Source organism: Yokenella regensburgei ATCC 49455 (genome assembly GCF_000735455.1).
Classification (GTDB): domain Bacteria; phylum Pseudomonadota; class Gammaproteobacteria; order Enterobacterales; family Enterobacteriaceae; genus Yokenella; species Yokenella regensburgei.
On sequence record NZ_JMPS01000010.1, the window covers coordinates 1 to 56,261 of the forward strand.

The 56,261-nt window shown below is 55.3% G+C and carries 55 protein-coding genes, 3 tRNA genes and 1 pseudogene (1 of these 59 running past the window's edge); 18 read left to right on the forward strand and 41 right to left on the reverse strand.

The genetic code is table 11. The annotated features are described in order from the left end of the window. Positions 1–5: 5 nt before the first annotated feature. On the reverse strand, positions 6–962 hold the full coding sequence (gene ytfQ, locus GYRE_RS02050; protein WP_006816841.1) for a galactofuranose ABC transporter substrate-binding protein YtfQ: 957 nt from the start codon (positions 960–962) through the stop codon (positions 6–8). A 306-nt stretch (positions 963–1,268) separates the two neighbouring features. Between ytfQ and ppa the strand changes: the two genes are divergently transcribed. Next, positions 1,269–1,796, forward strand: coding sequence for an inorganic diphosphatase (gene ppa, locus GYRE_RS02055; protein ID WP_038252619.1), 528 nt, complete (start codon positions 1,269–1,271; stop codon positions 1,794–1,796). Between the two features lie 195 nt (positions 1,797–1,991). Further along, positions 1,992–2,330 (forward strand): hypothetical protein, encoded by a 339-nt coding sequence (locus GYRE_RS02060; RefSeq protein ID WP_038252624.1) that lies wholly within the window; start codon positions 1,992–1,994, stop codon positions 2,328–2,330. A gap of 44 nt (positions 2,331–2,374) precedes the next feature. On the opposite strand, the gene GYRE_RS02065 is transcribed toward GYRE_RS02060, so the two are convergent. From GYRE_RS02065 to tamA, 3 genes are read right to left on the reverse strand one after another with little or no spacing between them, the layout of a single operon-like run. Further along, positions 2,375–2,719 carry a gamma-glutamylcyclotransferase family protein gene (locus GYRE_RS02065; RefSeq protein ID WP_038252626.1) on the reverse strand — a complete coding sequence of 115 codons (345 nt, stop codon included), beginning with the start codon at positions 2,717–2,719 and terminating at the stop codon, positions 2,375–2,377. 2 nt (positions 2,720–2,721) lie between these two features. Beyond that, complete coding sequence (tamB, locus tag GYRE_RS02070; protein ID WP_038252628.1) at positions 2,722–6,498, reverse strand: autotransporter assembly complex protein TamB; 3,777 nt, start codon at positions 6,496–6,498, stop codon at positions 2,722–2,724. Continuing rightward, positions 6,495–8,228 (reverse strand): autotransporter assembly complex protein TamA, encoded by a 1,734-nt coding sequence (gene tamA, locus GYRE_RS02075; protein WP_038252631.1) that lies wholly within the window; start codon positions 8,226–8,228, stop codon positions 6,495–6,497. Before tamA ends, tamB begins: the two co-directional genes overlap by 4 nt. Positions 8,229–8,437: 209 nt before the next feature. On the opposite strand from tamA, the gene msrA reads away from it, so the two are divergent. Then, positions 8,438–9,076, forward strand: coding sequence for a peptide-methionine (S)-S-oxide reductase MsrA (msrA, locus tag GYRE_RS02080; RefSeq protein ID WP_038252634.1), 639 nt, complete (start codon positions 8,438–8,440; stop codon positions 9,074–9,076). A 179-nt stretch (positions 9,077–9,255) separates the two neighbouring features. Further along, entirely contained in the window at positions 9,256–10,599 is a 1,344-nt protein-coding gene (gene paeA, locus GYRE_RS02085; RefSeq protein ID WP_006816834.1) for a polyamine export protein PaeA, read from the forward strand. Between the two features lie 73 nt (positions 10,600–10,672). Here the strand turns inward: paeA and GYRE_RS02090 are convergent, their stop codons facing one another. After that, positions 10,673–10,879, reverse strand: a complete 207-nt coding sequence (locus GYRE_RS02090; RefSeq protein ID WP_006816833.1) for a DUF1107 domain-containing protein — start codon at positions 10,877–10,879, stop codon at positions 10,673–10,675. A gap of 322 nt (positions 10,880–11,201) precedes the next feature. Here GYRE_RS02090 and GYRE_RS02095 point away from each other — a divergent pair, with 322 nt between their 5' ends. Then, a complete protein-coding gene (locus tag GYRE_RS02095; RefSeq protein WP_038252636.1) occupies positions 11,202–11,759 on the forward strand; it encodes a YtfJ family protein in 558 nt (185 codons plus the stop codon). Here the strand turns inward: GYRE_RS02095 and cysQ are convergent. Continuing rightward, a complete protein-coding gene (cysQ, locus tag GYRE_RS02100) occupies positions 11,756–12,496 on the reverse strand; it encodes a 3'(2'),5'-bisphosphate nucleotidase CysQ (protein ID WP_006816831.1) in 741 nt (246 codons plus the stop codon). The genes GYRE_RS02095 and cysQ overlap by 4 nt on opposite strands. Before the next feature lie 188 nt (positions 12,497–12,684). On the opposite strand from cysQ, the gene GYRE_RS02105 reads away from it, so the two are divergent. After that, entirely contained in the window at positions 12,685–14,628 is a 1,944-nt protein-coding gene (locus GYRE_RS02105) for a bifunctional 2',3'-cyclic-nucleotide 2'-phosphodiesterase/3'-nucleotidase (protein WP_112471476.1), read from the forward strand. Positions 14,629–14,631: 3 nt separating this feature from the next. On the opposite strand, the gene GYRE_RS02110 is transcribed toward GYRE_RS02105, so the two are convergent. Then, entirely contained in the window at positions 14,632–15,012 is a 381-nt protein-coding gene (locus tag GYRE_RS02110) for a winged helix-turn-helix transcriptional regulator (protein ID WP_006816829.1), read from the reverse strand. 84 nt (positions 15,013–15,096) lie between these two features. Between GYRE_RS02110 and GYRE_RS02115 the strand changes: the two genes are divergently transcribed. The 3 genes from GYRE_RS02115 (at position 15,097) to GYRE_RS02125 (ending at position 17,890) form a co-directional block, all read left to right on the forward strand. Continuing rightward, complete coding sequence (locus GYRE_RS02115) at positions 15,097–15,951, forward strand: SDR family oxidoreductase (RefSeq protein WP_038252640.1); 855 nt, start codon at positions 15,097–15,099, stop codon at positions 15,949–15,951. Between the two features lie 72 nt (positions 15,952–16,023). Beyond that, positions 16,024–16,848, forward strand: a complete 825-nt coding sequence (locus tag GYRE_RS02120) for an AraC family transcriptional regulator (protein WP_038252642.1) — start codon at positions 16,024–16,026, stop codon at positions 16,846–16,848. A 73-nt stretch (positions 16,849–16,921) separates the two neighbouring features. Beyond that, entirely contained in the window at positions 16,922–17,890 is a 969-nt protein-coding gene (locus GYRE_RS02125; protein ID WP_038252644.1) for a DMT family transporter, read from the forward strand. A 3-nt stretch (positions 17,891–17,893) separates the two neighbouring features. On the opposite strand, the gene GYRE_RS02130 is transcribed toward GYRE_RS02125, so the two are convergent. After that, on the reverse strand, positions 17,894–19,546 hold the full coding sequence (locus tag GYRE_RS02130) for a methyl-accepting chemotaxis protein (RefSeq protein WP_038252646.1): 1,653 nt from the start codon (positions 19,544–19,546) through the stop codon (positions 17,894–17,896). Positions 19,547–19,791: 245 nt separating this feature from the next. Between GYRE_RS02130 and ytfE the strand changes: the two genes are divergently transcribed. After that, positions 19,792–20,454 (forward strand): iron-sulfur cluster repair protein YtfE, encoded by a 663-nt coding sequence (gene ytfE / locus GYRE_RS02135; RefSeq protein WP_038252647.1) that lies wholly within the window; start codon positions 19,792–19,794, stop codon positions 20,452–20,454. A 63-nt stretch (positions 20,455–20,517) separates the two neighbouring features. Here ytfE and cycA read toward each other — a convergent pair whose 3' ends face one another. Next, the gene (cycA, locus tag GYRE_RS02140) at positions 20,518–21,927 is read right to left on the reverse strand and encodes a D-serine/D-alanine/glycine transporter (protein ID WP_006816822.1); all 1,410 of its coding nucleotides are present in this window, start codon (positions 21,925–21,927) and stop codon (positions 20,518–20,520) included. Positions 21,928–22,225: 298 nt separating this feature from the next. Further along, positions 22,226–22,846: a BamJ family beta-barrel-assembly machinery protein gene (bamJ, locus tag GYRE_RS02145; protein WP_038252649.1), complete on the reverse strand. Its 621-nt coding sequence runs from the start codon at positions 22,844–22,846 to the stop codon at positions 22,226–22,228. A gap of 129 nt (positions 22,847–22,975) precedes the next feature. Here bamJ and GYRE_RS02150 point away from each other — a divergent pair, with 129 nt between their 5' ends. Next, complete coding sequence (locus GYRE_RS02150) at positions 22,976–23,617, forward strand: LysM-like peptidoglycan-binding domain-containing protein (protein ID WP_038252651.1); 642 nt, start codon at positions 22,976–22,978, stop codon at positions 23,615–23,617. 24 nt (positions 23,618–23,641) lie between these two features. Here the strand turns inward: GYRE_RS02150 and GYRE_RS02155 are convergent, their stop codons facing one another. The 5 genes from GYRE_RS02155 to rpsF all read right to left on the reverse strand — a co-directional run bounded on the left by GYRE_RS02155 (position 23,642) and on the right by rpsF (position 26,173). Then, entirely contained in the window at positions 23,642–24,571 is a 930-nt protein-coding gene (locus GYRE_RS02155) for a DMT family transporter (protein WP_006816819.1), read from the reverse strand. A gap of 162 nt (positions 24,572–24,733) precedes the next feature. Beyond that, the gene (gene rplI, locus GYRE_RS02160; RefSeq protein ID WP_006816818.1) at positions 24,734–25,183 is read right to left on the reverse strand and encodes a 50S ribosomal protein L9; all 450 of its coding nucleotides are present in this window, start codon (positions 25,181–25,183) and stop codon (positions 24,734–24,736) included. 41 nt (positions 25,184–25,224) lie between these two features. Then, positions 25,225–25,452: a 30S ribosomal protein S18 gene (rpsR, locus tag GYRE_RS02165; protein WP_000135199.1), complete on the reverse strand. Its 228-nt coding sequence runs from the start codon at positions 25,450–25,452 to the stop codon at positions 25,225–25,227. A 4-nt stretch (positions 25,453–25,456) separates the two neighbouring features. Continuing rightward, positions 25,457–25,771: a primosomal replication protein N gene (gene priB, locus GYRE_RS02170; protein ID WP_038252653.1), complete on the reverse strand. Its 315-nt coding sequence runs from the start codon at positions 25,769–25,771 to the stop codon at positions 25,457–25,459. Between the two features lie 6 nt (positions 25,772–25,777). Further along, positions 25,778–26,173 carry a 30S ribosomal protein S6 gene (rpsF, locus tag GYRE_RS02175; RefSeq protein ID WP_006816816.1) on the reverse strand — a complete coding sequence of 132 codons (396 nt, stop codon included), beginning with the start codon at positions 26,171–26,173 and terminating at the stop codon, positions 25,778–25,780. A gap of 341 nt (positions 26,174–26,514) precedes the next feature. Between rpsF and GYRE_RS02180 the strand changes: the two genes are divergently transcribed. Then, on the forward strand, positions 26,515–26,790 hold the full coding sequence (locus GYRE_RS02180; RefSeq protein ID WP_006816815.1) for a YdgH/BhsA/McbA family protein: 276 nt from the start codon (positions 26,515–26,517) through the stop codon (positions 26,788–26,790). Positions 26,791–26,864: 74 nt separating this feature from the next. Here the strand turns inward: GYRE_RS02180 and GYRE_RS02185 are convergent, their stop codons facing one another. The 6 genes from GYRE_RS02185 to GYRE_RS02210 are packed head-to-tail and all read right to left on the reverse strand — an operon-like array spanning position 26,865 to position 31,280. Beyond that, a complete protein-coding gene (locus GYRE_RS02185; protein WP_038252655.1) occupies positions 26,865–27,551 on the reverse strand; it encodes an L-ribulose-5-phosphate 4-epimerase in 687 nt (228 codons plus the stop codon). After that, entirely contained in the window at positions 27,538–28,404 is an 867-nt protein-coding gene (locus GYRE_RS02190; RefSeq protein WP_038252656.1) for an L-ribulose-5-phosphate 3-epimerase, read from the reverse strand. Before GYRE_RS02190 ends, GYRE_RS02185 begins: the two co-directional genes overlap by 14 nt. 9 nt (positions 28,405–28,413) lie before the next feature. Further along, a complete protein-coding gene (gene ulaD, locus GYRE_RS02195; protein ID WP_112471442.1) occupies positions 28,414–29,070 on the reverse strand; it encodes a 3-keto-L-gulonate-6-phosphate decarboxylase UlaD in 657 nt (218 codons plus the stop codon). A gap of 11 nt (positions 29,071–29,081) precedes the next feature. Next, the gene (gene ulaC, locus GYRE_RS02200) at positions 29,082–29,552 is read right to left on the reverse strand and encodes a PTS ascorbate transporter subunit IIA (protein ID WP_006816811.1); all 471 of its coding nucleotides are present in this window, start codon (positions 29,550–29,552) and stop codon (positions 29,082–29,084) included. Between the two features lie 9 nt (positions 29,553–29,561). After that, positions 29,562–29,867, reverse strand: a complete 306-nt coding sequence (gene ulaB, locus GYRE_RS02205) for a PTS ascorbate transporter subunit IIB (RefSeq protein ID WP_038252658.1) — start codon at positions 29,865–29,867, stop codon at positions 29,562–29,564. 12 nt (positions 29,868–29,879) lie between these two features. After that, on the reverse strand, positions 29,880–31,280 hold the full coding sequence (locus tag GYRE_RS02210) for a PTS ascorbate-specific subunit IIBC (RefSeq protein ID WP_038252660.1): 1,401 nt from the start codon (positions 31,278–31,280) through the stop codon (positions 29,880–29,882). Between the two features lie 366 nt (positions 31,281–31,646). Here GYRE_RS02210 and ulaG point away from each other — a divergent pair, with 366 nt between their 5' ends. Then, positions 31,647–32,711, forward strand: a complete 1,065-nt coding sequence (ulaG, locus tag GYRE_RS02215; protein WP_038252662.1) for an L-ascorbate 6-phosphate lactonase — start codon at positions 31,647–31,649, stop codon at positions 32,709–32,711. Between the two features lie 117 nt (positions 32,712–32,828). Then, on the forward strand, positions 32,829–33,584 hold the full coding sequence (ulaR, locus tag GYRE_RS02220; protein WP_038252664.1) for an HTH-type transcriptional regulator UlaR: 756 nt from the start codon (positions 32,829–32,831) through the stop codon (positions 33,582–33,584). Here ulaR and yjfP read toward each other — a convergent pair. Next, positions 33,581–34,309, reverse strand: coding sequence for an esterase (gene yjfP / locus GYRE_RS02225; protein WP_038252666.1), 729 nt, complete (start codon positions 34,307–34,309; stop codon positions 33,581–33,583). The genes ulaR and yjfP overlap by 4 nt on opposite strands. Before the next feature lie 207 nt (positions 34,310–34,516). Here yjfP and bsmA point away from each other — a divergent pair, with 207 nt between their 5' ends. Both bsmA and yjfN read left to right on the forward strand, forming a co-directional pair. After that, positions 34,517–34,825, forward strand: a complete 309-nt coding sequence (gene bsmA / locus GYRE_RS02230) for a biofilm peroxide resistance protein BsmA (protein ID WP_006816803.1) — start codon at positions 34,517–34,519, stop codon at positions 34,823–34,825. Positions 34,826–34,968: 143 nt separating this feature from the next. Next, on the forward strand, positions 34,969–35,244 hold the full coding sequence (yjfN, locus tag GYRE_RS02235) for a DUF1471 family protease activator YjfN (protein WP_161616063.1): 276 nt from the start codon (positions 34,969–34,971) through the stop codon (positions 35,242–35,244). A gap of 36 nt (positions 35,245–35,280) precedes the next feature. On the opposite strand, the gene GYRE_RS02240 is transcribed toward yjfN, so the two are convergent. After that, positions 35,281–36,903, reverse strand: coding sequence for an isovaleryl-CoA dehydrogenase (locus GYRE_RS02240; RefSeq protein ID WP_038252668.1), 1,623 nt, complete (start codon positions 36,901–36,903; stop codon positions 35,281–35,283). A 181-nt stretch (positions 36,904–37,084) separates the two neighbouring features. Between GYRE_RS02240 and GYRE_RS02245 the strand changes: the two genes are divergently transcribed. Beyond that, on the forward strand, positions 37,085–38,380 hold the full coding sequence (locus GYRE_RS02245) for an MFS transporter (protein WP_038252671.1): 1,296 nt from the start codon (positions 37,085–37,087) through the stop codon (positions 38,378–38,380). 86 nt (positions 38,381–38,466) lie between these two features. On the opposite strand, the gene rlmB is transcribed toward GYRE_RS02245, so the two are convergent. The 14 genes and pseudogenes from rlmB to nnr all read right to left on the reverse strand — a co-directional run bounded on the left by rlmB (position 38,467) and on the right by nnr (position 54,221). Next, positions 38,467–39,201 (reverse strand): 23S rRNA (guanosine(2251)-2'-O)-methyltransferase RlmB, encoded by a 735-nt coding sequence (gene rlmB / locus GYRE_RS02250; protein WP_038252673.1) that lies wholly within the window; start codon positions 39,199–39,201, stop codon positions 38,467–38,469. A 59-nt stretch (positions 39,202–39,260) separates the two neighbouring features. After that, positions 39,261–41,701 (reverse strand): annotated as a pseudogene (gene rnr / locus GYRE_RS02255) (ribonuclease R). Between the two features lie 38 nt (positions 41,702–41,739). Then, positions 41,740–42,165: a nitric oxide-sensing transcriptional repressor NsrR gene (gene nsrR, locus GYRE_RS02260; RefSeq protein ID WP_038252675.1), complete on the reverse strand. Its 426-nt coding sequence runs from the start codon at positions 42,163–42,165 to the stop codon at positions 41,740–41,742. A gap of 137 nt (positions 42,166–42,302) precedes the next feature. Continuing rightward, a complete protein-coding gene (gene purA / locus GYRE_RS02265) occupies positions 42,303–43,601 on the reverse strand; it encodes an adenylosuccinate synthase (RefSeq protein ID WP_006816796.1) in 1,299 nt (432 codons plus the stop codon). A 102-nt stretch (positions 43,602–43,703) separates the two neighbouring features. Beyond that, positions 43,704–43,901, reverse strand: coding sequence for a DUF2065 domain-containing protein (locus tag GYRE_RS02270; RefSeq protein ID WP_006816795.1), 198 nt, complete (start codon positions 43,899–43,901; stop codon positions 43,704–43,706). 72 nt (positions 43,902–43,973) lie between these two features. Continuing rightward, positions 43,974–44,978, reverse strand: coding sequence for a protease modulator HflC (hflC, locus tag GYRE_RS02275; RefSeq protein WP_006816794.1), 1,005 nt, complete (start codon positions 44,976–44,978; stop codon positions 43,974–43,976). Between the two features lie 2 nt (positions 44,979–44,980). Continuing rightward, a complete protein-coding gene (hflK, locus tag GYRE_RS02280; protein ID WP_038252677.1) occupies positions 44,981–46,243 on the reverse strand; it encodes an FtsH protease activity modulator HflK in 1,263 nt (420 codons plus the stop codon). An 84-nt stretch (positions 46,244–46,327) separates the two neighbouring features. Then, positions 46,328–47,608 carry a ribosome rescue GTPase HflX gene (gene hflX / locus GYRE_RS02285; protein WP_038252679.1) on the reverse strand — a complete coding sequence of 427 codons (1,281 nt, stop codon included), beginning with the start codon at positions 47,606–47,608 and terminating at the stop codon, positions 46,328–46,330. Between the two features lie 74 nt (positions 47,609–47,682). Continuing rightward, the gene (gene hfq, locus GYRE_RS02290) at positions 47,683–47,991 is read right to left on the reverse strand and encodes an RNA chaperone Hfq (protein WP_006816791.1); all 309 of its coding nucleotides are present in this window, start codon (positions 47,989–47,991) and stop codon (positions 47,683–47,685) included. Between the two features lie 85 nt (positions 47,992–48,076). Beyond that, positions 48,077–49,027, reverse strand: coding sequence for a tRNA (adenosine(37)-N6)-dimethylallyltransferase MiaA (miaA, locus tag GYRE_RS02295; protein ID WP_006816790.1), 951 nt, complete (start codon positions 49,025–49,027; stop codon positions 48,077–48,079). Next, positions 49,020–50,876, reverse strand: coding sequence for a DNA mismatch repair endonuclease MutL (mutL, locus tag GYRE_RS02300; RefSeq protein ID WP_006816789.1), 1,857 nt, complete (start codon positions 50,874–50,876; stop codon positions 49,020–49,022). Before mutL ends, miaA begins: the two co-directional genes overlap by 8 nt. 9 nt (positions 50,877–50,885) lie before the next feature. Next, positions 50,886–52,223 carry an N-acetylmuramoyl-L-alanine amidase AmiB gene (gene amiB, locus GYRE_RS02305; protein ID WP_006816788.1) on the reverse strand — a complete coding sequence of 446 codons (1,338 nt, stop codon included), beginning with the start codon at positions 52,221–52,223 and terminating at the stop codon, positions 50,886–50,888. 17 nt (positions 52,224–52,240) lie between these two features. Beyond that, positions 52,241–52,702, reverse strand: coding sequence for a tRNA (adenosine(37)-N6)-threonylcarbamoyltransferase complex ATPase subunit type 1 TsaE (tsaE, locus tag GYRE_RS02310; protein WP_006816787.1), 462 nt, complete (start codon positions 52,700–52,702; stop codon positions 52,241–52,243). Then, the gene (gene nnr, locus GYRE_RS02315; protein ID WP_038252682.1) at positions 52,695–54,221 is read right to left on the reverse strand and encodes a bifunctional ADP-dependent NAD(P)H-hydrate dehydratase/NAD(P)H-hydrate epimerase; all 1,527 of its coding nucleotides are present in this window, start codon (positions 54,219–54,221) and stop codon (positions 52,695–52,697) included. Before nnr ends, tsaE begins: the two co-directional genes overlap by 8 nt. Here nnr and queG point away from each other — a divergent pair. Next, positions 54,220–55,359 (forward strand): tRNA epoxyqueuosine(34) reductase QueG, encoded by a 1,140-nt coding sequence (queG, locus tag GYRE_RS02320; protein WP_038252684.1) that lies wholly within the window; start codon positions 54,220–54,222, stop codon positions 55,357–55,359. The two genes, nnr and queG, sit on opposite strands and share 2 nt — an antisense overlap. Positions 55,360–55,629: 270 nt before the next feature. Here queG and GYRE_RS02325 read toward each other — a convergent pair. The 4 genes from GYRE_RS02325 to orn all read right to left on the reverse strand — a co-directional run. Continuing rightward, a tRNA-Gly gene (locus tag GYRE_RS02325) sits at positions 55,630–55,705 on the reverse strand. Positions 55,706–55,740: 35 nt separating this feature from the next. Further along, positions 55,741–55,816, reverse strand: a tRNA-Gly gene (locus tag GYRE_RS02330). Positions 55,817–55,972: 156 nt separating this feature from the next. After that, positions 55,973–56,048 (reverse strand) — tRNA-Gly (locus tag GYRE_RS02335). Positions 56,049–56,253: 205 nt separating this feature from the next. After that, a protein-coding gene (orn, locus tag GYRE_RS02340) for an oligoribonuclease (RefSeq protein WP_006816784.1) crosses the window boundary here: on the reverse strand, positions 56,254–56,261 show its end. It continues 538 nt past the right edge of the window; 8 of the gene's 546 nt are visible here — the last part of the coding sequence; the start codon falls outside the window, past its right edge; its stop codon occupies positions 56,254–56,256.

Genomic DNA, 56,261 nt, shown 5'->3' on the forward strand with positions numbered 1-56,261 from the left:
CGCTATCAGTAGCCCATGTTTTTCTTCTTCTCGAGCTCCTCTTTTGCCGTATCCGGCAGATAAAGGGTCGATTTTGTCAGGGTCAGTTTCGGCGGCATGGTGCCGTCTTTTTTGTATTTCTCCAGCGCATCAAACGCCGGCCCCGCCATATTCGGCGTTAGCTCAACGCTGGCGTTGGCTTCACCGGCCATCATCGCTTTATAGATATCCGGTACGCCGTCAATCGACCCGGTAAGGATCTCGCTACCCGGTTTCAGCCCCGCTTCTTTGATGGCCTGAATGGCGCCGATCACCATGTCGTCGTTATGGGCGTAAACCATGCAGATGTTCTTGCCGTTGTTTTCCGCCTTAATAAAGCTCTCCATGACCTCTTTCCCTTTACTGCGGGTGAAGTCACCGGACTGCGAACGAATTATTTTGATGTTTGGCGCTTTTGCGATGGCTTCAGCGAAGCCTTTCTTACGATCGATGGCTACGCTCGCGCCCACGGTGCCCTGCAGTTCAACGACGTTACACGGTTTGCCCGCCACGGTTTTCACCAGCCAGTCGCCAATCAGCTGCCCTTCCAGCACGTTGTTGGCGGTCACGGTAGTCATGTACAGCGATTTGTCTTTCACATCGATAGAGCGGTCGAGCAGGAATACCGGGATCTTCGCTTCCTTGGCTTCTTTCAGCACCGGTTCCCACCCCGTCGCAACCACTGGCGCGATGAAAATGGCATCCACACCCTGGGCAATGAAAGAACGTACGGCTTTGATTTGGTTTTCCTGTTTTTGCTGACCATCGGCGATTTTCAGCGTAATGCCGCGCTTCTCGGCCTCGCTTTTTGCGACGTTAGTTTCAGCCGCTCGCCAGCCGGATTCAGAACCGACCTGCGAAAATCCTACGGTCATTGAGGCAGCCATCGCCATAGACGACATGGCTGCGGAAACTGCTGTGACAAGAAGTAAGCGCTTCCACATAAGAGTATCCTCGTAGGGTTATTGTTGGTTAAATCGTCACCTGCGGGATAACTATAGACAAGAGAAGAGGCAACAGGATGCGTTGCATCACACTTCGGAAAAGTGAATAACACGCGATTCACAACTCTGTAATCGCTTCCACCGGGCTATGAAAAAAGCAGCTGACTTTATGGATTTTTCACCTGATGAAAGGACGTTTAACGGGAGTCTGAGAGAAGGATGAAAAGGAAAACAGGCGGAGACTTTCTTTGTGAGTTGGCTATAATACCGGGCACTTGTTTGCCATACATTTTAAAGGAAACAGACATGAGCTTACTCAACGTCCCTGCGGGTAAAGATCTGCCGGAAGATATCTACGTTGTCATCGAGATCCCGGCTAACGCAGATCCTATCAAATACGAAATCGACAAAGAAACTGGCGCACTGTTCGTTGACCGTTTCATGTCTACCGCGATGTTCTATCCGTGCAACTACGGTTACATCAACCACACCCTGTCCCTGGACGGTGACCCGGTTGACGTTCTGGTCCCAACTCCGTATCCGCTGCAGCCGGGCTCAGTCATTCGCTGCCGTCCGGTTGGCGTACTGAAAATGACCGACGAAGCCGGTGAAGATGCCAAACTGGTTGCCGTACCGCACACCAAACTGAGCAAAGAATACGATCACATCAAAGATGTGAACGACCTGCCGGAACTGCTGAAAGCACAGATCGCTCACTTCTTCGAGCACTACAAAGATCTGGAAAAAGGCAAGTGGGTGAAAGTAGAAGGCTGGGACAACGCTGAAGCTGCAAAAGCAGAAATCATCGCCTCCTTCGAGCGCGCTAAGAAGTAATTCTTTCGCCGCCTGATAATGCCCAGGCCCCGAAAATCGGTTACCGGTTTTCGGGGCTTTTTATTGCCTCCCTTCCCGCTGCGTATTAACCGCCGTAACAAACGCTCTACAAACCGTTACACCCCTCTGCATCCGGCTTGTGCATACTGACTACAGGTTCTGAACAACGTGGCATTCATCTTGTGGAGAAGCATCATGCAGTTAATGAAAGGTGTGTTAGCGGTCGGGATGGTTGGGCTCTTAGTCGCAAGCGTCACCGGCTATGCGCAGGATACCCAGTGGCAGAAAAATCATCCGCGCCGCGAAGAAGTTAACCAGCGTTTAGATAATCAGGATCATCGTATTAAGCACGATGTGAAAGACGGTTCAATGAGTCGTGATGAAGCGAAGAAGCTGCATGAGCAGGATAAATCCATCCGTCATCAGGAGCAGGCTGATGCCCGTCACGACAATGGGCACATCACCAAACATGAACAAAAGCGACTGAATAACGAAGAGAATCACGTGAACCACGAAATCTCATCGGCACAGTAATTATCCCATAAAAAACAACGCCACCCGAAGGTGGCGTTGTTTTCTCAGTACTGGTCTCTGTCTAACCAGTTCCCGTTTTCAATCAGCTTTAATCCCTCTACCGAACGTTGGTACACGTACATCCATGCACTTCCGTAAGGCGTCTGGATCAAGTGGCGAGCGTATTCCCCGCCTTTGGTGCGCAGCGCATCAAGCTCGGCAAGCGTGGAAGCGTCGATACGATAAACCTCACCATGTACTATGCCTTTTCCCGGCACCGCGCCTGGATAGTGGCCCAGGCTGTACAGCTGATAATCGTCGACACTGTGCGCGCCAAGCCACTGGGCGTTGGTCATCCAGTGGCTGTTGCCTTGTCTGCGTCGTAAACTGCCGTAAACAAATATTCGCATTGCTAAAACTCAAACTGATAGAGCACATCGAGTGCCTGATCTACGCCAGACACTGCTTCCAGATATAGCTTAGGCATCAGACGATAGCGTAACGTGAGTGTTGCCAAAGAGTCAAAGATTCCCACGCCATACTTCACCTGCAGACCCGGCAGTACATAACCGCTGACCACCACCTGAGAGGAGTCGCCGACCCCCTGGGTGTCCAGCGCCAGATTGCTTACGCCAAACGTCTCACCGATTTTACCCACAACCTGACCACTTTGTGCAACCCCCAAACCAACAAGCATTGAGGTCATGGCGGCGCTATCGCTCTGTCCGCTGTCGAGGCCCTGCCCGCGAAGCAGGTAAGAAAGCGCCTCCTGCTGCGACATCGCCGGGTCCGAGAACACCTCTGCCTTCGGCTGATCCGCCGAGCCCGTCACGCGAACCCCCGCGATAACGTCGTTCTCCGTCGCTTCAGGATTACGAATCGCTTCGATGTTGAGCAGGGGCTGATCCGGTGGGCCGGAGAACAGCAGTTCCCCTTTACGCACGATCAGATCCTGACCATAGGCGTGGAAACGCCCTTCCGGAATGTTGATCTGCCCGTTGAGGCCCAGCCCCTGTTTATCCTGCGCCACCTTCAGATCCCCCGTCAGGCGTGCTTTCAGGCCGAACGCTTCCAGACGCACGTTGTTGCCGACATGGATAGTCAGGTTGCTGTTAATCGGGATCCCGGCGCTCTGTGGTTTCTCCGGCTGCAGCTTGTCGTTCAGCATGACTTCGTCGCTGGAGACACCAACCGCGCTTTCCGGTACGTCATGCACCACAATGCGCGCCCACGGGATATCCACGTTACCATCTAGCGTGAACAGGCTTGGTGTGGCATTAAAGACGACGTCAGGGGAGACATCCAGTCGCACCATCGGCGGTACGGTGATACGTACCCGGGAGCCTTTAGCCGCCACCTGCGCTCGCCAGTTATCGATCTGCGTCCAGTCGGCGTTACCGCTGAGAGCAATCTGCCCTTTTTTCGTGTTCACCGTCCCCTGCAGCGTTGAACGTGTGCCGAGGAAGTTCATCACAATCTGGCTTGGCTGCATGTCGAACGGCATAAAGTTACCGTCTACGTCCACGCCGCTCAGCTGCATCTGCCCGAACAACTGCGGTGACTGTACATCACCGCCAAGGCGCAGGTTGGCGTTGAGCCTGCCTTCCGCCTTCTCGCCGCGCGAGAAGATAGGGTTAATCATCGCCAGTGAGAAGTTGCGAATATTGACGTTACCGCCAAGATTACGCCGTCCTTCCGGGTCGGTGACCTGCAGCTGACCATCCAGTTGGCCGTTATTGGTGAGTCGAATCAGCCAGCCCAGCTCAGCGCGGTTGTTCTTCAGATCAGCGCTCAGGTTCAGCGTGTCAAACGCCACCGGCAGCGGCGCGTCATTCACCGTCTGCGTCACCTTCACATTACGCCCGGAGAGCGTCACGCTACCCTGCGGCAGCCCTTTCTTAGTGGTATCCCAGCTGACGTCTGCCTTACCGCTGAATACGCCGCTTGCCTGAGTCGCCGCTGGCATAAACGGTTTCAACATCGCCAGGTCAAAACGATTGAGATTCACCAGCGCCCGGCCTTCCGCCCCGGCATCGATGGTCTGCGGTACGCAAAGCTCAGCGTTCGGGTTGTTCCAGCAGTGTGGCCCGATACTGATTTTCTGCTCTTTATTACGGTAATCCAGCGCAATGGCGCGGTTCACCGACCACGGCCCAACCGGCGTCTGGAAGCGAGTGTTGCTGAGCTCCCCTTTCCAGCGCTCTTCTTTGCGATCGAAGCTCCCCGTCAGCGCCAGCTGGCCGGATACCGGCTCGCCCTGAATACGCAGCTGCAGCTCATGGTGCTTCTCATCGCCTTTGGCATCCAGCTGGACCAGGCTGATGTTCACGCCCGGCTGCGCTATCCGATCGACGCGAACGTTCAGTTTACCGCCGATTTGCTCGGCCGATTTAATATCGCCCTCAACCCGCACCTGCGCGATAGATAGCTCCTGGAAGCGCAGTGCACGGGCGGTGATGTCGGCCAGCAGCTGCGGGGCTTCCACCGTGCCACGGACCTTCAACAACCCTTTCGCCGTGCCGCCAAGGCCGGGCAGCGCGTTATCAAGATTTGGTGCATCAATGGTGGCGTCGAGGTTAAGGTCTTTCACCCCCAGCTCGCCCTTCAGGTCGGCGCTGTTTTTACCGAGTTCCAGATGCAGACCAGGGATAGTCCACTGCATGTAGCTGTTACCGGCAAGTTTGCCGTCAACATTGACCTTGTTCTGCTTCACGTTGCCGGTAATTTTCAGCTCCGGCACTTCCATTTGCCAACTGCCGCCGTACAGGCTGCCGCGGGTTTTAATGATGCCGTTAAGCTTTGACGGCCACTCCGGTGCGGCTTTGGCGGTGTTGATACCATTGAGGGTCAGTTCACCGCGCCAGCTAATCGCCTGCTGCCAGTCGAGCAGCGCTTTCAGCTCGGTTTTTCCCTCCAGCGCCGCGACGCTGAGTTTATCGAGGTTAAGCTGCTTCTCGTTACCCTTCGCATCAAGCGTGATGTTGGCGGGGGGAACCCCTTTCCCCTTCACCGCGGTGCGGAACGAGAGCGTATAGTCGGTCATTTTGCCGCTGAGTTTGAGCTTGAGATCATCGGCCTGGAACGCTTTTTCACCGGTGAAAGGCCAATACAGCTGCTTGCTCAGCACTTCTACATTCAGCGGCAGACCGGCTTGTGCCAGCTGCGCCTGCGCCCGCAGGGACATATCCACCGGGCCAGATAAATTAACACCCACGTCGAGTTGCTTACGCAGCTCGCCACCCACTTTCAGTTTCACCTTCTCGCCCTTGAGCGGGTCGATGTTCAGGGTGCTGTTGAGGGTAAGATCAACCGGCCAGTTATCCTGCAGCTGCGCAGTACCGGTTGCGTTCACCGTCCCCTGGCTCGAGTCGATATCCAGCGCCTCCAGGTGAGTGTTACCGTCGATGCTGCTGACCTTAAGCAGTAGCTTGTAAACCGTGAGGTCAGTGTCACCCGTGAGGCGCAGCTGTTCGCCACGAAACTCCTGGATATTGAGATTCAGCGGCAGATGAACGTCAGTCATCTCCGGCAATACCGGCTTAGAGAACAGCGCCGTCAGCGTTTCGCCGAGAGGTTTCTCATCCGGCTGCGGGTTTTGGATCTTCGGCTCAACCACCTCTTCCTTCGCCACCTTTGCCACTTTAGGCAGCGCAATCAGCAGCCCTTTGAGCGATGTCGGGGTGAGCGTCAGGTTCTTTTCCTGCCAGTTGAGGCCGGTGGAGAAATCCATCACCGAGACCGTGGTGTCGTCTATTTTGACATTCACATTGTTGAGTGCGACGCGGCTCAGCGTGATGGGATACGGCGTGGAGAGGTTCAGCGGCCCGCTCTCCTCTTCCACCGCTGGCGCCGCGGGCGGCATTTTTTTGCTGTCGATGGCGACGTTAATGTCGCTGAGCGACAGATCGTTAACGCATAGCGCGCTGTTCCACAGGCACTCTACCTTCACCGCCAGATGCACTTGCCCGGCATCAACCGCCACGCCTGGCTGCGTATAGCGAACGTTTTTCAACGTCAGGTCGCGCCAGCCGCCGGTCACCTGGCTAATTTCCAGACCGGGTACCCAGCGGTTAGCGGCTTTGAACACCAGATGCAGGCCGGTGGTTGTGCCGACCAGAAATGCCACTGCGCCAAGCAGCAGCACAATCACTAGCAATACGCCGAGGCTAATCTTCTTCCATAAACTCATAATTCAGGCCCCAGACCGATGTAGAACTGTAATCCATGCTCGTCTTTATCGCCGACAGGAACGGCGAAATCGAGCTTGATTGGCCCGACGGGTGACTCCCAGCGCACCCCAACACCGGCACCGGTTTTGAAGTCGCTCTGAGTGATATCGTTGACCGCTTCCCCGCTGTCGACAAATACCGCCCCCCACCACTTGCCGGTTACGTTGTACTGATACTCAAGCGAGCCGGTCGCGAGTTTTGAGGCCCCGGTGAGTTTGCCATTGTCATCTTTTGGTGAGATGGATTTGTACTTATAGCCACGAATGCTGCGATCGCCACCGGCGAAGAAACGCAGGTCCGGCGGCACTTTGTCAAAATCGCCGGTTTCAATCCAGCCGAGGTTACCGCGCACCACAAAGCGATGACGATCGTAGAGCGTGCGGATCCAGACGTTCTGTGCCTGAATCACCGAGAAGTCGACATCAGAGCCCCAGGCCGTGTTGGAATAGTCAACGGAGTAGCGTTGCGAATCGCCCCAGGTCGGCATCAGGCCGCCGCGCGAGCGGGTACGGCTGACAGAAACGCCAGGGTAGATAAGCATTGTAGTGTTAGTGACGTCTGCCTGGGTAAAGTGGTCGAGACTCCAGCGCAGGTTAATGGCGCGCTGCCAGCCGCTGGAGAGATCCCAGTATCGGGAGAGGGCCAGGGTGCTGGAATCGGCTTTGGTATCGTTCAGGTTGGTACTCTTGAAGCCGCCCTGTACCAGATAATACTGCTCCAGCGGATTCTTCAGCAGCGGCATTTTGTAGCTGAAATCCAGCTGCTGCTCCGGGGCAGAAATACTCAGACTGGTGGTCAGGCTGTGGCCGTAGGAGTTGACCCACGGCTTCTTCCACGTTGCTTTCACGCGCGGACCCACGTCGGTGGAGTAGCCCACACCGGTTTCAATGGTGTTTTCTTTGCGCGGCGACAGCACGCCGTGCAACGGCAGCACCTTGGTTTTACGGGATTTATCGAACTCTGGCGCCACGACCACCGAGTTAAACCAGCCGGTAGCGGAAAGGCGGCGGTTCAGCTCAGCCAGATCGGCCGAGGTGTAGTAGTCGCCCTGCTTAAAAGGCACCAGATTTTGCAGATAGCGATCCTGGATCTGCGATCCTTCGAAGCTGACCGCGCCGAAGCGGTAACGCTCTCCGCTGTCATAGTCGATATCCCAGAAGGCCTGGTGTCTGGCAAGAGAGACGCCCAGCTGGCTCTTTTTGAACTCGCTGTCGAAATATCCCTTACGCAGTGAAACACTGGTCAGGTCCTTCTTGAAATCATCGTAATCACCCTGATTAAGCACGGTGCCAATCGCCGGGCGCTTCTTGAGCAGCTTAAGGTAATCGCTGTCATCGCGGGCACCGCCACGCAAAATGACGTCGGTACCACCAATCAGCACCGGCTGTCCTGGCGATACTTTGGCGAGCAGAACCTGACGCCCCTTCTTTGGTGGTGGCATCAGTTCAAAATTGATTGTCGGTTCGAAATACCCCAGCGCCTTCAGGCCTTCACGGATAGCATCGTCAACGCGCGCGCGGAAGCGACGGTCTGGCGTCACCTCATCCCCCTGAATGGTTGAAAGCTGGGCGCGGACGTTTTTTTCTAGCTCTCCCGAAAGCCCTTCAACCTGCAAACGTACGTTCGCAGCACTGGCGATCCCGCTGGCCAGCATAAGACTGACCACGCATAAGTGACGGATTTTTGGCACGTTTTCTCCTGAATATCCTTGTCTCCTCCCCTAAAGGAAACGCAATCGCCGTTCCTCGACGTAACAATCCATTATCATTGGACTAAAAAAAAGACAACTTGTTATATTTTCTTATGTTTAAATCTAGTCATATTCGCAGTGTTTATTGTGTTAAAAGACGAACGCGATGACAACCTTATCCACAATTTCCTTTTCCCGGAGGCCTCACCGTGAGTCTGTTCGATAAAAAAAATCTGGTTTCTCAATCGGATGCGCTCCCAGGACGCAACACGCCGATGCCGGTTGCATCATTACATGCCGTTAACGAACATTCGATGACGAATGTTCCGGATGGGATGGAGATCGCGCTCTTCGCAATGGGCTGCTTCTGGGGCGTTGAACGCCTGTTCTGGCAGCTGCCAGGCGTCTACAGCACCGCCGCAGGTTATACCGGGGGCTTTACCCCGAACCCGACCTACCGCGAAGTCTGCTCTGGCGACACCGGTCATGCGGAAGCGGTGCGTGTGGTGTACGATCCGCAAATCACCTCTTATGAGCAACTGCTGCAGGTGTTCTGGGAAAATCATGACCCGGCTCAGGGCATGCGCCAGGGTAACGACCACGGCACCCAGTACCGCTCAGCCATCTACCCGCTGACCCCGGAGCAGGACGCCGCGGCGAAAGCCAGCCTCGCGCGCTTCCAGGCCGCCATGCGCGCGGCAGGCGACACACGTGACGTCACAACGGAAATCGCGACGGCAAAACCGTTCTACTATGCCGAGGACGATCACCAGCAGTATCTTTACAAAAACCCACAGGGTTATTGTGGAATTGGCGGTATCGGTGTGTGTTTGCCACCTCAGGGGTAGTCTGGTCTGACCGTTAAATAACGGTTAAATCACACACTGGCGACTTTACACACCTTTACGCTATACTAACCCTCGAAAATACCGGTCCATGCTTGCGGACCGGTTTTTATTGTCTTTTCACACAATCTAAAAGTGATCAATTCCCTTCCGAGGATCTGACCATAACGGTCGGATAAAATATGTTAAACAGTATTTTAGTAATACTCTGTCTCATTGCAGTCAGTGCTTTTTTCTCTATGTCAGAGATTTCGCTTGCTGCCTCACGAAAAATCAAACTCAAACTGCTTGCCGATGAAGGCGATGTTAACGCTCAACGCGTTCTGAAAATGCAGGAAAACCCGGGCACCTTCTTCACCGTGGTGCAAATTGGCCTTAACGCCGTCGCCATTCTTGGCGGTATCGTCGGCGATGCGGCCTTCTCCCCGGCATTCCACAGCGTACTCATTAATTACATGTCCCCGGAGTGGGCAGAACAGCTGAGCTTTATTCTCTCCTTCACCCTGGTGACGGGTCTGTTCATCCTGATTGCCGACCTGACACCGAAACGCATCGGTATGATTGCGCCAGAGGCCGTGGCCTTGCGTATCATCAACCCGATGCGCTTCTGTCTGTTCGTTTTCCGCCCGCTGGTCTGGTTCTTCAACGGCATGGCGAACAACATCTTTCGCATGTTTAAGCTGCCGATGGTGCGTAAGGATGACATCACTTCTGACGATATCTATGCGGTGGTAGAAGCCGGTGCGCTGGCGGGTGTGCTGCGTAAGCAGGAGCACGAGCTGATTGAAAACGTGTTTGAGCTGGAATCCCGTACCGTGCCGTCTTCCATGACGCCGCGCGAAAATGTGGTCTGGTTCGATCTGCACGAAGACGAGCAGAGTCTGAAAAACAAGGTAGCCGAGCATCCGCACTCCAAGTTCCTGGTGTGTAAAGACGACATCGACCACATCATTGGCTATGTCGACTCTAAAGACCTGCTGAACCGTGTGCTGGCAAACCAGAGCATGGCGCTGACCGGTGGCGTGCAGATCCGCAACACGCTGATTGTGCCGGATACGCTGACCCTTTCAGAAGCGCTGGAAAGCTTCAAAACCGCCGGTGAAGACTTCGCGGTTATCATGAACGAATACGCGCTGGTCGTCGGTATCATCACCCTGAACGACGTCATGACCACCCTGATGGGCGACCTGGTTGGCCAGGGCCTGGAAGAGCAGATTGTGGCGCGTGATGAGAACTCGTGGCTTATCGATGGCGGTACGCCGATTGATGACGTGATGCGAGTGCTGGATCTTGATGATTTCCCGCAGTCCGGAAATTACGAGACCATCGGCGGCTTCATGATGTATATGCTACGTAAAATCCCGAAACGCACCGACGCGGTGAAGTTCTCCGGCTTTAAGTTTGAAGTGGTGGATATCGATAACTACCGTATCGATCAGCTGCTGGTGACGCGCATCGACAGCAAACCGACGGTACTGTCACCGAAGCTGCCGGATGCAGAAACCAAGAACGAAGGTGCGGCGTAAAACCTGACGGTCCTGCAGAAACATCAACGGCTCCCAGTGGGAGCCGTTTTTTTATCACTACTGCATAGCACGGTTAAGCCATCTCAGTTTGCAGACGCATAACCTGACGGTTGACTTCGGACATGACGGAAAAGTGCAATTTGTCCTTCACCTTCGGGATAAGAATCTTACCCTTATCAAATTCAAAGGCGCCAACGTCCTTGATATACAACCGTCCACGGAACAGGATCTTCACGTACTTCGCCACCTGAAGCGCGTTGTAGCGTTGGAAAATTTTCATTCTTTTAACTCCTGCATGTATTACGCCCTTGTGGTGCCACAATCGGTCCAACGTGTCAGGGCGCAAAATTTAAAGCCTTGTGACTATAGTTCATAACCGGGAAGTTACCCAGTATGTATAAGTTTATTTACCTTTTTATTACACTAATTCAGAATTTTCGTTTCAGCCATACGATAAGGGCAGTATAAGACCACATTTTTTTACTGATATGTGCGTTACGCCGCAAACTGGCATTCGACTTGCGGGTAAAGCCCAAAGATCGCACTTATGCTTAAAGCTCGGACCAAGTGGTCGGATCACCTGCATACAATAAGGAAACACCATGACCCTACGTAAGCTGATGGCGATGTCTTTCCTCTTACTGCCGCTGATGGCCTCTGCACATGACTTTAAAGAGGGACAGCGTGTCCCGCCTGTCGGCATTGCCGATCGCGGCGAGCTGATGCTTGATAACGATAAGTTTAGCTATAAAAACTGGAACAGCGCGCAGCTGGCAGGAAAAGTTCGCGTGATCCAGCACATCGCCGGGCGCACCTCTGCCAAAGAGAAGAATGCGACAATGATTGAGGCCATCAAGGCGGCGAAATTCCCGCATGACCGCTATCAAACCACCACCATTGTGAACACCGATGACGCCATTCCAGGCTCCGGCATGTTCGTGCGTAGCAGTCTTGAGAGCAATAAGAAGCTCTATCCGTGGTCACAGTTCATCGTCGACAGCAACGGTCTGGCACGTAAAGCCTGGCAACTGGATGAAGGGAGTTCAGCCATCGTGGTACTGGATAAAGACGGCCGCGTCCAGTGGGTCAAAGACGGCGCTCTGACCCAGGATGACGTGCAGCAGGTGATCGCCCTGCTGCATAAGCTTTTGAATAATTAAAAAATAGAAACGCGAAAACCGGGGTTAAGGAACGATTCACGCGGGGTATAGTCGAGCGGCTTGCCCTGCCAGTCGTGAACATGTGCTCCGGCCGCAGCAGCGACCGCGTGACCGGCTGCCGTATCCCAGATATTGGTCGGCCCGAAGCGCGGATAGAGCTGCGCCTGCCCTTCCGCCACCAGACAGAACTTCAGCGACGAGCCGATAGAGGTCGTCTGGTGATCGCCCAGCTGCTCAAGATACTCCTTCAGCTCATTATCCGAATGTGAGCGGCTAATTACCACCAGCGGCGGCCGGGCATCGCGAACCTGAATCTGTTTATGGACCCCGCATTCATCCTTCCAGGCTTTACCTTCCGCCGCGCTGTACATCACTTTCATTACCGGGGCATACACCACGCCCAGCACCGCTTTGCCCTTCTCAATCAGGGCAATATTGACGGTAAACTCGCCGTTACGTTTGATGAACTCTTTGGTGCCGTCCAGCGGGTCCACCAGCCAGTAGCGCTGCCAGTGCTGGCGTTCTTCAAAACCTTGTGGAGCCTCTTCAGACAGCACGGGAATATCCGGAGTCAACGCGTTCAGGCCCGCGAGGATCACCCGATGTGCGGCAATGTCTGCCGCCGTCACCGGCGAGTCATCCTGCTTGTGGCTTATCGCCATCGGCTGTGCTCCGTCGTACACCTGCATGATGGCGTCACCCGCCTCTCGCGCAAGCCGACAAATCTTCTCTAACATACCCACCTCTCGTGGTCGCTTTAGCGTTAACCTATTGTTTTAGTTATATCGTATCGCAGAAAATTCCGCTATCTGTGAAGCGTTGCCATTTTCCCGGATCTCTTTTCTGGCAAGATTCACAATTCTGTAAGCAACAAGATGTATTTACATTTGCTTTTGTGCCCTGGATCGACAATAGGATGCCTCTGATGATTAAGTTTAGCGCAACGCTCCTGGCCACGCTGATTGCTGCCAGCGTGCAGGCCGCCACCGTGGACCTCCGTATCATGGAAACCACGGATTTACATAGCAACATGATGGACTTCGATTATTACAAAGACAGCGCAACCGAGAAGTTTGGCCTGGTGCGTACCGCAAGCCTCATCAACGAGGCTCGTGGCGAAGTCAAAAACAGCGTTCTGGTAGATAACGGGGATTTAATCCAGGGCAGTCCGCTTGGCGATTACATGGCGGCAAAAGGGCTGAAAACCGGAGATGTGCACCCGGTTTACAAGGCGATGAATACCCTCGATTATGCGGTGGGCAACCTCGGCAACCATGAATTCAACTATGGCCTTGAGTTCCTGCATAAGGCGCTGGCCGGGGCGAAATTCCCTTACGTCAACGCCAACATCATCGACGTGAAAACCGGCAAGCCGTTGTTCACGCCGTATATCATCAAAGAGACGAAGGTTCAGGATAGCGACGGAAAACCCCAGACGCTGCGCATTGGCTATATCGGCTTTGTTCCGCCGCAGATAATGACCTGGGATAAGGCCAACCTGAGCGGCAAAGTGACCGTCAACGACATCACCGAAACCGCCCGCCACTATGTTCCGGAAATGCGGGCGAAAGGCGCAGATCTGGTGGTCGTGGTTGCCCACTCAGGGCTCTCCGCCGACCCTTATCAGGCAATGGCGGAAAACTCCGTCTACTACCTGAGCCAGGTTCCGGGCGTTGATACCATCCTGTTTGGCCACGCCCACGCGGTCTTCCCCGGTAAAGATTTTGCCAGCATCAAAGGCGCTGACATCGAGAAAGGTCTGCTGAACGGCGTACCAGCAGTAATGCCGGGGATGTGGGGCGACCATCTCGGCGTGGTCGATTTGGTGCTGAACAACGACAGCGGCAAATGGCAGGTGGCGAAAGCGAAAGCCGAAGCTCGCCCAATTTACGACGCGGTCGCCAAAAAATCGCTGGCGGCAGAAGACGCAAAACTGGTGAACATCCTCAAAGAGGATCACGACGGTACGCGGAAATTCGTCAGCAAACCTATCGGTAAAGCCGCCGATAACATGTACAGCTATCTGGCGCTGGTGCAGGACGACCCCACCGTGAAGGTGGTCAACATGGCGCAGAAAGCCTATGTTGAACACTTTATCCAGGGCGACCCGGATCTGGCGAAACTGCCGGTGCTCTCTGCCGCCGCGCCTTTTAAAGTGGGCGGACGTAAGAACGATCCGGCAAGTTTTGTTGAAGTGGAAAAAGGTCAACTCACCTTCCGTAACGCCGCCGATCTCTACCTCTACCCGAACACGCTTATTGTGGTGAAAGCGAGCGGTAAAGAAGTGAAGGAGTGGCTGGAGTGCTCTGCCGGGCAGTTCAACCAGATTGACGTCAACAGCAGCAAGCCGCAGTCGCTGATTAACTGGGACGGCTTCCGCACCTATAACTTCGACGTGATCGACGGCGTGAAGTACCAGATTGACGTGTCACAGCCGGCTCGTTACGACGGGGAATGCCAGAGCCTTAACCCGAAAGCCGAGCGTATTAAAAATCTGACCTTCAACGGCAAGCCGATTGACCCGAACGCCATGTTCCTCGTCGCCACCAACAACTACCGCGCCTACGGCGGCAAGTTTGCCGGTACCGGCGACAGCCACATCGCCTTCGCTTCTCCGGACGAAAACCGCTCGGTGCTGGCTTCATGGATTGCGGCAGAGACGAAGCGCACCGGAGAAATTCATCCGGCGGCAAACAATAACTGGCGCCTGGCACCTATCCACAGCAACACGCCGTTGGATATTCGCTTCGAAACCTCTCCTTCAGAGAAAGCGGCCGCGTTCATCAAGGCCAACGCGCAGTATCCAATGAAGCAGGTTGCAACCGACGATATTGGTTTTGCGGTGTATCAGCTTGATTTGAGCAAGTAAACCTTATGCCGGACGACGCTTCTCCAGCACGTCCGGCAAATTCACTTCGATCCAGTCCGCCAGAGCGGCAACCTTCTCACTCACCTGTTCACCCAGCGCCGTCAGACTATATTCAACATGGGGCGGTACAACCGGATAAGAGATCCGGTTGATAAAGCCATCCTGTTCCAGCGCCTGTAATGACTGCGCGAGCATTTTTTCGCTAACGCCGCCCATCTTGCGGCGCAGGTCGCTGAAGCGGTGCGTGCCTTCCCGCAGAGCCACCAGAATCAGCACGCCCCAGCGGCTGGTGACGTGTTTTAGCACATCCCGCGATGGGCACTGTTCTGCAAACAGATTACCGTTTCGCATCTGTTCGCTGAGGGTCGGGATCGTTGTTTTCATACTTACCTTTTTGTACGTACTTACTAAAAGTTAGTTATGGTGCTAGCGTAGCACAACATTCAATGAACACGAAGGAGTCCTCCCATGATCGCGATTACCGGTGCAACCGGCCAGCTTGGCCAGCACGTCATTAGTGAACTGCTTAAAACCGTCGCCGCCAGCCAGATTGTGGCGATTGTCCGTAACCCGGCAAAAGCGCAGGCGCTAAGCCAGCAGGGTATTGTCGTACGGCCTGGTGATTACAACGACCTGCCTGCGCTGACCGCCGCGCTGCAGGGCGTTGATAAGCTGCTGCTTATCTCCTCAAGCGAAGTCGGCAAACGTGCCGCCCAGCATCACAACGTGATTGAAGCCGCGAAAGCGGCCGGTGTGAAATTCATCGCCTACACCAGCCTGCTGCATGCCGACCGCTCCCCGCTGGGTCTGCACACCGAGCATGTTGAAACCGAAAACGAACTGGCGAAATCCGGGATCCCTTATGCTCTGCTGCGTAACGGCTGGTACACCGAAAACTATCTCGCCAGTGCACCGCCTGCGCTTGAGCACGGTGTGTTTATTGGCGCTGCGGGGGAAGGCAAAATCGCCTCCGCAACGCGCGCAGACTATGCCGCCGCCGCCGCCCGAGTGATGAGCCAGGGCGATCACGCCGGAAAAGTGTATGAGCTGGCGGGCGACAACGCCTGGACTCTGAGCGACCTTGCCGCTGAACTCAGCAAGCAGAGCGGTAAAAACGTGGTGTACCAGAACATGAGCGAAGCCGACTTCGCCGCCGCGCTGAAGAGCGTGGGCCTGCCCGCCGGGCTTGCCGATATGCTGGCTGATTCCGACACTGGCGCATCCAAAGGCGGGTTGTTTGATGACAGCCGTACCCTGAGCGCGCTGACCGGTCGCCCAACGACCCCGCTTGCCGCAAGCGTTAAAAGCCTGCTGGCGCACTGATAAGCGGTTATTTTTGTAGCATCCCACCGGGTCATCTCCGATAATGAAAACGTGACCCGCGTGGAGGTAGCTGTGCAAGGTGTTCCGGACCAGTTTATCGATGAGAGAGACAGCGCGCGCTTTCGCCATCTGGCGGAGGTGCCCGGCGTTGAGCTGTATCATGCGCATATTTCCCGTTATGCCTTTGAACCCCATACCCACGAAGCCTTTGGTATTGGCGCCATCGAAATGGGCGCCGAGCGTTTTCGCTACCGCGGGACACAGCATGTCGCCCCGGTGAATTCCGTCGTCACCATGAACCCCGATGAACTGCACACCGGCGAAGCGGAAACCAGTGAGGGCTGGCGCTATCGGATGGTTTACCTTGAACCCGACCTGCTTGAAGAGGTCACCGGAATACGCCACTGGTGGTTCAGCGACGTTGTGCGTTTGGATCCGCTGCGCTCTCAGCAGCTCTGCGGCCTGATCTACGGCCTGTGGAACAGCAATGATGCGCTGGCGCAAAAAGGGATGCTGCTCGACCTTATCGATACCTTCCGCCCGCTCGCCGAGCACGCCCCGCAGCGCCCGGAGGCCGCCCATCGTTTCGACAGGGTGAGAGAGTATTTGCACGATAACTACATGCATGCCGTAACGCTCGATGAGCTGGCGCAGGTGGTGTCACTCAGCCCGTACCATTTTCAACGTCAGTTCAAAGCTCATTTCCACGTCACTCCGCATCAGATGCTAATGGCGGTGCGCCTGTGGCGGGCGAAGATTTTCCTCACCCATGGTATGCCTGCCGCCGAAGTGGCCGCTGCCACCGGGCTTGTCGATCAGTCACACCTTACCCGCGCCTTTACCCATCGCTACGGCATTACCCCGGTGCGCTACCAGAAGCAGGTCATCCGGCGCTAATGCGCAATCTCATACAATACGCTTATGGTTCTGCCACCTACACTTGCTGCATTCAATGTGAAGGTGGTTAAAGATGATAAGTGGTGTGCTGTACGCCCTGCTCGCGGGGCTGATGTGGGGGTTAATTTTCGTCGGGCCGCTAATTGTGCCGGAATACCCGGCCGTCCTGCAGTCGATGGGACGCTATGTGGCGTTGGGCGTCATCGCCGTGCCGCTGGCCTGGTTTGGCCGCCACCGCCTGCGTCAGCTCACTCGCCACGACTGGGGCACCGCCATCGGTTTAACCATGCTCGGCAACCTGGTGTACTACTTCTGCCTTGCCAGCGCTATTCAGCGCGCCGGAGCGCCGGTCTCCACTATGATAATCGGTACGCTGCCGGTGGTGATCCCGGTGTTTGCCAACCTGCTCTACAGCCAGCGCGACGGTAAACTGCCGTGGCGGCGTTTAATGCCATCATTGGTGTTTATGGCGCTGGGATTGATATGCGTGAACGTCGCGGAACTGCGGCACGGGCTGCCGGATTTCAGCTGGTGGCGCTATGGCTCCGGCGTGGCACTGGCGCTGGTTTCCGTCGTCTGCTGGGCGTGGTATGCGCTGCGCAATGCGCGCTGGCTGCGGGAGAACCCGGATAAACCGCCAATGATGTGGGCGACGGCCCAGGCGCTGGTCACTCTGCCGGTGTCGCTGGTGGGATACGTCGTAGCCTGCCTCTGGCTTGGCACTCATGCGGTTGAGTTCCCGCTGCCGTTTGGCCCGCGCCCGCTGGTCTTTGTGACCCTGATGCTGGTGATTGCGGTGCTCTGCTCGTGGGTGGGTGCGCTGTGCTGGAACATTGCCAGCCAGCGGCTGCCGACGGTGATCGTCGGGCCGCTGATTGTCTTTGAGACGCTGGCAGGACTGCTTTATACCTTCCTGCTGCGCCAGAGCCTGCCGCCGATGTTAACCTTAAGCGGTATCCTGCTGCTGGTTATCGGCGTGGTGGTAGCGGTGAGGGCGAAGCCGGCTAAGCCTGCCGTCGCCCCACTCGCTCAGGAACTCTGAGACTTAGAACGTTTCCCAGTTCGCTTCGGATGCGCTCAGTGGCGGTTTGCTTTTGGCCGCCGCAACCGTTCTCACCGGCGCGCTTCTCTGGCCCGCAGTACGGTTGATTTTGAACACCGCCACCGTCTGATTCAGACGTGATGACTGATCTTCCAGCGCTGCGGCTGCCGCAGCGGACTCTTCCACCAGCGAGGCGTTCTGCTGGGTCACGCGGTCCATCTCGGCAATCGCCTGACCCACCTGATCGATACCCCGGCTCTGTTCGTCAGACGCAGACGCAATTTCCGCCATGATGTCGTTTACACGGGTCACCGAGTTAACGATTTCTTCCATGGTTTCCCCGGCTTCGTGAACCAGCGTCGAACCGGTATTCACACGTTCTACAGAGGCGTCGATAAGCGATTTAATCTCTTTCGCCGCCTGGGCACTACGCTGAGCCAGCGTACGAACTTCCCCGGCGACCACCGCAAAACCGCGTCCCTGCTCGCCCGCACGCGCCGCTTCTACCGCCGCGTTCAGGGCCAGAATGTTGGTCTGGAAAGCGATGCCGTCAATAACGCTGGTTATCTGTGAGATTTGGCCAGAGCTGCGGGCGATGTCGTCCATGGTACGCACCACGCCATCCACCACTTCACCACCTTTTGCCGCCGTTTTTGATGCCGTCAGCGCCAGGCTTGAAGCCTGACGGGCATTATCGGCGTTCTGTTTCACCGTTGCGGTCAGTTGCTCCATGCTGGCAGCGGTTTCTTCCAGCGAGGCGGCCTGCTGCTCGGTACGGGAAGAGAGGTCATTGCTGCCGGCAGAGATTTCGCCGGCACCGGTATAGATAGTATCTGCCCCTTCGCGCACGACGGTCACGGTATTCGCCAGCGACTGCTGCATCTCGCGCACGTTACGCGCCAGCAGCGCCATTTCGTTGCTGCCATCGACGTTAATCGGATGAGTCAGATCGCCGGCGGCAATTTGACGAATATGATCCATCACCAGGTGTAACGGCTTCAGCAGTACGCGCTGCATGGCCAGCCAGCTGGTAATAATCACGGCAACCACGAGGACTATCACCGAAGCCAGCACCCACATGATGCGGGTATAGGCATTGTTATTATCTTCGATACCCTGATGGGTCAGCGCAGCCTGGGCTTCACGCCACTCGCGATACACTTCCTGCATTGCCTGCTGTTTCTTTTCGGCATTCTCTTTGAACATATCTTCGAGTTTGCCCTGCGCCAGCAGCACGTTCATACGGGCCAGCGTTTTGGAGTAGATCCCGTACTGCTCTTCCAGACGATCGGTAATTTTCTCATCCATACCCGGGGTTTCTGGCAGCGCGTAGTACTTGTCGTAGTGATCTTTCGCTTCCGCCAGCAGCGCGTTGGCACCGTTAACCAGCTCGGTCAGCTGAGCACCGTTGATCTCGTTCGCCATACTGCTCTGCAGGCGCAGCATCCCACGGTTAAGCGTGACGCGCGCCTGGTTGAGGCTGATCCATGCGTCGGTAAATTCCGCCACGTTCTGGCTGGAGAGCTGCGACACAGAGAAGCTCTGTTTGTCGTTGTTCAGGGCGTTGATAAATACGCCCGCAGAAAAGAGCTGCATCACGCCAAGCGCGAGCAGGACCGATATCAGTAGGGTAATGACTTTTATACGTTTGAACATCTGTCGCCTTTCAGGTTGCAGGATAGTGTCTGGAGACTATCTATCGGCAGTCGTTCCTGGTTGTTTAATGCTGTTTCCAGGCCGTCTGCGGCAGAAAGGCATTTTTTCAATGCAGTTCAGGACGTTAGCACTTAAAGTTTTTTTGTGACGTAGCTCGCAAAACACACTGCCTCAAAAGGGGTATAGCGTTGACTTAAAGATGCATTTAAAATACATCTTATATTGTTAATGATGAGGTAACTGCTATGGCCTTCCGTGACCAACCTTTAGGTGAACTGGCGCTCTCTATTCCTCGCGCTTCTGCGTTGTTCCGTAAATACGATATGGATTACTGCTGCGGAGGCAAGCAGACGCTGGAGCGAGCCGCGACGCGTAAAGCGCTGGATCTTGATGTCATCGAAGCCGAACTGGCGGCGCTTGCCGGGCAACCGGTAGAGAAAGACTGGCGCGCCGCGCCGCTTAGCGAAATCATCGACCACATCATTGTGCGCTATCACGACCGCCACCGCGAGCAGCTCCCGGAGCTGATTCTGCAGGCAACCAAAGTCGAGCGCGTTCACGCCGATAAGCCTAACGTGCCGCGCGGCCTGACCAAGTACCTGACCATGCTGCACCAGGAGCTTTCCAGCCACATGATGAAAGAGGAGCAGATCCTGTTCCCGATGATTAAACAGGGCATGGGAAGCCAGGCGATGGGGCCTATCAGCGTGATGGAGAGCGAACATGATGAAGCGGGTGAACTGCTGGAAGTGATTAAGCACACCACTCAGAATGTGACTCCACCGCCGGAAGCCTGCACGACGTGGAGAGCAATGTACAACGGGATTAACGAGATGATCGACGATCTGATGGAACACATCAGTCTTGAGAATAACGTGCTGTTCCCACGCGCGTTGCGCGGCGAGTAGCGCTTTTTCCGGTGCGCTACGCTTACCTGATCTACAGATAAGCGCAGCGCTATCCGGTAAAACTTAACGCAGGTTTGCCATACGTTTCTTACCCACAAACACCCAGCCAAGCCCCAGCGCGATAAACCACAGCGGGGTGACCATCAGCGCCTGACGGGTATCATCTTCGAGCGTCAGCAGGACGATAACGAAGACGAAGAACGCCATACATACCCAGCACATCAGTTTGCCCAGCGGCATCTTGTAGATAGATTTCTCGTGCTGCTGCGGACGCTCTTTGCGGTACACCAGGTACGAGCACAGAATGATGGTCCACACGAACATGAACAGAATGGCCGACACCGTGGTAATCATGGTGAACGCACCAATCACGCTCGGGTTAACGTAGAGCATCACCACACCGCCCAGCAGGCAGATACAGGAGAAGGTCAACCCTTTTGCCGGTACCGCACGCTTAGAGAGCTTAGCGAACGCTCTCGGCGCTACGCCGTCCTGCGCCAGACCAAACAGCATACGGCTGGTGGAGAACACGCCGCTGTTGGCGGAAGACGCCGCTGAGGTCAGCACCACGAAGTTGATGATACTGGCCGCCGCCGGGATCCCCACCAGAACAAACAGCTCAACGAACGGGCTCTTGTTCGGCACCACGGAACTCCACGGGGTCACCGACATAATCACGATGAGCGCAAAGACGTAAAACATGATGATGCGAATCGGGATCGAGTTAATCGCACGCGGCAGCGATTTCTCTGGATCTTTGGTTTCTGCCGCCGTGGTACCAACCAGTTCAATACCAACGAAAGCAAACACCGCTATCTGGAAGCCTGCAAAGAAGCCGCTCAGCCCTTTCGGGAACCAGCCACCGTCATTCCACAGGTGGGTGAAAGAGGCCTCAACGCCGGTAGGCGATTTAAAGTGCATCAGCACCATCACCAGACCCACCACAATCAGCGCCACAATAGCGACGATTTTGATCATCGCGAACCAGAACTCCATCTCACCGAACATCTTCACCGTGGCGAGGTTGAGGCTCAGCAGCAGCACGATGACCGCGAGCGAAGCGACCCAGTCCGAGAGCCCGGGGAACCAGAACTGCGCGTACGAGGTGATAGCAACGACGTCGGCCATACCGGTAACTACCCAGCAGAACCAGTAGGTCCAGCCCGTGAAGTACCCGGCCCAGGGGCCGAGCAGGTCGGCGGCGAAGTCGCTAAAGGATTTGTATTCGAGATTCGACAGCAGCAATTCACCCATTGCGCGCATGACGAAAAACAGCATGAAGCCAATTATCATATAAACAAAAATGATGGATGGCCCGGCGAGACTGATGGTTTTTCCGGATCCCATAAACAGCCCGGTACCGATGGCACCGCCGATAGCGATGAGCTGAATATGCCGGTTTGTGAGATTGCGCTGTAGCGACTGTTCAGACGTCGTCTGTTCGTCGGTAGCGACTTTAGCCTGATCTACCATGTGATTATTTCCTGTGTTCCTGTTGCGTTGTGCAGGCTCTACGGCCCTTTTTTTAGTACCCTTGCTCAGGGATTCATCGATAGTAGGTAAGAATCGGCGGGATGAATACTATGAAATGAATATAATGTTAATTTTATGTTGGAAATGAGTGTTATATCACCCTAAAAATGCAAAACGATTCACAAAAATACACATTGCAGAGTGATTTGCAAAATAAAATATCGCTTGAATTCTAACTTAAGGATTTTAAGCTGTTTTATGTTATCCCCTCCCCACTGGGGAGAGGATCTACGCAGTCTTACAGAATTTCCAGCAATTCTACGTCAAAGACCAGGGTGCTGAACGGTGGGATAGAGGCACCCGCGCCGCGCTCGCCGTAGGCCAGTTCGTGAGGGATAGTCAGTTCCCACTTCGAGCCAACCGGCATCAGGGTCAGCGCTTCAATCCAGCCAGCGATAACGCCGTTCACCGGGAATTCAGCCGGTTCGCCGCGCGCAACAGAGCTGTCGAAGACGGTACCGTCAATCAGTTTACCGGTGTAGTGTACGCGAACGTGATCGGTACGCGCCGGGATCTTACCTTCGCCCTGAGTCAGAACGCGGAATTGCAGACCGCTTTCGGTGCTGTTCACACCTTCTTTCTCACGGTTTTCTTCCAGGAATTTCACGCCGTCGGCAGCCATTGCCTGGAAACGCTCACGACGTACTGCGTCAGCACGTTCGTGGATTTCACGCAGCGCGCGATGAACCACATCAACCGGAACCTGCGGCTGTTTACCTTCGAGAGCATCCGCGATGCCCGCTACCAGCGCTTCCGGCAGCAGCCCCTGCAAACCAGATTCGCTCAGCTGTTGTCCTACCTGTAAACCAATACCGTAACTGGCCTGCGCTTCAATTGTGTCAAACGTCGGGGTTGCCATCGTCTTTCCTTTCTTCGGGTATAAAGTAGCGGGCAGCATAACACCATCATCCAGTGGGTAAAACTTTGTCTGGGCAGAATTATGTATATACTGGATCGCAATCAGGGAACGCGGAGCAGGAGGTGACCCATGCCCGAGCGATTCGCACTAAAACCGACTTTGCTGAAAATCTGGCATGCTCCGGATAACTTTAGAATTTTAGATCCTCTGCCGCCGATGCATCGCCGTGGTGTTATCGCGGGGATCCTGCTGGTAGTGATTGGCGTTCTGCTTCCTTCTTCTGACGACAGCCGCACCGCGCCGGTCGCCAGCCGTGATGCGCAACTGGACCTGCAAACGCAGTCCCAGCCGCAGGCACCGTTGCAGACGCAGCTGGTCTCACCGCCGGTCAACGACCCGGACCAGGTGGCACCCGTCGCGCCTGAGCCAGTGCAGGACGATCAGCCGGTAGAAAATACCCAGGCGCAAACTCAAACCTCGCCGCAGCAGTCGCCGCCGGGGATTGAGCAGCAATGGCGAACCTACCGCATCGATCCGGGTAAAACCCTGGCGCAGGTGTTCCGTGACCATAATCTGCCGCCGACCGATGTTTACGCCATGGCGAAGGTTGAGGGCAGCGGCAAGCCGCTGAGTAATCTGCAGTCTGGCCAGATGGTCCAAATCCGCCAGAACGCCAGCGGCGTGGTAACCGGGCTCACTATCGATACCGGCAATAACCAGCAGGTCCTGTTTACCCGCCAGGCCGACGGCAGCTTCATCCGCGCTCGCTAATCTCTCCGCCCGGTAGCACCACGCTTACCGGGCTCGCTTATTGACCCACCAGATCCCGGAACAGACCAGTACCAGCGCCACGGCGTACTTCACTTCCAGAATGTTTTCACCGAGGAAAATGCTCGACAGCACGGTTCCCGCTACCGGAATAACGAAGTTAAACGGGGCAATCATGCTGACCCGGTTGTGTTTGAGCAGCGTACTCCATAGGGCAAAGGCAATCGACGACAGCAGCGTGAGATAACCGAGTACGGCTACCGAAGCAGCGTTATAGACCTGCAGCGTGCCGCCGCCTGCGTAGCCCCCAATTACCAGCACCAGGCCACCAATACCCAGCTGCCAGCCGGTCATCACCGTCGGATCGACGGTCTGCGAAATACGCTTACCGTACAGCGAAGCCGCCGAGAGAATAAATGCCGCCAGCACCACAAAGCCGTCACCCAGCCACACGAAGCTGAAATCCATCAGCGAGTGGTTGAAGTTCACCAGCATCACCCCGGCAAAGCCCAGCAGGCAGCCCAGCGTCTTGTTATAGCTGAGCTTGTCGTTCTGATAGATGAAATGCGCCAGCAGCACGCTAAAGAAGGTCCCGGTGGCGTTCATGATAGAGCCTTTGACCCCGGTGGTATAAGCAAGGCCGATATAGAAGATGGCGTACTGAACCGTGGTCTGGGCAATGCCCAGCACCGTCAGTTGTTGAAACTGCTGTGCGCTCAGGCGGGCAATCGGTTTGCGCTGGGCCAGGGCAAAGAGCAAAAGCAGCAGACCAGCAAACAGAAAACGGTAACCGGCAAAAATGATTTTTGATGGGATATCGTCTGTTGCGATATGGAAGAGCTCGTAACCACTTTTGATAGCGGGGTATGAACTTCCCCAGAGTAGACAGCAGAGCGTTGCGCTGGCGTAGACCACATTTTTACGCGCAAACAGCGGCGCAGAACTGACGGTTTCCATTTCCCCTACCTGAATTAAAATGACGTTTTAATTCATTATCCGGGAACGATTGCCGAATAGCTACCATACAAGAACAAAAGTCAGATTATCGCGAAGGGAAAGCCAGAAAAGCAAAACGCCGCCCCAGGGGGCGGCGCTTCGTCGTAATCTTAGAGTAAAAAATTACTCAGCAACTACGTTTACAACCAGTTTAGCAAACACTTCGGAGTGAACCTGGAAGTCCACTTCGTGCTCACCAGTGGTACGCAGAACGCCGTTCGGCAGACGAACTTCGCTCTTAGCAACAGCAACGCCAGCAGCAGAAACTGCATCAGCGATGTCGCGAGTACCGATGGAACCGAACAGTTTACCTTCGTCGCCAGATTTGGAAGCGATGGTTACGTTGCCCAGTGCGTTGATAGCTTCAGCGCGAGCATTAGCAGCGGCCAGAACGTCAGCCAGTTTGGCTTCCAGTTCAGCACGACGTGCTTCGAAGAATTCAACGTTTTTCTTGGTTGCCGGAACAGCTTTACCCTGCGGTACCAGGAAGTTACGAGCGTAGCCCGCTTTAACGTTAACCTGATCACCCAGGCTGCCCAGGTTTGCTACTTTATCAAGCAGAATAACTTGCATTACCTTATCCTCTCAAAGTCGTATTAATGGACCGTGACCGATTACTGATGACGATCAGTGTACGGCAGCAGGGACAGGTAGCGAGCGCGTTTGATAGCGCGTGCCAGCTGGCGCTGATATTTTGCACGGGTACCGGTGATACGGCTCGGGACAATCTTACCGCTTTCGGTGATGTAGTTTTTCAGCGTAGCGATATCTTTATAGTCGATCTCTTGAACGCCTTCCGCGGTGAAACGGCAGAACTTGCGACGACGGAAATAACGTGCCATTTGGCTAGTCTCCAGAATCTATCAATTCAATCTGCTCGGCATGCAACACCATTTTGCTCAGACCGTTCTTTGCCTTGTGGCAACTAATGAACCCCTGAACGGTGACTGCAGTACCGACCGTTATACTGTGAGTAATGGCCTGGTTCTCGTGTCCGCTAATAATAACGGGCATTTGGCACCATGCCTGCCGGTGAAAACCGGCTTCCTCCTGCACTGAACGATGCTCAAGCACGAACTGGCAGTGAGGAATTCCTGATGGGCTGACCTTGCGAAGTGGCGTCCTGCACACGGTACCGGACAACACCAGACGGTTGGTCATCAGTAATTACTCTTCAGAATCCCCAGCATCTGCATCATCTGCGGTTTCGTTTGCGAAATCATCGCGACGCTCACGACGCTCGTCTTTCGCTTTAACCATCGGAGATGCTTCGGTAACAGCGTGCTTAGTACGCATTACCATGCTACGGATAACGGCATCGTTGAAGCGGAAGTTAGTTTCCAGCTCATCGATCGCTTCCTGCGGAGCTTCAACGTTCAGCAGAACGTAGTGAGCTTTGTGCAGTTTGTTGATCGGGTAAGCCAGCTGACGGCGGCCCCAGTCTTCCAGACGATGGATCTTGCCTTCTGCTGCAGTGATTGCACCAGTGTAGCGCTCGATCATGCCCGGAACCTGTTCGCTCTGGTCAGGATGGACCATAAAAACGATTTCGTAATGACGCATCGAATTGCTCCTTACGGATTATTCAGCCTCCTGTCTGGGTCAGCCGAGGCCCGGGGAGGCAAGGAACGTGTTAAAGGTCGGCTGAAAAATTGACGCGTCATTCTACTTGCGCTGCCCGACAAAGACAAGGCAGTTGTACAAATAATTCGCATGAAGCGCGAAACGCACCTAAGTCTGTGATTTAAAATTAATCAGCAAAGAATGCGGGATTTTTTTGAACAACAGCATCAGAAATGGTCACTATTTAACCATGTGGTTGGCATTACACTTATAGCATAACCCCCCCAGTGCTGATGGAGAGGTCACCAACAACGCGTTATCGGCGGTAGGGAGAAGAAATCATGAAATACATCGCATTGACTATCATGGCTGCCGTGTTGTTCAGCGCAAACGCGATGGCAGCCGTAAAAATTACCGGCTCGCAGGCTAAAAATATGGACAACGTGCAGAGCTTAGGCGTGATTTACATTAATCATAACATCGCCACTGAAAGCGAAGCCGTTCAGGCACTTAACGAAGAAAGCGACGCACGCGGCGCGAAGTTCTTCTACCCGATACTCATCCATGAGCCGGGCAGTAACGGCCCCGTTCACGCCAGTGCAGAAGTTTATCGCTAGCACCAGGAACATCCTAACGAGAATATTGATACACCTTAAACTTGCCCTCGTCGCCGAGGGCTTTTTTTTTCGCCTCACTTCTGCCCGTAATAGGCGTTCGGCCCATGTTTGCGCATGAAGTGTTTGTTCATCAGCCAGCTGTCGATGGCGCTCAGGTGCGGATTAATACCGCGCGCCATCCACGCCATCCTCGCCACTTCTTCCATCACCACCGCATTGTGTACGGCATCACTGGCGTCTTTTCCCCACGCAAACGGCCCGTGCTGATACACCACAACTCCGGGCGTATGCAGCGGGTTACGCTCGGCCAGGGTCTCAATGATCACTTTACCGGTGTTGAGCTCATAGGCTTCAGCCACCTCCTGCTGGTTTAACGCCCGGGTACAGGGAATGTCACCAAAGAAGTAGTCCGCGTGGGTGGTACCGAGCGCCGGAATAGCCAGCCCTGCCTGCGCCCACGCGGTGGCATGAGTTGAGTGGGTATGCACGATACCGCCGATGGTCGGGTAGCGGCGATAGAGCGCCAGATGAGTAGCGGTATCCGACGAGGGTCGCCATTTACCCTCAACCACCTCGCCGTTGAGATTCACCACCACCATATCTTCGACCGTCATCGTTTCGTAGGGCACGCCGCTCGGTTTGATAACCACCCTCCCGCGTTCGCGATCGATGGCGCTAACGTTTCCCCAGGTGAAGGTCACCAGCCCGTAGCGGGGTAAGTCCAGATTTGCATCAAAAACCTGCTGTTTAAGCTGCTGCATGGTTTCCCTCCCCAAGCCCGGCGCGCGCCATTCTTGTGAGCACCCATTCGCGCGCTTTCGCCACTTCTGCCGCCGGGTCGTCTGCGTATTCGCTCCACATCTCAATCAGGTAGGGCCCACAGTAGCCGCTCTGTTTAAGCGTGCGGAAGCACTGTTCAAAATCGACAACGCCGCTGCCGAACGGCACATTTTTAAATTCGCCCGGTCGGGTGTCTTTCACGTGCACCGCCACGATATGCCCCATCCCGGCCTGCAGCTCCATCTGCACATCGTTGTCCCATGCCGACAGGTTGCCGATATCCGGGTACAGCTGGAACCACGGATTATTGAGGTAGTGCGCATACCCCAGCGCTTTGCTGATAGAGTTCATCAGCGGGTAGTCCATGATCTCCATGGCCAGGGTCACCTGCGCGCGGCTCGCCATTTCAACGCTCTCTTTCAATCCTTCGCGAAAGCGGCGCCGCGTTTCGTCGTTCGCCTGCTGATAGTAAACATCGTAGCCTGCAAGCTGGATCACGCGGATACCGACATCCTGAGCGAGCTGGATGGCTTTACGCATGATAGAAAGCCCTTCGGCGCGAATCGCATCATCTTCACAACCCAGCGGGAAGCGACGATGGGCGCTTAAACACATCGAGGGCACCCGGACGCCGGTCTTCGCAATAGCCTGCACCAGCGTCAGCTTCTGCTCTGTGCTCCAGTCCAGCCGCGCCAGCCGCGCGTCGCTTTCATCCACCGACATTTCTACAAAATCAAAACCCAGCGATTTCGCGAGCTGCAGGCGCTCCAGCCAGCACTCCCCGACGGGGAGCGCTTTCTCATAGATGCCGAGCGGGTTCGGTATCGACAACATAGCCGCTCCTTAACCCCAAAGCTGGGCGATTGAGCGTTTGAACTGCCGCGCCGCTTCCACCGGGCTTGCGGCATCACGAATGCTGCGACCTGCGATAAAGACGTGGATCGGAATACCTTTAAACAACGGCAGATCCTCCAGCGCCAGGCCACCGGTCACGGTGACCTTAAAGCCCATGTCGGATAAGCGTCGGATAGCACTGATATCCGCTTCACCCCACGCAACGCCCGCAGCCTGCGCGTCACGGCTGCGGTGATACACCACCTGCTGAATTCCCGCTTCGCGCCAGGCCTGCGCCTGCTCCCAGGTCCAGTAGCCGGTCAGCTCAATCTGTACGTCGCCGTTAAACTCCTTCGCCACTTCCAGCGCGCCTTTGGTGGTGTTGATATCCGCACAGCAGATAACCGTCACCCAATCGGCATCGGCCTCAAAACACATCCGTGAGAGGATTTTCCCGGCGTCGGCAATTTTGGCATCGGCAAGGACGATTTTGTGCGGGTACAGCGCCTTCAGATCGCGTACCGCACGGACCCCTTCCCCGACGCAGAGGATGGTACCCACTTCAATGATATCGACTTCTTCTGCAATCAGGCGGGTGGTGGCGTAAGCGTCAGCCATGGTCTGGTTATCCAGCGCTACCTGCAGCATCGGTAATGAATGAGACATGATTTTCTCCCTTATTCAACGGCAGCGGCCGTCGCCTTATCGATTAAATCCACCACCTCCTGCGCGCTACGGCAGGCGCGAAGGCGATCAAAATTGGCTTCATCTTCAAACAGATTGACTATCTGCATGATGCCTTCTTCCTGGTGACTTCTGGCGTCAACCGCAGCAAGCGTTATCAGGATGTCGACCGGGTCGTTCTCTTCATGGTTGAACACCAGCGGCGTTTTCAGAGTGACCAGCGCAAAGCCATTTTTCTTTACGCCCTCTTCCGGGCGGCCATGCGGCATCGCGAGGCCCGGCGCAATCACGAAATACGGCCCGAAACGCGCCACACCGTCGAGAATCGCCTGGTAGTAACGCGGCTCAACAACGTCCGCAGCCACCAGCAAATCGACACCAAGTTTTACCGCTTCCTGCCAGCTGTCAGCGTCTGCCTGAAGCTGGATAGAACGGTTCTCTATCAGCGAATCGCGTAATTTCATGCAACCCCCTTACTTCACGGCCTGCGGGAAGTGGGCGTTGATCACTTCCATCAGCTTCGGTCCAAAATCAGCGGCGGAGAGCATGTTGCGTACGCCGACGACATATTTGTTGCCAGATACGGTGATTTCGCTCGCGACATGGGTTGAGGCGATGATGATATCCGCGCCGCTGAGTTCGCTTTTGTACTCGCCGACAGCGCAGCTATTGACGGTATGGTCAACGCCCTGCTCTTTCAGGAACTGGTCCACTTTCATCTTCATGATCATGGAACTACCTTGCCCACAACCACAGACTGCAAGAATACGTACGGTCATAATCGGAACTCCTTATTGAGCAGAGGTTTCTGCCAGTTGTTTTTCTGCATCTTCTTCTGCCCGCAGCGTGCGGCCAGCGAAGAACATGTAAGCCAGGACGATGAGGATAATGACGGTCATAAAAATCAGCCCAACGGAGGCAAAGCCCTGCATCATCGGCGGAGCCAGAATCGACCAGTCCGCCATCCCCATCCATGCGCTCATGCCGGTTAATTTCACGGCCCACACGCAGCCAAAGATTTCAATCATGCCCATCACCAGGCAAATCTTGAGCGCAGCCCGCCAGCCGCCGAAGTGGTTAGCAAATACGCCAATGGTGGCGTTGGAGAAGAACATCGGGATAAAACCAGGGATGATGAGAATCGAGGAACCGCAGGCAATCAGGATGCCAACGGCAATAAGCTGGCCAATGGTGCCCCACATAAAGCCCCATACCACGGCGTTCGGTGCAAAGCTGTAAATGGCGGCACAGTCGATAGCCAGCACCGCCCCCGGGATCAGCCGCTGCGAAATACCGTTAAACGCCTCGGAAAGTTCAGCAACAAACATACGCACACCCTGCACGATGATGAAAATCGCCACCGCGAACTGGAAGCCGGTTTGCAGAATGTAGATGGTCCAGTGCGTTTTCCCGGCCATCGCCTGCACGGTATCAATGCCAAAGGAGAGCAGGATAGCGCCAAAGAAGATGGTCATCACAACAGCGGTAGAAACAATGTTGTCGTGGAAGATGTTGAGCCAGCCAGGCAGCTTCAGATCTTCCACACTCTCCTCTTTCTTGCCGAGATACGGCGCGATTTTATAGGCAATCCATGAGGCAAACTGCTGCTGGTGACCGATGGAGAAACCGCTGTTCTCGGTCACATCCTGAGTGGGTTTGTACATCATGTTGGAGGTTATCCCCCAGTACAGCGACACCAGCACCGCCGTGCAGATGATGGTGGTCCACATCTGATAACCGAAAATGTAGAAGAACACCGCAATCAGCCCCGCCTGCTGGAACATGATGTGCCCGGTTAACATGATGGTGCGAATACCGGTAATGCGGCGTAACAGCACGTAGATAATATTCAGCGCCAGAGCCAGCAATACCGCATACCCCACCCAGCTATAGGCATCCCCCATACGTTCAATGGTCGCCATCATGGAAGCGTAGGTGTCAGAGATGGCACCGTTGATGCCGTAAACTTCGGACATCTTTGCCACTACGGGTTTAAACGTGCTGGTCAGGATCCCAGACCCCGCCTGCAGGAGCATAAAACCGATAATGGTTTTGATAGTGCCTTTGACGATAACGCTGACGCTTTTGCGCAGCAGGATGTAGCCCAGACAGGTCACGATACCCAGCAGCAGCGGCGCGTTAGTCATCACCTGGTTAAAGAACACGGTAAAGATGTTGTAGAGGATCTCCATTACGCTCTCCTGAAGGGAAGACACCGGGCAGTTGTTACCCCCGGGGTTGTTATGTGCCTTCACTCTAATAATCAAAAATAATCACAACAAGATTGAATTTGATTATTTGTGATTTACACCGCAATTTATCTCCACACTCTACCTATGGATTTCATTTGCAGAGTCACCCTTCCTGCGATTCATTTCATTTTATTGATAAATATGAATTTTTATATAATAAACATGCTCTCATGTCGTTTTAGCCAATAGCAGAAAAGGAGACATAAACGCAAAACCACCCCGTTGCATTCCTCATAAAAGGATGTCAGGATTAATCAAAAGCAATCATTAAGTGATTTATTTTGACAACGCATGAGGAAAGATCCGATGAGTAAAGTGAACACCATCACCCGCGAATCCTGGGTTCTGAGCACCTTTCCGGAATGGGGTAGCTGGCTGAATGAAGAAATTGAGCAGGAAAAGGTCGCTCCAGGTACGTTTGCCATGTGGTGGCTGGGGTGTACCGGGATCTGGCTTAAGTCGGAAGGTGGTGCCAACGTCTGTGTCGATTTCTGGTGTGGCACCGGCAAACAAAGCCACGGTAACCCGCTAATGAAACAGGGCCATCAGATGCAGCGCATGGCCGGGGTCAAAAAACTGCAACCGAACCTGCGCACCACGCCGTTTGTCCTCGATCCTTTTGCCATTCGCCAGATAGACGCCGTCCTCGCCACTCATGATCATAACGATCATATCGACGTTAACGTTGCCGCTGCCGTAATGCAGAACTGTGATGATAATGTTCCGTTCATTGGGCCACAAACCTGTGTGGATCTGTGGATCGGCTGGGGCGTGCCGGCATCGCGCTGCATCGTGGTAAAACCCGGTGACGTGGTGAAAATAAAAGATATCGAAATCCACGCCCTGGACGCCTTCGACCGCACCGCGCTTATCACCCTGCCGGTAGAGCAGAAAGCCGCGGGCGTGCTGCCCGATGGAATGGACAAACGAGCGGTGAACTATCTGTTTAAAACCCCGGGTGGCACGCTGTACCACAGCGGTGACTCCCACTACTCCAACTATTACGCGAAGCACGGTAACGAGCACCAGATAGACGTCGCGCTGGGCTCGTATGGGGAAAACCCGCGCGGGATCACCGACAAAATGACCAGCGCCGACATTCTGCGGATGGCTGAATCACTGAATACTCAGGTGGTGATCCCCTTCCATCACGATATCTGGTCAAACTTCCAGGCCGATCCGCAGGAGATCCGCGTGCTTTGGGAGATGAAAAAAGACCGGCTGAAGTATGGCTTCAAACCGTTTATCTGGCAGGTGGGGGGTAAATTTACCTGGCCGCTGGATAAAGACAATTTCGAATACCACTACCCGCGTGGCTTTGACGACTGCTTTACTATCGAGCCCGATCTGCCGTTTAAATCCTTCCTCTAGCGTACCCGGGCAGGAAGTTAATGCTTCCTGCCCACACCTGGAATGCGCACTAAGTTTTAGTATTTTCAGGTCATTTCAAATATCATCTTTAGCCATCATATTTTATCGGATCAGCTCATGACGGAAGCACAACGACATCAAATCCTGCTGGAGTTACTGGCGCAGACCGGCTTCGTCACGGTGGAACAGGTGATAGCCCGGCTCGGGATCTCCCCGGCCACGGCGCGGCGAGATATCAATAAGCTGGATGAAAGCGGCAAGCTGAAGAAAGTGCGTAACGGCGCTGAGGCCATCAACCCGCAGCGCCCGCGCTGGTCGCCGCTGAATATTCATCAGGCGCAGAATCACGATGAAAAGGTGAGGATAGCGCGGGCGGCGTCGCAGCTGGTCAGCTCCGGCGAAAGCGTGGTCATTAACTGCGGCTCAACGGCGTTTCTGCTCGGCAGAGAGATGTGCGGCAAACCGGTGCAAATCATCACCAACTACCTGCCGCTGGCAAACTATCTGATAGATCAGGAGCACGACAGTGTGATCATCATGGGTGGCCAGTACAATAAGAGCCACGCGATTACGCTGAGCCCCCAGGGCAGTGAGAACAGCCTCTACGCCGGACACTGGATGTTTACCAGCGGCAAAGGGTTAACCAGTGAAGGATTGTATAAAACCGACATGCTGACCGCGATGGCCGAACAGAAAATGCTGAACGTCGTCGGCAAACTGGTAGTGCTCGTCGACAGCAGCAAAGTCGGCGAACGCGCCGGGATGCTGTTCAGCCGCGTCGATGAAATCGATATGGTTATTACGGGCAAACAGGCCGACCCCGCGATCCTCAAACAGCTCGAAGCGCAGGGTGTCAAAATCCTGCTAGTTTAGAGGTGTTTACTGAAGAACTTCACCGTACACGCCAGCGCCTCTGGCGTAATGCGGTGGCGAACGCCCTCCTGCCAGACGCAGGTGAGCTGATTATCCAGTCCTGACTGGCAAAGCGCCTCGCCAAGACGCAGGCTCTCAGCCGCAGGTACGACGTCGTCATCGGTGCCGTGCCAGAGCAGCAGCGGGCGGTTGGCAAGGTTCATCAACTGGCGGCGGGCATCATATTTTGCAAGCGTCGCTACCTCTTGCGTTGACCAGCGGTCGGTTGAGGGGAACAGCGTTTCTGCAAGCTGGCTCAGATAGCCAGACCCCATCAGGCTTGCCACACATTTCACTTCCGGATGTTGGGTCATGATACCCAGCGCGGTCATTCCGCCCATCGAGGCTCCCGCCACCGCCAGCCTGCCTTCGGCGACCCAGCTCTCTGCCAGCAGCGCATCACGAAGCGCGGGAAACTCAGCAAAATTCTGCAACAGGATTGGCCAGAAGCGCTGCATCCTTCCCTGCTCATCACCCTGAAAGCGTGAACCATGCTCAACGGCGTTCGGCATCACCACCCGAAAACCGGCCTGCGCCAGCGCGACGGCAAAGTAGCTGTAGACCAGATTTGATGACGTGAAGCCGTGATAAAAGACTATCGTCGGCAACGGTTGCCGCATTTTTCCCTGGGGAAAAGCGTGAAGGATCTCGCTCCCGGCAAGATTTCGCACTTCAAGTTCAATCATTTATGGCCTCCTTCTTTTATGCTGGTATGCCATGCGACAGCAGATTCTGCAAGCCACAGCAGGGGAGAATGATTCATAATGTTGAGAAGTGGGTTACGCTTTCGCAACGTTTTCATTCGAAAATAGCGTCAGAGATAACAATTCGGGAACATTCCCCCAAAAGCGATGGCAACTCCCACTACACTATCACTTATCAGGAAACGAGATATGGCTATGCGACGGTTTGTACCTTTGATGCTGGCAGTGTTACTGAGTGGATGTGCCATGCTGCAAGGAACGCCAGAACCACCCCCACCTCTGGCCGATCACCCGCAGGAAATTCGTCGTAATCAGACGGAAGGGCTGCACAAAATCGGCACGGTGAGCGCAATGGTCTATGGTTCCCCGATGGACGTCGAAGCTGCCATCAAAGCCAAAGTCGTCGCTGCAAAGGCTGATTATTACGTGATAATGATGATTGATGACACCGTGGTGCCCGGACAGTGGTATTCGCAGGCCATCCTGTATCGCAAATGACTTCACGATACTTTTCGTCATCTTTACAGTGACTTTGCATCCGTTCACGTTTCCTGGGACATAATGCGCTCTGTCTGATATGGAGAAGCGCCCGCGATGGATTGCCCTGACCTCAGGGTTACCAGGAAATGGAGCTGACGATGATCAAAAATTCACCTGCATTATCGCCCATCCTGCTCTATTCAGGGATGGAGAACGCCGTCGCACAATCTGCTGAATTTGCCAGCGCTGATTGTGTCACGGGGCTCAACGAAATTGGCTTGCTTTCGGTTAATAATATTTCCGGCAGCCAACAGGATGTCGAACGCGTCATTGCCACTAAGGCGGATGAACAGGGCGCATCCTGGTATCGTATCGTGCAAATGTACGAAGAGCAGCAGCCGGATAACTGGCGCGTTCAGGCGATTCTTTATGCTTAAGTAAAACGGGCAGACAATCGCTGCCTGCCCGTTTCGTTACCGCCCGCCTCCCGTTGCCCGCAGCAGTAAATCATCCGTTAATTGTGCATCCAGAAGCGAACCTCCCCGCGTATCCAGCATCATCCGACACCAGGCCTGCGCCATCGGCGGCGATGCATAGCGCAGCATCTGCGCCCCGGTGCCGAGCAGATACAGCTGACGGGTAATTTCCCTGCCGTGAGCCTCTGAAGGTTTACGCAGACGCTGCTGTAGCTGGCGCCAGGCCCTGTCGAAGTGGCGGTCCTGCCCTTTTACCTCTGCGCACTCATTGCTGAGGATCTCCACCGCACCGGGCTGTTTGCCCAGCACGCGCAGCACGTCCAGACACATGATGTTGCCCGACCCCTCCCAGATACTGTTGACCGGCATTTCACGGTACAGGCGCGGTAGCTCATTCTCCTCGCAATAACCGATCCCCCCCAGCACCTCCATCGCTTCTGCAACAAAAGGAATACCATCTTTACAGACCGCGAACTTCGCCGCCGGCGTGAACAACCTCGCCCACAGCTTTTCCTCGGCATCATGGGGTTTATCCCAGGCGCGCGCCAGGCGAAACAGGAACGTATTCTGCCCTTCCAGCTGCAACGCCATACGGGCCAGCACCTCACGCATCATCGGCTGATCGATAAGGTTCTTACCAAACGCCTGCCGCTGATGGGCATGGTACAGCGCCACCGACAGCGCCCGGCGCATCAGCCCATGGCTACCCATTGCGCAGTCAAAGCGCGTCAGCCCGCCCATTCTGAGGATTTGCCGAACACCATCCCCCTCTTCGCCAAGCAGCCAGCCAGCGGCATCGAGGAATTCCGCTTCACTGCTGGCGTTGGCGCGATTGCCGAGCTTATCCTTAAGACGCTCCAGCCGTACGGCATTGCGCTGGCCGTCGGGTAAAAAGCGTGGCACAAAGAAGCAGGACAAGCCGCCCCTGGTCTGAGCCAGCACCAGATGTGCATCGCTTTGCGGCACCGAGAAAAACCACTTATGCCCCACCAGCCGCCAGCTGCCGTCTGCGGTTCGTTCAGCCCGCGTGGTGTTGCTAAGGACGTCCGACCCCCCCTGTTTTTCCGTCATCCCCATACCAATAAGCAGGCCACGTTTTTGCGAGCCTGGCAGCAAATGCGGATCGTAGCGGTCGCTCAGCAGCGGCGTCAGCCAGTCGGCAAACGGCGCGGGCAAATGCGCTTTCAGCAGTGGGATGGCGGCAAAGGTCATGGTAATCGGACACAGCGTGCCCGCCTCCACCTGGGCATGCAGTACAAAGCGCGCGGCCCGGGCGACAAACGACCCGGCGCGAGCCTCCTCCTCCCAGGCGAGATTATGTACCCGGTTGGCGCACAGACCCTGCATCAGCAAATGCCATGCCGGATGAAAACGTACATCGTCCAGCCGCTCGCCGCTTGCGTCATAGCGTAATAGTTCGGGTGAATTGACGTTCGCAAGCCGCCCCAGCTCAAGCGATTCCGCCGTGCCCAGCTGCTGGCCAATACTCGCCAAAAGCTCGCTGTCCCAGCCAGCCCCTTCCCGTTGTACCGCCTCGCGCAGCGCGGTATCTGAGAGGAACAGGTTACTGTTGTTCAGCGGCATCGGCTGATTGAATACGGTATGGGTTTGCCAGTGCATCGTGTCTCCCTCCTTCAATGGCAGTCGAGCTAAGTATGGCCAGGCTTTGCCTTTACTGCTGTCGGTAGCGCCTTTTGGCGTGAAGGGCATCACACATCATAAGAATATTAAATTTCATAATCGTTTATGTATGGAATAATTTATTCGAACGTAAACACGATGTTTATTGACGGGATGCCCTATGCACAACACGGCTCTGACGCACAACGCCCACAAGCGCGCGCTAATTGCTGGCTCCATCGGCAACTTTATCGAATGGTATGAATTTGCCGTCTACGGTTTTCTGGCGACGGTCATTGCCCACAACTTCTTCCAGCTCGCCGGCGAAACGCCGTTGACCGGACTTATCCTCACCTATGCCTCGTTTGCCGTAGCCTTCTTCTTCCGCCCGCTGGGTGCGGTGGTGTTTGGCCGTATTGGCGACAAAATTGGCCGTAAGCCGACGCTGATTCTGGTGCTGGTACTGATGACGCTGGCAACCGCAGCGATTGGCCTGGTGCCGGTCTACGCCAGCATCGGCGTGGCAGCACCGCTGCTGCTGACAGGGCTTCGCATCCTGCAGGGGCTGTTCGCCGGTGGTGAATATGGCGGTGCGGTATCGCTGATGACTGAGTTTGCCCCACGCGGTAAACGTGGGCTGTACGGCGCCTGGCAGTCCTTCACCGTCGCGCTGGGCCTGCTGGCGGGAGCTGGGATCGTCGCACTGCTATCGGCGCTGCTGAGCGTAGAAGCGCTTCACGACTGGGGATGGCGCATTCCGTTCTTCCTTGCACTGCCGATGGGTGCCGTCGCGCTGTGGCTGCGTCTGAGCCTTGAAGAGACGCCGAGCTTTGTCCGCCAACAGCAGCAACCGCAGCCTGAACGCGTGGCGGCAAGCTTCAGTAGTACGCTGAAGGCGATTGTGGTCGGGATTGGTCGTTTGATGGTGTGGTCCGCTGCCGGATATACCTATCTGGTTATCATGCCCGCTTACCTGCAATCCTCGCTGCACACCGGGTTTAACCAGGCGCTGCTGATTGCGGTTATCTCTAACATCGGCTTTGCGCTAACTATTTTACCTTCCGGAATGCTCAGCGACCGGATTGGCCGTCGTAAAGTCATGGTACTGGCTGCGGTTCTGCTGCTGGTGCTCGCCCTGCCGCTGCTGAAAGTTCTGCAGGCAGAGTCGAGTACCTTGCTCATTAAGGCGGTGGTGGTCCTGGTGGCAGGTGGTCTGGTTGGAATGCTGGCGGGGCCAGGCCCGGCGATGCTTGCGGAGATGTTCCCGACCAAAGTGCGTTACACCGGGCTGGGGCTGGCGTACTCGTTATCGAATGCGCTGTTTTCCGGCTGCGCGGGTTTGATTATTACTGGATTGATTAAGCAGACCGGCAATCTGGATATTCCGGCGTACTACGTGATGGCAACGGCGGTGGTTAGCGTGCTGGCGCTGATGACACTCAACAAAGACGACCATCTACGCTCATTGGCGGAGTGAGATCGCTGCGGCCTTACCCCCTCACCCTCTGCCAAAAGGAGAGGGTGCAATACTAAAAAGCCTTCCCGAAAGAAGGCTTTGGCACTTTACTTCGCGCGCTGGCGCACGGCCTCGAACAGGCAGATGCCGGTCGCCACCGACACGTTCAGCGAAGACACGCTGCCCGCCATCGGAATACTGATAAGCTCATCGCAGTGTTCGCGGGTCAGGCGACGCATACCTTCACCTTCTGCACCCATCACCAGCGCCAGCGGGCCGGTCATTTTGCTCTGGTAAACGGTGTGGTCGGCTTCGCCTGCGGTACCTACGATCCAGACGTTCTCTTCCTGCAGCAGACGCATGGTACGCGCCAGGTTGGTCACGCGGATGAGCGGTACGCTCTCCGCCGCGCCGCAGGCTACTTTCTTCGCGGTCGCATTAAGCTGTGCGGAACGGTCACGCGGGACAATCACCGCATGTACACCAGCCGCATCGGCGCTACGCAGGCAGGCACCAAGGTTATGCGGATCGGTTACGCCGTCGAGGATCAGCAGGAACGGCTGGTCGAGGGTTGCGAGCAGATCGGGCAGATCGTTTTCCTGATACTGACGACCAGGTTTCACACGGGCGATGATCCCCTGATGCACGGCACCTTCGCTTTTCTCATCGAGATACTGGCGGCTGGCAACCTGAATCACCACTCCCTGGGCTTCCAGCGCATGGATAACCGGCAGCAGACGTTTGTCTTCGCGGCCTTTCAGGATAAAGACTTCCTGAAAACGCTCCGGGGCACGTTCCAGCAGCGCCTGAACCGCGTGGATGCCGTAAATCATTTCACTCATTGATGGTTCTCATAAATTGCATTTACCCTCTCCCGGTCAGGGAGAGGGTGAGGGGGAAATTACTCGGCGGTTTTCTTCTTCGCCGCACGTTTAGCCTTGGTGGCAGCCGCGATTTTCTGCGTTTTCGCCGATGGTTTTTTCACGTTCTTCGCTTTTTTCGCCTTCGGTGGTTTGGCGTTGCCCTTTTCGCCACGGAACGCGCTGTCCGGCTCGAAGTTGACCTTTTTTCCCGCCTGACGACGGTTACCGCCCGGCTTGCCGGAACCGGCTTTCTTCGCCTTCTCGCGCACGGTTTTACCAACGTTGCGCGGCGTACGCTCGCTTGAGATCAGCGAGAAGTCAATTTTACGCTCATCCATGTTGACCGCTTCTACACGGACTTCCACGCGGTCGCCCAGACGGTAGGTCTGACCGCCGGATTCACCAATCAGACGCTGGCCAATCTGGTCGAAGCGGTAGTAGTCGTTATCAAGCGTAGAGACGTGCACCAGGCCATCGATAAACAGATCGTCCAGACGAACAAAGAAACCAAAGCCGGTAACGCTTGCAATCACGCCTGGGAAGACGTTGCCCACCTGATCCTGCATGAAGTCACACTTCAGCCAGTCAGAAACTTCACGGGTCGCTTCATCGGCGCGGCGCTCGGTCATCGAGCAATGCGCGCCAAGCTGCAGCATCTCTTCCATGCTGTAGTGCCAGCCGCCGGTTTCGGTGCTGTTGCCCTTGTGCCCCTGCTCTTTCGCCAGCAGATACTTAATGCCGCGATGCAGCGACAGGTCCGGGTAACGGCGGATAGGCGAAGTAAAGTGCGCATACGACTGCAGCGCCAGGCCAAAGTGACCACGGTTTTCCGGATCGTAGACCGCCTGCTTCATGGAGCGCAGCAGCATAGTCTGCAGCATTTCATGATCCGGACGATCGGCGATGGAGGTCAGCAGCTCGGCGTAGTCGCGCGGCTCCGGCTTGTTGCCACCCGGCAGCTCAAGGCCCAGCTCTGCCAGCACGGAGCGGAACGCGGTGATCGCATCGCTGCTCGGCTTATCGTGAATACGGAACAGCGCAGGTTCGTTGGCCTTCTCGACAAAACGTGCCGCCGAGATGTTAGCCAGGATCATGCACTCTTCAATCAGTTTGTGCGCGTCGTTACGCTGGGTTTGCTCAATACGTTCGATTCGACGTTCAGCGTTGAAGATAAACTTCGCCTCTTCGCTCTCAAACGAAATGCCGCCGCGCTCTTCGCGCGCTTGATCCAGCACTTTATACAGGTTGTGCAGCTCTTCGATATGCTTCACCAGCGGCGCATACTGCTCACGCAGATCCTGATCGCCCTGCAGCATATGCCAGACCTTGGTATAGGTCAGACGGGCATGGGAGCTCATCACCGCTTCGTAGAATTTAAAGCCGGTCAGACGGCCTTTCGACGAGATAGTCATCTCGCAGACCATGCACAGACGGTCAACCTGCGGGTTCAGAGAACACAGGCCGTTAGAGAGTACTTCTGGCAGCATCGGGACAACCTGCGACGGGAAGTACACGGACGTACCGCGACTGCGCGCTTCGTTATCAAGCGCCGTACCCGAGCGAACGTAATAGCTTACGTCAGCAATGGCAACCCACAGGCGCCAGCCGCCGCCGCGTTTTTCTCGCAGTATACCGCGTCATCGAAGTCGCGGGCGTCTTCACCGTCGATGGTGACCAGCGGCAGGTCGCGTAAATCAACGCGTCCGGCTTTCGCCGACTCAGGTACCTGCTCTTTCAGGCCCTCAATCTGCTTCTCGACCGCTGGCGGCCAGACATAAGGAATTTCGTGGGTACGCAGCGCCATATCCACGGCCATGCCAGTGCCCATGTTATCGCCAAGCACTTCGACGATTTTACCCACCGCTTTGGTGCGGCGCGTTGGACGCTGGGTGAGTTCAACCACCACCACGAAGCCCATGCGCGCGCCCATCACCTCTTCCGGCGGAATGAGGATATCGAAGCTCAGGCGGCTGTCGTCAGGAACGACAAAGCCCACGCCGGCATCGGTAAAGTAACGGCCAACAATCTGGCTGGTTTTGGGCACCAGTACGCGCACGATGCGCGCTTCGCGGCGGCCCTTGCGGTCTGCCCCTAACGGCTGCGCCAGCACCTGGTCGCCGTGAATGCAGGTTTTCATCTGCTCGCTGGAAAGGTAAAGGTCATCTTTACGACCTTCCACGCGCAGGAAGCCATAGCCATCGCGATGGCCAATGACAATGCCTTTCAGCAGGTCAAGACGCTCCGGCAGCGCGTAGCACTGGCGGCGGGTAAAGACCAGTTGTCCGTCGCGCTCCATGGCGCGCAGACGGCGACGCAGCGCTTCCAGCTGCTCTTCGCCTTCAATTTTTAGCTCGACCGCCAGCTCATCGCGGCTGACCGGTTTTTCACGTTTGGATATGTGGTCGAGGATAAATTCCCGGCTTGGGATAGGATTGGTATATTTTTCTGCTTCGCGTTCCAGGAAAGGATCTTGTGACATATCGGTTCCTCCGTCGTCATCTCTGGTGAAGTGACTCGTCACTCCACCAGCAATAATTTATATAGCGGTTGATTCTTTTCAACCAAATCAGCCAGCGTGTAGTTATCCAGTTCCTTGAGAAAACTTTGCACGGCCTGAGAAAGTGCCTGTTTTAACCGACAGGCAGGTGTTATATGGCAAAACTCGCTGCTGCAGTTCACAAGCGAGAGCGGTTCCAGTTCCCGAACCACGTCGCCCACGCGGATTGCATCCGCCGGTTTGCCTAAGCGGATCCCCCCATTTTTACCACGCACGGCGGTAACGTACCCGGCGCGGCTCAGCTGGTTGATTATTTTGACCATGTGATTACGAGATACGCCGTACACATCCGTCACTTCGGAGATACTGGTCATCTTCCCATTCGGCAGCGACGCCATATAAATCAGCGCACGTAATCCGTAATCGGTGAAACTTGTTAACTGCACATCAACCTCAAAACAGGGGGAAAGCGGGTATTATTACTATTGATGATAAACCAGCCTGGACTTCAGCCGCTAATTTATTTGAACGAGGAAGGAAAATGCGAGGATATTGGGGCACCCTGAAGGTGCCCCTGACATGATTATGCGTCGAACGGGTCACGCAGGATCATGGTCTCAGTGCGGTCCGGGCCGGTAGAGATAATATCAACCGGAACACCAGTCAGCTCTTCAATACGAGCGATGTAGTTCAGCGCTGCCTGCGGCAGGCCACTACGTTCTTTCACACCGAAGGTGGTCTCAGACCAGCCCGGCATGGTTTCGTAGATAGGCTCGATACCTTCCCAGTCGTCGGCTGCCAGCGGAGTGGTGGTCACTTCGCGGCCATCCGGCATGCGGTAAGCTACACAAATTTTCACTTCTTTCAGGCCGTCCAGGACGTCCAGCTTGGTCAGACAGAAACCCGACAGGGAGTTGATCTGTACCGCGCGACGTACTGCAACGGAGTCCAGCCAGCCAGTACGGCGGCGGCGGCCGGTAGTTGCACCGTATTCGTTACCCTGCTTACACAGGAACTCACCGGTTTCATCAAACAGCTCGGTCGGGAACGGACCGGCACCCACGCGAGTGGAGTATGCTTTGATGATGCCCAGGACGTAGTTTACATAGCGCGGGCCAAGGCCAGAACCTGTTGCTACGCCACCAGCGGTGGTGTTAGAAGAGGTTACGTACGGATAAGTACCATGGTCGATATCCAGCAGGGTACCCTGTGCGCCTTCGAACATCACGAAGTCGCCACGCTTGCGCGCCTGGTCCAGCAGGTCAGAAACGTCAACAACCATTGCAGTCAGGATATCGGCAACCGCCATAACATCATCCAGCACTTTCTGGTAGTCAACTGCTTCTACTTTGTAGAAGTTAACCAGCTGGAAGTTGTGATATTCCATCACTTCTTTCAGTTTTTCAGCGAAGGTCGCTTTGTCGAACAGGTCACCCACGCGCAGACCGCGACGAGCTACTTTGTCTTCATAAGCAGGACCGATACCACGACCGGTAGTACCGATAGCTTTCGCACCGCGTGCTTTCTCACGTGCGTTATCCAGCGCGACGTGATAATCGAGGATCAGCGGACAAGCTTCAGACAGCAGCAGACGTTCACGAACCGGGATACCACGGTCTTCCAGTTCTTTCATCTCTTTCATCAGCGCAGCTGGAGACAGCACAACACCGTTACCAATGATGCTGGTCACATTGTCACGGAGAATACCTGATGGAATGAGATGGAGGACGGTTTTTTCACCGTTGATTACGAGAGTGTGGCCTGCGTTGTGTCCGCCCTGGTAGCGAACTACATATTTGGCCCGTTCAGTCAGAAGATCTACGATCTTTCCTTTACCTTCGTCACCCCATTGGGTGCCCAGTACGACGACGTTGTTACCCATTTTTCAAAATCACCGTTTGCTTAAAAAAGGATTCTACCATCGCTTTTTCAGAGTTACAGCACTTTTTGACCCCTAAATTAGGCAAATCTGACTGTAATTTGATCAGCCAACCGTTTTCCTCAACATGTAGTATATAACGATCCCCGCAACCACAAGACCTCCGCCAAAACGTCGCAGCAGGTGGTCGGGCAACTGGCTCATCGTCGCGACCATCCGTCGCCAGGCCTTGGGATAGAGCATCGGGCCGAGACCTTCCAGCACCAGAACCAACGCGAGTGCCAGCCAGATTGTTGAGTTCATTTTGATTCCTTATAAAAGAAAACCACCGCTTTCCAGAGGAAGCGGTGGTTTGACAGCAAAGCGAGCTAAATATTAACGCGTCGTTGAGCTCGGCGTCTTCATATAACGGAAGAAATCGCTGTCCGGGCTCAGAACCATGACGTCCTGGTTACCTTCAAAGCTGTTTTCATAAGCGCGCAGGCTACGGATAAAGGCATAGAAGCCTGGATCCTGGCTGAACGCGTCGGCAAACAGTTTCGCGGTTTCCGCATCACCTTCACCACGCAGGATAAGACCCTGGCGCTCGGCTTCTGCCAGCGTTTTCGTCACTTCGTAATCCGCGGTAGCGCGCAGTTTTTCTGCTTCTTCCTGGCCCTGAGAACGATGGCGACGAGCGACGGCTTCACGCTCAGCGCGCATACGGTTGTAGATAGCCTCAGAGACTTCCGCTGGCAGGTTGATCTGCTTGATACGGACGTCAACCACTTCGATACCCAGTGCCGCCATACTGTTCGGGTTGATGACCGGCACTTTGCCGTTGGTCTCTTCCTGAACACGTTCAGCAGCTTTGGCAATCGCGTCGTCGGCCGCAGGCGTCGTCACTTCATCTTCAGTGCCCGCAGAACCGGAGTTCAGCGCATCACGAACTTCCAGCGTCAGACGACCACGAGAATCGGTCACGATGTCTTTCACATCGAGGCGACCAATTTCAGAGCGCAGACGGTCAGAGAATTTACGCTTCAGCAGAACCTCGGCCTGGGAGACGTCGCCGCCGCCGGTCGCCAGGTAGTAACGGCTGAAGTCGCTGATGCGCCATTTGATGTAGGAATCAACGATCAGGTCCTTTTTCTCTTTGGTCACAAAGCGATCGGCCTGGTTGTCCATGGTCTGAATGCGCGCATCCAGCGTTTTTACTGATTCAATAAACGGCACTTTAAAGTGCAGGCCCGGCGCAAACACCAGCGGTTTGTTTTCGTTGTCGCGAACGACTTTACCGAAACGCAGTGTAATACCGCGCTCACCTTCTTTGACAACAAAAACAGAGGCATACAGCGCTACCAGCACGATGACAATTATCGCAATAACAGACTTACGCATCGTTATTCCCCCTGACGCTGGTAATCGTTACGCTGCGCGTTAGCGCGGCGTTGGTCCATGATATCGCCCTGACTGGTGGACGATGTGTTGCTTGCTGCGGTGCTGGAAGAGGAAGCCGGCGGCAGACGTAACAGGTTGTTTGCCGCGCTCTTATCGCTCTTTGCTGCCGGTGCATTACCACCCTTCAGCATCTGATCCAGCGGCAGCACCATCAGGTTGCCGCTCTTATCGTTAACCAGCACTTTGCGAGTATGGCTCAGCACTTTTTCCATGGTTTCGATATACAGACGTTCACGCGTAATTTCCGGCGCTGCTTTATATTCCGGCAGAACTTTCGAGAAGCGATCCACTTCACCCTGTGCTTCAAGGATGGTCTGAGTCTTATACGCACGGGCCTCTTCGAGGATACGCTGCGCCTGACCGTTAGCACGTGGCTGTACTTCGTTGGCGTAAGCTTCTGCTTCACGGATGTACTGCTGTTCGTTTTCACGAGCGGCAATCGCATCGTCAAATGCGGCTTTCACCTCTTCCGGCGGACGAGCGGCCTGGAAGTTGACGTCCAGCAGGGTGATACCCATGTTGTACGGACGAATTGTCTCTTCCAGCTCACGCTGAGTATCGCTACGGATAACCGTACGACCTTCGGTCAGAATACGGTCCATGGTGTATTTACCGATAACGCCACGCAGCGCACTGTCCGTTGCCTGACGCAGGCTGTCGTCCGGGCTGGTCACGCTGAACAGGTAGTTCTGCGGATCGGTAATGCGGTACTGCACGTTCATCTCAACGCGCACCACGTTTTCATCAGAAGTCAGCATCACGCCGGACGCCGCCAGTTCACGCACCGCTTCGACGTTAACCGGGGTCACTTCATCAACGAAGGTCGGCTTCCAGTTCAGGCCTGGCTCAACCAGATGGCTGAACTTACCAAAACGCGTCACCACACCACGCTCGGCTTCCTTGATGGTATAGAATCCACTGGCTGCCCAGATGATCACAATAGCCGCCGCGACGATGCCGACAATGCGTCCGCTCATCTGACCGCGAGGCCCTTGAGTATTATTGCTTCCACCGCCCTGACCGCCTTTACCGCCGCCCAGACCGCCGAGCTTTTTGCTCAGTTTGCGGAAGATATCATCCAGATCCGGTGGCCCCTGCTCGCGACCGCCTTTGTTACCGTTACCCCCAGAGTTGCCGCCTTGATTATTGCTGCTTCCCCACGGGTCGCGGTCCTGTCCGTTGTTACCGGGCTGATTCCACGCCATGTATATGCTCCATATTTGTTATGCGGTGTTTATACCCATCACGTTCAGGTATAGAGGCGAAACCTTCAGGCTAGTCCCTTCCGGTCAGACCACGTAGTCCACCAGTGCAGGTTCTTGTTTACAGAGACGACGCCAGTCAACGATTGGCATGCGCACCTGCATCCCGACGCTGCCGTCATCCTCCATCCACTCTTTTTCTATCGCCTGAAGCTGATAAAACCGGCTTCGCAGACGACCTTCCTGCGGTGGCAGACGCAACGTGTGCTGCGCTATTTCCCCGGAAAGACGTTCCGTTAAAGCCTGGAAAAGCAGTGGTACGCCGACCCCGGTCTGTGCTGAAAGCCACACCCGGATCGGTTTATTCTCTTCATCCCGGTCGATACGCGGCTCAAAATCATCCAGCATATCGATTTTGTTCATCACCAGAAGCGTTGGGATCTCGTCCGCTTCGATCTCTTCGAGGACGATATTCACCGCATCGATGTTTTCCTGCAGACGGACGTCAGCGGCGTCTATCACATGCAGCAACAGCGTCGCCTGCCGGGTTTCCTGCAGCGTCGCTTTAAACGCCGCCACAAGGTCGTGCGGCAAATGACGGATAAAACCTACGGTATCCGCTAATACGGTCTCACCGACGTCAACCACGTCGATACGACGCAGCGTGGGATCAAGCGTAGCGAACAGCTGATCCGCCGCATAAACCTGCGCTTCAGTTATCTGGTTAAACAGCGTCGACTTCCCGGCGTTGGTGTATCCCACCAGCGACACGGTCGGTATATCGGCTTTGGTTCGCGAACGGCGCCCCTGCTCACGCTGTTTTTCTACTCTTTCAAGGCGCGAGAGGATTTGCATGATGCGATTGCGCAGCAAACGGCGGTCGGTTTCCAGCTGGGTCTCACCCGGACCGCGCAAACCAATCCCGCCTTTTTGCCTTTCAAGGTGGGTCCAGCCGCGCACCAGGCGCGTTGCCAGATGGCGCAGCTGCGCCAGCTCAACCTGCAGCTTACCCTCATGGGTACGCGCACGCTGGGCAAAAATATCTAATATCAGACCAGTACGATCGATAACCCTGCACTTACACAAACGCTCCAGGTTACGTTCCTGGGCGGGCGATAATGCATGGTCAAACAAGACAACGGATGCCCCGGTCGCTTTTACGGCCTCTGCAATTTCGACAGCCTTACCTTCACCTACAAAATACTTTGGGTGCGGCGCTTTACGGCTACCGGTAATCACCTGCATTGCTTCGACACCGGCGGAGGAGACCAGAGATTCAAACTCCTGGAGATCTTCCATATCTTTGTCTTGCGAAAAATAGATGTGTACCAGTACCGCCTGCTCACCGGCGTCATAACGGTCAAACAAGCGTTATATCTCCTGAAATACCAGCGGGGAACGCAAAAATCTGCTTCCCCGACATGGATAAACAGCCATCAACCTTATTCGGTATCGTCGCTGTCCTGCGCAGGCGCAGAAGAACCCTGCGCGTTGCTGCCGTGGTGGTAGTTACTGGTGCTACCGCCCGCATTGTTGCTGTGATGAGAAACAGGGCGAGACGGGACAACAGTAGAAATTGCGTGCTTGTAGACCATCTGGCTGACCGTGTTTTTCAACAGGATCACGAACTGATCGAAAGACTCAATTTGCCCTTGCAGCTTAATACCATTCACCAAATAAATAGAAACTGGAACACGCTCCCGACGCAATGCGTTCAGGAACGGATCTTGTAAAGATTGCCCCTTAGCCATTCTCTCTTTTCCTTATATGCTTGTTTTGTACTTTGAACCTTTCGGTTCTGAAAAATTGCGCACGATACGGTTCAATTGTACACATTCAGCCCGCAGTCGCACCAACTACCTGTAGTACTTCGTTGAACGCCTGTTCAGGTTGTTCACTGTCTAACCAGTGAACGCCGTCCCAACCGCGCAACCAGGTCACCTGGCGCTTTGCTAACTGTCTCGTGGCGCAAATACCTCTATAAACCATTTCATCGTAGGAGATCTCGCCTTCAAGGTAAGACCACATCTGGCGGTATCCCACACAACGAATGGAAGGCATATCCGTATGCAAATCTCCACGGGCATACAGCGCCCGCACTTCAGCTTCAAAACCTGAAGCCAACATCTGGTTAAAACGCTGCTCGATACGTTGATGGAGCAGTTCACGGCTCGCCGGGGCGATGGCGAACTGATGCACCTGATACGGCAAAGCGTCTCCTGACGTTTGCGTCAGTTCCGTTAAAGTTTTACCCGAAATGAAAAAAACTTCCAGTGCCCGGGAAAGTCTTTGCGGATCATTCGGATGAATGCGGGCAGCAGCCACCGGGTCAATATCCCGAAGTTGCTCATGCAACGCCCCCCATCCGCGCTCTGCAGCATCCTGCTCAATTCTGGCTCTGACCTCCGGATCCGCCGATGGTAATGGCGACAACCCTTCCAGCAAAGCCTTGAAATACAACATTGTTCCACCCACCAGCAGCGGAATACGGCCCGCCGCGGTGATTTCAGCCATCTCTGCCAGCGCATCGCGGCGAAAATCTGCCGCCGAATAAGCCTGCGCCGGATCGAGGATGTCGAGCAACCGGTGCGGTGCCGCGCGAAGCTCTTCCGCGTCTGGCTTAGCCGTACCGATATCCATCCCTTGGTAAATAAGGGCGGAGTCTACGCTTATCAACTCTACTGGCAAAACTTTACGCAACTCAATGGCCAGCGCGGTTTTACCTGAGGCCGTTGGCCCCATTAAAAAAATTGCCTTTGGCAAATTTGCTTTTATAACGTCACTCATCTTTCAGGGCGTTCATCGCCGAATGCAGGTCAACGGATTGTAACAGACCACCCGGCGGCGCTTTTACCAGCTGAGGGCATAAGCGCTCAACATCGGCCAGTACCGCAATCGCCTGAGCCATATTCCATTGCGTGTGTTCGCTCGCCAGATGACGAGAAATCCACTGCGCAAGGTCGCTGGCAACGAAGGTGCTTTGCGGCGCAAGGTAGCCTATCAGTTCAGGAATCAAGATTTGTAAATTTTGTTGTCTTAAGGGTAAAGGCACCGCCCGCACCGTGACGTGCTGCGCCTCCAGCTGAATATCAATACCCAGTTCGACCAACGCAGACTGCGCCTTTTTCAGCGCCGCCGTTTCGGGATCCGATATCTTAAGACGCAGCGGGATCAGTAGTGGTTGCGCACACACGGACTCCTGTCCCGGCGTAAGCTGCGCCTGGCGTAACCAGCGCTCGGCAACCGGCAACGCCAGCAGGGATAAACGCCCGCCGCGTTCCAACAGCGCACAGTCGCCGTCGACAATGGTCAGCACACGACCAAAACTCTGGCTATGGCCGTCAAGGCTGCTCGGCTGTGGTTTTGCCTGCGGCTTTTGCGCGGGTTCCGGCGTCTCCAGCAGATGGCGATATAGCGTCCCCTGCTGCTTTTGGTATCCCGGTTGAGCGTTCGGCCACGAGGCATTGCCGCCGCGTGGCGAGGAGCTTGCCCCTTTCGCAGTATAAGAAGGGGCCTGCGGTTCACGCGTTGCCGCGGGCTCAGCAAACTGATTGCGCCCCGCCGCCGCCCGGTTCTCCGGAATATGGCGCGCCGGAGCCTGCTCTTCTTCGCCTGCGAGCGGCAGTGGGGTTTCCAGCTGCTGTTGCAGCACGCTCAGCACACCCTGATAGATAAAGTCATGCACCAGACGCGACTGGTGGAAACGCACCTCATGTTTGGCCGGATGCACGTTCACATCCACCTGATGCGGATCGATAGTCAGATACAGGACAAAAGCGGGTTGTTGATCGGCCCCCAGCTTGTCTTCGCAGGCCTGACGAATGGCGTGGTTGATCAGGCGATCGCGCATCATGCGACCGTTGACGTAGCAGTACTGAATCTCCGTCAGCGCCGGAGTGACGTGGTTCGGATCTGCGACCCAGCCACGCAGAGTGAGATCGCCGTGCTGCCACTCAATAGCCAGCGCCTGCTCAAGAAACGGGGTACCACAAATGGCGCCCAGGCGACGCTCCTGCTGCCCGCCTTCCGGTACCGCACGGTACTGGCGCACCAGTTTGCCGTTATGACTGAGCTGAATTGTCACGTCGAAGCGCGCCAGCGCGATGCGGCGTACGACCTCATCAATATGCCCAAACTCGGTTTTTTCAGTGCGCATAAATTTGCGCCGCGCCGGGGTGTTGTAAAAGAGATCGAGCACTTCGAGGGTAGTTCCCACCGGGTGCGCGGCCGGTTTCACCGTCACCGCCATATCGCGACCTTCGGCATAGGCCTGCCAGGCTTCCTGCTGTTCTGCTGTGCGGGAGGTGAGCGTCAGGCGTGAAACGGAGCTGATACTGGCCAGCGCTTCACCGCGAAAACCTAGGCTGATGATGGCTTCAAGATCGTCGAGGGTAGCGATTTTACTGGTAGCGTGGCGCGCTAACGCCAGCGCCAGCTCGTCTTTCTTAATACCGCCGCCGTTATCACGAATGCGGATGAGCTTAGCGCCGCCGCGCTCGATATCAATATCGATTCGCGTGGCGCCCGCATCAAGACTGTTTTCTACCAGCTCCTTGACCACCGATGCAGGGCGCTCCACCACTTCGCCCGCGGCGATCTGGTTCGCAAGCTGCGGCGGCAGAACCTGAATCGGCATAACCTCTCCTTAATTGAAAGAAGGACCACCTGGCGCCGCGGCGCTGGCAGTCTGGGCAGGGTTTCCTTGCGGCGCAGACTGGATAGGGTGGTTGCTAAAATAGTTTCTGAGGCCTTTATAGATAGCCTCTGCGAGCTGCTGCTGGTAGTCGTCGCTGCCGAGCAGGCGTTCTTCGCTGCTGTTACTGATAAAACCGGTTTCGACGAGAATGGACGGGATATCAGGCGAACGCAGTACGCCAAGGCTCGCGTGCTCCGGACGACTCTTGTGTAGATTACCAATTCGCTCAAGCTGCCCCAGCACATCCTTCGCCACATCATACCCGACACGCTGGGAATGGCCGAACTGTAAATCCAGCACTGCCTGGCTCAGGTAAGGATCGGACTGATTGTTGGCAAGCACATCACCCGCACCGCCGAGCAGTTCAGATTGCTTCTCATGCTGCTCAAGCCAGCCCGCCATTTCGCTGTTGGCGCGGCGGTTAGACAGCACCCACACAGAGGCGCCGGTCGCGTCGCGATTCGGTGCCGCGTCAGCATGAATAGAGACCAGGAAGCTGGCGTTCTGCTTACGTGCCACATCGGAACGCCCCATTACCGAGATAAAGTAGTCACCATCGCGGGTGAGAACGCCTTTAAACATCGGATCGTCATTGAGCAGGGTGCGCAGTTTCCGCGCCACCGCTATCGTCACGTTCTTTTCACGCGTGCCGCCAGGGCCGATTGCCCCCGGATCCTGACCACCGTGACCGGCGTCGATGGCGATAATTACCTTATCACCAGACTCAGCGCGGGCACGAGCGGCCGGGCGCGTAGAGGTGTTACTGCTGGTGACAGATGTAATACGATCGTCACTGGATTTAAACGGATTACGCACCGGCTCTGCCGGGCGAGGGGCCACGACCGGCGCTTCCTGACGCTTAGCTATGACCGGCGCGGGCGGCGGCGGAGGTGGCGGTGGGGCATCCGCATTGATGGTAAAGACGACGGTATAGTTCGCGCCATTTTGCTGCTTAGAGACGCGCGTTTTGCCGTTTTCGGTGAGAGAGACCACCAGTCGCAGCGACCGATCGTCCTTCGGCGTACCCGAACGAATGCTTTTCACCAGATTGTTGCCGCTAAAATTCAGCGGTAGCCCCTGGATCACCCCACTCTGTTTGATATCAAGTGCCACACTACGTTTACCGTCCTGCGTATAGGAATACTCAGGGTCACCCATAAAGCTGAAGGTAATTCGGGCCTGTTGGTCTCCGTTTGAGACCTGAATGTCGGATAAACTGGCTGCGCTGACCTGCAGGGTCAGCAACATCAGCGCCGCCATGAATGCACTTTTCACGCGATACATCATCCCGCCATCCCTTTAAATTAACTGGCTAAGCGCGCCAGCAATGACTCACCCAGCGGAGAAACGGCGGTCACCCGCGCCTCCCGCCCTTGCGCCTGGTAATCTATGTGAATTTCGACATCCGGTTCAGGCAATACACCCGCGCCCTGTTGCGGCCACTCCACCAGGCAGATGGCATCATTAGCAAAGTAATCGCGGATCCCCATAAATTCGAGCTCCTCTGGGTCCGCAAGACGGTACAAATCAAAGTGATAAACATTTAATGCATCGAGCGCATAGGGCTCGACCAGCGTATACGTTGGGCTTTTCACGTTGCCCTTGTGCCCCAGTGCCTGCAAGAAACCACGACTGAAGGTCGTTTTGCCCGCTCCCAAATCACCGTACAAATAAATCACGGTTGCGCCTGCGCACGCCTGCGCGATACGGTGGCCAAGGTCTAACGTCGCCTGCTCGTCGGGTAAAAGAATCACTCGATTAATCATGGTTTAAGTCAATCACATCCGGGTTAACAACACGCACAAGCGTGGAAAAAAGATCGGTTGCCAGCATTCCGCGGGTACCAGTAACAGCAGCCAGCCTGTCAGCGGCGGCGCCATGCGCAACACAGCCTGCACAGGCGGCATCATACGGCGATAGCCCTTGCCCCAGCAATGCACCGATGATGCCCGACAGCACATCACCCATACCACCGCTCGCCATACCGGGGTTTCCGGCATCAATAATGCCGAGCGCACCACGCGCATCCGCTACCACCGTGCCCGCCCCTTTGAGCACCACCACCCCACCGTAACGTTGTATCAGACGACGGGCAGCAAGCAGGCGATCGTTTTCAATCTCAGCGATCTGACAGCCAAGCAGGCGGGCAGCCTCACCGGGGTGCGGCGTTAATATGCGATTGTGACGTTTATCGGGATTGATTGCCAGAAGGTTCAGCGCGTCGGCGTCCCAGAGCATCGGTTTACGAAAATTCTCGGTTTTTCGCAGCGCCTGGCGGCCCCATTCGCTCTGACCAAGCCCTGGGCCAATCACCACCACATCAGCCCACTGCAGGCTCTCTTCCAGCGAGGTGGCGGTAAGCTCATGAACCATCAGTTCAGGACGCGCGGTGATAATTGGGTTGATATTCTCGATGTGAGTAAGCACTCGCACAAGTCCCGCCCCCGCGCGCAGCGCCGCCTCACCCGCCATGCGGATGGCGCCAGCGGTACCGTAGTCGCCCCCGATGACCACCACTTTACCGTGGTCGCCTTTATGCGATGTCGGTTTGCGCGGCGGTAGCCAGTGCGAAAGCTGGGAGGCATCAAAGCGGGTTATGGAGGTTGGCTGCGTGGCAAGCCAGGTCTCCAGCCCAAGTGCATCATGGTGCAGGATCCCTACCACATCGCGGGCCCTGCCGGTAAGGAGTCCGGGTTTCAGGGCGATAAACGTGATGGTGTGCGCGGCCTGGATAACCGCCCCCGGTGCCGCGCCGGTTTGAGCATGAAGGCCCGAGGGAATATCCAGTGCCACTACCGGTGCCGTATGCTCATTTGCTTGGGTAATCAGGCTCGCTACCGGGTTTCGTGGTGCGCTGGCAAGGCCGGTGCCAAGCAGCGCATCGATAATCAGGTCAATATCGGCAGGCCAGGCGATATCGGCAGAGTGGATGATCCCCCCGGCATTCAGCCACGCGTCTCGCGCTTCACTCGCTTCGTCGGGCAATGGTTTTTCGCTTTCCAGTGCCAGCAGCGTCACGCGGATCCCTTGAGCGACAGCCAGCCGCGCCACGACATAGCCATCGCCGCCGTTGTTGCCATGGCCGCACAGAATCAACCAGTGCTGGGTTGTGGGGTAGGTACGTCGCGCTACGGAAAACGCCGCCGCGCCCGCGCGTTGCATGAGCTCAAAAAGCGTCAGTCCCAGGCTGTCCGCCGCCGCTTTTTCAGCGCGACGGAGCTCGTCCGCAGCCCAGATGGAATGTGGTATACTTACGAGGTTACTCGTCAATGTATGGTCCGTCATGTCACAGCCCCTCGATCTCAATCAGTTAGCGCAACAAATCAAACAATGGGGCACTGAACTCGGCTTTCAGCAGGTCGGCATCACCGATACCGATCTCAGCGCCAGCGAGCCTGAATTTCAGGCATGGCTGGACAAACAATACCACGGCGAGATGGAGTGGATGGTGCGTCATGGCATGATGCGCGCCCGCCCTCACGAATTATTGCCCGGTACGCTACGCGTGATTAGCGTGCGGATGAATTATCTGCCCGCCAATGCTGCATTCGCCAGCACACTGAAAAACCCTGCTCTTGGTTACGTCAGCCGTTATGCCCTGGGGCGTGATTATCATAAGCTGTTGCGTAATCGTCTGAAGAAACTGGGCGAAATGATTCAGGAACAGTGTGCTTCGCTGAATTTTAGACCTTTTGTCGATTCTGCGCCTGTTCTTGAACGTCCATTAGCAGAAAAAGCCGGGCTTGGCTGGACAGGTAAGCACTCACTAATCCTCAGCCGCGACGCCGGCTCGTTCTTTTCCCTTGGCGAATTATTAGTCAACATTCCGCTTCCGGTCGACAACCCGGTAGAAGAAGGCTGCGGGCGCTGCGTGGCCTGCATGACCATTTGCCCCACCGGGGCGATTGTTGAGCCCTATACGGTAGATGCCAGACGCTGTATTTCCTATCTGACCATTGAGCTGGAAGGCGCTATCCCGGAGGAGTTTCGTCCGCTCATGGGGAATCGTATTTATGGATGCGACGACTGCCAGCTCATCTGTCCGTGGAACCGTTACTCTCAGCTTACCGACGAAGACGATTTCAGCCCGCGCAAAGCGCTGCACGCCCCCGAACTGATTACCCTGTTCGCCTGGGACGAAGCCTGGTTCCTTAAAGTCACCGAAGGTTCTGCCATTCGCCGTATCGGCCACCTGCGCTGGCTGAGAAATATTGCCGTCGCACTCGGCAATGCCCCCTGGGATGAAGCCAACATTCGGGCGCTGGAAAGTCGCCGAGGTGAGCACCCACTTCTTGATGAACACATAGAATGGGCGATTGCGCAGCAAATCGATAAGCGTAATGCCTGCGTGGTTGAAGTACAGTTGCCACAAAAACAGCGGCTGGTGAGAGTTGTCGAGAAGGGATTACCGCGCGATGCCTGATTCATTCACAGCTTGTGAATAAAATAAAAAAGGCATTGCGTATCAACGCGCAGAAATTCGTCAAGCGATCGCGACAACATTTTGAAATCAATTTTTATCGTTAATTTTCAATGCATTATCAAAATATTATTCACCTGACTAATCATTTAGCCATTCTTAGCGAAAGACGGGTTCTGTGGATAACTCTGTGAGCAAGAGTATTTCAGGCACGAAATAAAACGTCCCCAGCAGTAAATTCCGCTGTGGATAATCTGGAGGAGGTGAAGAATTTGGAGCGGGAAACGAGACTCGAACTCGCGACCCCGACCTTGGCAAGGTCGTGCTCTACCAACTGAGCTATTCCCGCTTGGGTGGTGCATGCTTTGCAGCATTTTCAAATTTTGGAGCGGGAAACGAGACTCGAACTCGCGACCCCGACCTTGGCAAGGTCGTGCTCTACCAACTGAGCTATTCCCGCTTAATCTTCGTCTTTCAAGCCGCTACTGCGTTGGCTGCCTTCACTCACCTTAGTCACTTACTTAAGTAAGCTCCTAAGGATTCGTTCAGTTGCCGCCTTGTTGCAACTCGAAATCCTGCGATTGGGTGGTGCATGCTTTTCAGCATTTTCAAATTTTGGAGCGGGAAACGAGACTCGAACTCGCGACCCCGACCTTGGCAAGGTCGTGCTCTACCAACTGAGCTATTCCCGCAAATTTGTGGCTGTCGTAACGTGCAATTCTCTGTCGTTACGGGAGGCGCATTATACGAGAAATCCGTTTAGCTGCAACCCCTTCAACCGCAATTTTTTGTGCTTTTCGTCTGAATGCTGATTTTATCAGCAAAGTGTGCAATTTAACGGCAAATCCCCGGCAAAGCAAGTCTGCCGGACCACACAAACGTCGGTCCGGCCACAAATTACAGCT

What these genes read in the sequence shown, in the direction of transcription:
- ytfQ (WP_006816841.1), bottom strand. Translation starts at nt 962, where the DNA reads ATGTGGAAGCGCTTACTTCTTGTCACAGCAGTTTCCGCAGCCATGTCG.
- ppa (WP_038252619.1), top strand. Translation starts at nt 1,269, where the DNA reads ATGAGCTTACTCAACGTCCCTGCGGGTAAAGATCTGCCGGAAGATATC.
- GYRE_RS02060 (WP_038252624.1), top strand. Translation starts at nt 1,992, where the DNA reads ATGCAGTTAATGAAAGGTGTGTTAGCGGTCGGGATGGTTGGGCTCTTA.
- GYRE_RS02065 (WP_038252626.1), bottom strand. Translation starts at nt 2,719, where the DNA reads ATGCGAATATTTGTTTACGGCAGTTTACGACGCAGACAAGGCAACAGC.
- tamB (WP_038252628.1), bottom strand. Translation starts at nt 6,498, where the DNA reads ATGAGTTTATGGAAGAAGATTAGCCTCGGCGTATTGCTAGTGATTGTG.
- paeA (WP_006816834.1), top strand. Translation starts at nt 9,256, where the DNA reads ATGTTAAACAGTATTTTAGTAATACTCTGTCTCATTGCAGTCAGTGCT.
- GYRE_RS02090 (WP_006816833.1), bottom strand. Translation starts at nt 10,879, where the DNA reads ATGAAAATTTTCCAACGCTACAACGCGCTTCAGGTGGCGAAGTACGTG.
- GYRE_RS02095 (WP_038252636.1), top strand. Translation starts at nt 11,202, where the DNA reads ATGACCCTACGTAAGCTGATGGCGATGTCTTTCCTCTTACTGCCGCTG.
- cysQ (WP_006816831.1), bottom strand. Translation starts at nt 12,496, where the DNA reads ATGTTAGAGAAGATTTGTCGGCTTGCGCGAGAGGCGGGTGACGCCATC.
- GYRE_RS02105 (WP_112471476.1), top strand. Translation starts at nt 12,685, where the DNA reads ATGATTAAGTTTAGCGCAACGCTCCTGGCCACGCTGATTGCTGCCAGC.
- GYRE_RS02110 (WP_006816829.1), bottom strand. Translation starts at nt 15,012, where the DNA reads ATGAAAACAACGATCCCGACCCTCAGCGAACAGATGCGAAACGGTAAT.
- GYRE_RS02115 (WP_038252640.1), top strand. Translation starts at nt 15,097, where the DNA reads ATGATCGCGATTACCGGTGCAACCGGCCAGCTTGGCCAGCACGTCATT.
- GYRE_RS02125 (WP_038252644.1), top strand. Translation starts at nt 16,922, where the DNA reads ATGATAAGTGGTGTGCTGTACGCCCTGCTCGCGGGGCTGATGTGGGGG.
- GYRE_RS02130 (WP_038252646.1), bottom strand. Translation starts at nt 19,546, where the DNA reads ATGTTCAAACGTATAAAAGTCATTACCCTACTGATATCGGTCCTGCTC.
- ytfE (WP_038252647.1), top strand. Translation starts at nt 19,792, where the DNA reads ATGGCCTTCCGTGACCAACCTTTAGGTGAACTGGCGCTCTCTATTCCT.
- cycA (WP_006816822.1), bottom strand. Translation starts at nt 21,927, where the DNA reads ATGGTAGATCAGGCTAAAGTCGCTACCGACGAACAGACGACGTCTGAA.
- bamJ (WP_038252649.1), bottom strand. Translation starts at nt 22,846, where the DNA reads ATGGCAACCCCGACGTTTGACACAATTGAAGCGCAGGCCAGTTACGGT.
- GYRE_RS02150 (WP_038252651.1), top strand. Translation starts at nt 22,976, where the DNA reads ATGCCCGAGCGATTCGCACTAAAACCGACTTTGCTGAAAATCTGGCAT.
- GYRE_RS02155 (WP_006816819.1), bottom strand. Translation starts at nt 24,571, where the DNA reads ATGGAAACCGTCAGTTCTGCGCCGCTGTTTGCGCGTAAAAATGTGGTC.
- rplI (WP_006816818.1), bottom strand. Translation starts at nt 25,183, where the DNA reads ATGCAAGTTATTCTGCTTGATAAAGTAGCAAACCTGGGCAGCCTGGGT.
- rpsR (WP_000135199.1), bottom strand. Translation starts at nt 25,452, where the DNA reads ATGGCACGTTATTTCCGTCGTCGCAAGTTCTGCCGTTTCACCGCGGAA.
- priB (WP_038252653.1), bottom strand. Translation starts at nt 25,771, where the DNA reads ATGACCAACCGTCTGGTGTTGTCCGGTACCGTGTGCAGGACGCCACTT.
- rpsF (WP_006816816.1), bottom strand. Translation starts at nt 26,173, where the DNA reads ATGCGTCATTACGAAATCGTTTTTATGGTCCATCCTGACCAGAGCGAA.
- GYRE_RS02180 (WP_006816815.1), top strand. Translation starts at nt 26,515, where the DNA reads ATGAAATACATCGCATTGACTATCATGGCTGCCGTGTTGTTCAGCGCA.
- GYRE_RS02185 (WP_038252655.1), bottom strand. Translation starts at nt 27,551, where the DNA reads ATGCAGCAGCTTAAACAGCAGGTTTTTGATGCAAATCTGGACTTACCC.
- GYRE_RS02190 (WP_038252656.1), bottom strand. Translation starts at nt 28,404, where the DNA reads ATGTTGTCGATACCGAACCCGCTCGGCATCTATGAGAAAGCGCTCCCC.
- ulaD (WP_112471442.1), bottom strand. Translation starts at nt 29,070, where the DNA reads ATGTCTCATTCATTACCGATGCTGCAGGTAGCGCTGGATAACCAGACC.
- ulaC (WP_006816811.1), bottom strand. Translation starts at nt 29,552, where the DNA reads ATGAAATTACGCGATTCGCTGATAGAGAACCGTTCTATCCAGCTTCAG.
- ulaB (WP_038252658.1), bottom strand. Translation starts at nt 29,867, where the DNA reads ATGACCGTACGTATTCTTGCAGTCTGTGGTTGTGGGCAAGGTAGTTCC.
- GYRE_RS02210 (WP_038252660.1), bottom strand. Translation starts at nt 31,280, where the DNA reads ATGGAGATCCTCTACAACATCTTTACCGTGTTCTTTAACCAGGTGATG.
- ulaG (WP_038252662.1), top strand. Translation starts at nt 31,647, where the DNA reads ATGAGTAAAGTGAACACCATCACCCGCGAATCCTGGGTTCTGAGCACC.
- ulaR (WP_038252664.1), top strand. Translation starts at nt 32,829, where the DNA reads ATGACGGAAGCACAACGACATCAAATCCTGCTGGAGTTACTGGCGCAG.
- yjfP (WP_038252666.1), bottom strand. Translation starts at nt 34,309, where the DNA reads ATGATTGAACTTGAAGTGCGAAATCTTGCCGGGAGCGAGATCCTTCAC.
- bsmA (WP_006816803.1), top strand. Translation starts at nt 34,517, where the DNA reads ATGGCTATGCGACGGTTTGTACCTTTGATGCTGGCAGTGTTACTGAGT.
- GYRE_RS02240 (WP_038252668.1), bottom strand. Translation starts at nt 36,903, where the DNA reads ATGCACTGGCAAACCCATACCGTATTCAATCAGCCGATGCCGCTGAAC.
- GYRE_RS02245 (WP_038252671.1), top strand. Translation starts at nt 37,085, where the DNA reads ATGCACAACACGGCTCTGACGCACAACGCCCACAAGCGCGCGCTAATT.
- rlmB (WP_038252673.1), bottom strand. Translation starts at nt 39,201, where the DNA reads ATGAGTGAAATGATTTACGGCATCCACGCGGTTCAGGCGCTGCTGGAA.
- purA (WP_006816796.1), bottom strand. Translation starts at nt 43,601, where the DNA reads ATGGGTAACAACGTCGTCGTACTGGGCACCCAATGGGGTGACGAAGGT.
- GYRE_RS02270 (WP_006816795.1), bottom strand. Translation starts at nt 43,901, where the DNA reads ATGAACTCAACAATCTGGCTGGCACTCGCGTTGGTTCTGGTGCTGGAA.
- hflC (WP_006816794.1), bottom strand. Translation starts at nt 44,978, where the DNA reads ATGCGTAAGTCTGTTATTGCGATAATTGTCATCGTGCTGGTAGCGCTG.
- hflK (WP_038252677.1), bottom strand. Translation starts at nt 46,243, where the DNA reads ATGGCGTGGAATCAGCCCGGTAACAACGGACAGGACCGCGACCCGTGG.
- hfq (WP_006816791.1), bottom strand. Translation starts at nt 47,991, where the DNA reads ATGGCTAAGGGGCAATCTTTACAAGATCCGTTCCTGAACGCATTGCGT.
- miaA (WP_006816790.1), bottom strand. Translation starts at nt 49,027, where the DNA reads ATGAGTGACGTTATAAAAGCAAATTTGCCAAAGGCAATTTTTTTAATG.
- mutL (WP_006816789.1), bottom strand. Translation starts at nt 50,876, where the DNA reads ATGCCGATTCAGGTTCTGCCGCCGCAGCTTGCGAACCAGATCGCCGCG.
- amiB (WP_006816788.1), bottom strand. Translation starts at nt 52,223, where the DNA reads ATGATGTATCGCGTGAAAAGTGCATTCATGGCGGCGCTGATGTTGCTG.
- tsaE (WP_006816787.1), bottom strand. Translation starts at nt 52,702, where the DNA reads ATGATTAATCGAGTGATTCTTTTACCCGACGAGCAGGCGACGTTAGAC.
- queG (WP_038252684.1), top strand. Translation starts at nt 54,220, where the DNA reads ATGTCACAGCCCCTCGATCTCAATCAGTTAGCGCAACAAATCAAACAA.
- nnr (WP_038252682.1), bottom strand. Translation starts at nt 54,221, where the DNA reads ATGACGGACCATACATTGACGAGTAACCTCGTAAGTATACCACATTCC.